Source organism: Brevibacillus fortis (assembly GCF_046196545.1).
GTDB lineage: Bacteria > Bacillota > Bacilli > Brevibacillales > Brevibacillaceae > Brevibacillus > Brevibacillus fortis_A.
In genome coordinates this window covers 4,987,501-5,044,814 of sequence record NZ_CP176370.1, presented here as the reverse complement: position 1 = coordinate 5,044,814, position 57,314 = coordinate 4,987,501, and the positions used below count along the sequence as shown (strand labels likewise).

The window sequence follows — 57,314 nt, the reverse complement described above, 5'->3', positions numbered from 1 at the left end:
AGTCCATCGTGACCAATGGGCCGTTCAAGCTGGTGAATTGGGAGCATAAAAACAAGATTGAGCTGGCCAAAAACGAGCACTATTGGGACAAAGATGTCGTGAAGTTCAACGAAATCGAGTTTTCCATGATAGAAGATACGAATACCGAGCTGGAGCTGTTCAATAGCGGCGAGCTGGATTGGGCTGGCGGTCCGATTAGCGGTCTGCCAGCGGATGCCATTGGACCGTTGCGCGACGAAGGCAAGCTGCAAACCATGCAACGTGCCACCAACTACTATCTCTTGTTCCAGACGGAGAAGCCACCCTTTACGAATAGTAAAATCCGCAAAGCGTTTGCCTACGCGATCAACCGTAGTGACATCGCAGAAAACATTGGTCAGGCCGGACAGACTCCCTTGATGGGCTTCGTCCCCCTTTCCGCCTCCCTAAAGCCAGAAGGATATTTCAAGGATAACGACGTAGAGACGGCGAAACAGTTATTGGCAGAAGGAATGAAGGAGATGGGCATCACCAAGCTGCCCGAAATCACCTATCTTTACAATACCTCCGACCTCAACAAGAAAATTGCCGAAGCGTTGCAGGCTCAATGGAAGCAAGCTCTCGGTGTGGACGTCAAGCTGACCAACAAAGAATTGAAGGTCATGTTTGACGATCAGGAGCAAGGGAAGTACATGATTTCCCGAACAGGCTGGACGGGAGATTACAACGACTCCGTCAACTTCCTGGAGCTGATGATGGAGAAGTACAGCTCCAATAACTCTACCTTCTGGTTTAGCGAGAAATACGTAGAGCTGGTGAAAAAGGCGTACGCCGAGCCAGATGAGGCCAAGCGCAATCAGTATCTGGTCGAAGCGGAGAGCATCTTGATGGAAGAAATGCCGGTCACAGGTGTGTACTCCAGCGTCAATTCATGGGTACAAAATGCAAAGGTAAAAGGCATCACAGTAGATCCGTTGGGCTACATCGACTTCAAGTGGGGATACAAAGAACAATAGCGCTGAAAAGAAATGGCCGACACAAAAATCCATGTGTAGGGTCGTTTCGCGAGCGATGGGGGAGGAATGTTCATGACATGGCAACAAGCAGTAGAAAACGTGTTGAAGGAAGCACCCGGTATTTTTGGAATCGCAGCTGTGCATTTGGAAACGGGAGAGACAGCAGGGCATCTGGATGAAGAGTTGTTTCAAATGGCGAGTACATTCAAAATTCCGATCATGGTCACCTTGATGCGCGAAGTGGAAGCAGGACGAATCCGCCTCGACCAGCGTGTGACACTGAAATGGAAGGATCGCGTACCGGGGTCAGGCATTTTGCAAGAGCTGGATGCCGGAGCAGCCCTAACAGTCAAAGACTTGGCGACACTGATGACGATTGTCAGCGATAACTATGCGACGGATCAAATCATCGAGCTGATCGGCGGCATCGACAAGGTGAATGAGCATATGCACGAGCTGGGACTTCCACAGATTCATTTGCAACATAATTGCTGGGAGCTCCTCAACCATTGTGTGGGTATGAACGAGCCTACACCTTCGCAGGCAGGGTTCGATGAGTTCATGCGACGAGAAGAGTCAGGCAATTACGAATTGGTCCACGATGTATCCATGCCTACCCGTGATAATAACGTAGCGACTCCAGCCGAGCTAAACCGCCTACTTATCATGATTACGCGAAAAGATATTCTCACGGAGGCCTCCTGCGAGCTGATGCTGGACATCATGCGGCGTCAGCATTACAACAGCCGTCTGCCGTACTTATTGCCAGAAGGAACGAAGGTCGCGCACAAGACAGGGACCGTCAATGCAGTCGTCAATGATGCTGGCATTATCTATTTGCCCGAAGGAAAAGGAATGATTGCGATCACGGCACTATCACGCGGTGTGACTGACAAAGAAGCCGCAGAGCTTACCATCGCCCGTGTTGCAAAAGCGATTTATGAGCAAGCGATGGGGAGTTGATGAAAATGGCGGCATGGAAGGAACAGTTCCACACGTATGCACAACAGCTGCTGGACGAGGCAAAGGCTCCTGGCGCCGCTATTGCTGTTGCCCGTGATGGCGAGCTTTTGTACGAGGGGACGTACGGTTTTCGTGACAGAGAACAGCAACTGCCACTTTCCCTCGACACCGTTTTTGGCATCGCATCCATCACCAAATCGTTTACCTGCGTTGCGATCATGCAGCTGCAGGAGGCAGGCAAGCTGTCTGTTCACGATCCGGTCGTGAAATATTTGCCAGAGTTTCGGGCGGGGAACCACGAGCTGACAGCACGCATGACGATTCATCACTTCATGACACATACGCCCGGAATAGCGCCTATGCCTTACTTAGACGGCGCAATGAGGCGGAGCATGGAGAATGATCCTGCTGTCATTGGAACCAAGGCGGAGGAAGAACTGAAGACAGTGCCTTACTTGGATACGTACGAAGAAGTCATGAAAGCCATTGCTGGATTCGAAGGGAAGCCGCTCTCAGAGCCAGGGGGTGCTTTTAGCTACAACAACGATGCGTACGGGCTTTTGGGGGCGATCATTGAACGGGTCAGCAATCAGGCATATGAAAACTACGTTGCGATGCATATTTTGCAGCCACTGGGAATGGACAGAACCGTTTTCTCCGTGGATGAATTGGCTGACAAGGATGACGTCACGATTTTGTATACCAACAAAAAAATCGATGACGAAAACCAAGTCATTGCAGCACCCATCTGGCACGATGCTCCGGCGATGCGAGCAGCCGGTTTCCTTAAATCGACTGTGAGTGATCTACTCGCTTATTTGGAAATCTTTCGTTTGGGGGCAGCGGGAAAACCGACACCTATTCTGTCTGCCGATAGCATCAGGCAGATGCTCACTCCCTTTGCTCGTGTGGACGGGCACCGCTCCTACGGCTATGGTCTGATGGTCTCACCTGCTTTTCCAGATGGCTTGCTGGTAGAGCATGGCGGATCGTTGAAGGGAATCAGCTCGCACATTTTCTCGGTTCCGGATCAAGGGATTACGGGCGTGATTCTGGTCAATCTCGATGGTGTGAGCGTCCGAGAGTTGGTCCTCGGCTTTTTGAACAGTTATTTTGCAAGGCCGGCCGGAGCTCCGTTGTATGCCTATGATCCATACGAGGTCGCAGATGAGCAGTTGTCAATGTACGAGGGGCGCTACTCTTCGCAGGAATGGGTAAGCGCATCGATAGCCAAAAGCGAAGGGAAGCTATTCTTGGAGGTGGACGGTCTCTCGTATCCACTGATACCTGTACAAAAAGACAGCTTCGTTTTCCAAAAAAGAGACTCCATCCCTTGGGTTGAGTTTTTCCGGGATGAAGACGGGCAAATAGCGAGAATGAGCTACGGATTGCGTCAGTTGACGAGGGAATCCACAACATAAGCCAAGTGAAAAGGGGAAACAAGGGTAGGAATCCTGAGGGTTCTTACCTTTTTTGTTTCAATCAGGCAGCCGATTTTGTCTTTTTTTTGCTTTCTATGCCCGATCCAAGCCATAATAGAGACAATACATACAGGATGTGATTACGCTTGCAGATCATTGTTTTTGACCTTGAAACGACACTGACTTATCAGAGAGACAAGATCCCGGAAATTATTGAGATCGGAGCGGCAAAAGTCGTACCCGGAAAAAATGGCGTGGAGGTCGACACATTTCAGCGCTACACGTTTCCAGCCATTGAGCGCCGAATCACAGAGAGAACGCGCAAGTTCATCGGTCTTGATAAAGAGAACATGCCAACCTTTATCCCGTTTCGGCGGGCATTCGCAGAATTTATGAAGTGGATTGGCAACGATTCTGATTACTACCTGTGCACATGGGGGCAAGACGACAAGCGGCTGATGATCGAGCATTGTGCACGATTTGGTTTGGACTTCAACTGGATGCGCAATTACAACGACATCCAGCCGCCAATTAGCATGCTTTTGGCTGATCGCAAACAGATGAGTCTGAAAGAAGCGATCGACACGGCAGGAATCATCCAGGAGGGCAGGCTGCACTCGGCCTTGGTCGATGCCATCCACACAGCTCATTTGCTCATCAAATACAACAAGACCGTACACCTGAAAGAAAACACGCCAGAAGAGAACTACAATTTGTCGAGCTCGTTGTACATTACGTGCCGATCTTGCAAAAAAAGCAAATACTACACGGCATTCGGGCGAAAAAGCAGAAGATGCGAAGCTTGCTTGCAATATCGCAAGAAGTTGGAAAAAGCCGCAGAAGCAGCAACCGTCCAGCAGAGCTAAGGGGAGAGAACGGAGGAGTGCGTAGATGATACGACAAGCACAATCAAATGACAAAGAGACAATCGTCACGATGATTGGCGAAGGCATGCTTTGGAGGACCGACGAGATAGGCGATATCGTGGAAAAAGCTACGGTTTACATCTGGGAGCAAAACGATCAAATCCTCGGCTGTGGCACATATGATTTGAACTCCTCCGGCGAAGACGGGACAGCAGAAATATATGTCTATACACGACCAGACCATCGAAAGCGTGGAATCGGGTCTCGACTGTTCGATAAGCTGTGGCTGAAACTGCAACGGCACGAGGAGAAGCCGACGGCAGTCATGGCTACCTACCGCGTAGACCACGGGCAGGGTGCTGATTTTTTTGCCAAAAGAGGTTTTGCTTCTATCTGGAGACATCATCTGATGAAATACATAGGAGAGATCGGGCCTGAGCCGACACTCGACGTACGAAAATTCACTGAGTCCGATATGGATATGTACATCCAATCGCAGAGTGACGCTTACTATGAGGTGAGAAAAGGCATCGATCTTCAGCCGTACCGTTTGGCGGATTATCCTGAGAAAACGATGAACGCATGGAAAAACTGGCTGCTGGGTGAGATGAGAGAGGACATTTATTTGTTCGAGCATGAGGGAGTATTCGTAGGCTCCTTGATCATCACAGGACATGGCGAGGTCTATGATGTGTTCGTAGATCCGGTGCATCAAGGCAAAGGCTACGGCAAAGAGCTTGTTCGTTTTTTTGTGAACCGGACGCTGGAAAAGGGCTTGAAGCCGTATCTCGTCACAGGTACTCACAATGAACCTGCGATTGCGTTGTACGAACGGACAGGCTTTCAGACGTTCCAGACGACCACGACAGCGAAGAGAGATTTCGTGTAATCCGCTCATAAAAAAATGCCGCAGGGATTAGACCCGAGCGGCATTTTTCATTGTGACGGATAACCTATACTCCGAGCAGGAGCAGGATAATAGACGTCAGACTAAAGCAAACACTGATCAAGCACAGGAAGGTGACGACCTGTTTTGGATTGAGTCCAGAACGCAGCAGGCGATAATGAACCTGGCTGGCATCTGCTTGGTAGATCGGCTTTCCTTGCAGGAAGCGTTTGGTCACCACAAACAGATTATCAAAAATCGGCACACCGAGTGCTAAAATCGGAATGAACAAGGAGAGAACAGTTGCCTGCTTAAAAGCACCATCCAACGCGATGACCGCCAAGATAAAGCCGAGGAAGGTCGCGCCTGCATCTCCCATGAAAATTTTGGCCGGCGGCTTGTTGTACCGCAGATAAGCCAAGGCAACACCGATCAGACTGATTGCCATGATCGCAGATGTGCTTTGTCCTTTTACCAAGGCGACCACGAAGAGCGTGCCTGCGGAAATCGCAGAAAGCCCTCCAGCCAAGCCATCCATGCCATCCGAAAAATTGATGACCGTCGTTACTCCGAAAATCCACAGGATGGTCAGGATGAATTGCAACCATTCCGGGAGCAATATGTATTCGCCACTCAATGGATTGTAAAAGCCGGAAAAAGTAATACCCGACAAGTAGACAATTACGGCGGCCGATACTTGGACGATCAGCTTGGGCAGGGCGGAAAAATCCTTGCCTTGCGTCTTATACCAGTCATCAATGGTACCGATAATAAGCAGCAGTAGTGAGCCTGACAGAACAGCGATCGTTTGCCCCGTTGATTCCTTGGAGAAGAGCAAAAACGATACAGCAAAGCCGACAAAAATAGCGTAGCTGGCTGTCAATGGGATAGGCTCCCGGTGAATTTTTCTTTCCACGTCTTTACGAGGCTTGTCCACAAAATCAAGGCGAAATGCCAATTTAGCCAGAGGCGGAATCAGCACCATAACGATACAAAACGACAGGAAAAACGAAAGAGCGTACGTTATCGTGACCATCTCCTACAGGTAGTAAGCTTTCTATTGCAAAGATACTCGCATACCGTGTTGTTTGACAAGTCTATTATAGGAAGTATTCCAAATTTTGTCGACTCTTGCAATCAAGTGAGGGTGAGGTACCAAAAAAAGTTGGTACTTATCTCCAGCAGATCCGATCCCTATAATCCTTCGTAGGAGGGATCCAGATGGAATACATGGCATTATGGTTTATCCTAGGAATCATTTTTTCCATAACACTCGCCGCGAAACAAATCAGGCCTTGGCTGAAATTCGTTATATTCGGTTACTACCTTGTGCTATCTTACCTATTTGTCTCACGGAAAGAACAGATATATAGTGAATATCATCGGGTGCCCGTGCCGGAGCAGTTTTGGGAAACCAACTCGGATTGGGTGGGATTCATGCTCGGCTTTTATTTTGTCCCATTTCTCCTTATCCTGCTGTTCATCTACTTTTGGCTGTTTCGAAATGCCAACAGTGTGAAGAAACGGTTTTTCATTGCCCTTACCATTGTACCCGCAGTGATTATCTATCTATGCTTGCTGTTTGTTTTCAGTATGTACGGATATCGACCTTGATAAAGTGATGTCAGATTACGGAGGGGCTCTTATGAAGCTAGCGCTTTGTTATCGAGAAGGAATTGAGTTTTCAGAGGAAGAACTGCGTCAGCTGTCCCAATTGCTGATCGATGTCGTGGAGGATGGGGCTTCCCTTGGCTTTTTACCGCCTATGCAGCTGGAAGAAGCACGCGCCTATTGGACTTCGGTGCCCCATGAACATGTGAAAATTTGGGTAGCTGTACAGGAAGATGTCATCGTCGGAACCATCCAGTTGCATCTGGTGAGCCGTCCAAATGGATTGCATCGGGCAGAAATAGCCAAGCTGATGGTTCATCCTAGAGCGCAACGTCAAGGGATTGGTCGTGGACTGATGCTGCTGGCAGAGGCAAGGGCCCTTGCTGAAAACCGCAGCCTCCTCGTTTTGGATACACGAGCGGGCGACCCGTCCAACGAGTTGTATCAGTCGATGGGTTATCAAGAAGCAGGACGCATTCCGGGGTTTGCCCGATCAGCTGATGGCAGCCTGCATGATACCGTCCTTTACTTTAAAACATTGGAATAGTCGTACAAGCTACAAGCGGACGGTTAACAGGCGTCCGTTTTTTTGTTTTAATAGTATGAAAAAAGCTGGGAGGTTCTGTATGAAGGTATCCAAGCTTAGGTCGGGCCAAGAGGTCATCATCCGTTTAGGAAAAATTACTGACGCAGCATGGATACATTCTACGATTGTCTCTACATGGGCATCGAAATAGACTGAGGAACAGACCGTCAGGATTTTGACCTGACGGATTTTTTGATGAACAAAATACTGATTATTCAAACAAGTGGAAAGGGGCCATCATGAAAAGGAAAGTCTCGACGCTTTTTTTGCAAGGAACACTGCGGGCGAAGATTCTCACGCTTTTCCTCTGCTTGATCGCAATCCCGTTAAGCTTGCAAGGAATCATCACGTACAGCAAGTTTTCGGCTTCAACGGAATGGAGAACAGCTGAATACACGGGACAGATTGTGGGTCAGATCAATCGCAACCTGGAGCGCAATATACGGGAGGTGAAGCGTTTATCACTCATGCCGCTCTACGATCCAGAAGTCCTGTCCATTTTAAAAGAAATTCAAACAAATACGTCAGCTACTTCTTTTCTCGCCATGGAAAAAAGGGAGAAGATGACGCTGTATATATCCAGCCTTTCCTATAGCCGACCGGAAGTAAAAGGCATTCAAATCATCGCGGGGAATGGCATGATTTTTTCCAATCTGGACCCGTCCATCATGAAGAGCAAGGGAGATTTGGCAGAAGAGGGATGGTATTCGCCCGTGATCAAGGAACAGGGGGCAGCTGTCATTATTCCACAGCATCGGCCCGACTATTATTTGGATGCCTCTGGTGAGCGCTATGTGTCAGTGGCTCGGTTATTGCGAGAGCCGTATACGAAAGTACCACTCGGAATTATTAAAATCGATATGAAAATGGACATGTTTGACCAAATTTTGGCCGATATGCCTTTTACCAAGGACGGGAGCTTGATCATCGTCAATGAGGGGAACGAGCTGTTTTATGAAAAGAGGGAGAGCGAAGGCTCGCCAGGCTATCGTACTTTGCTGCAAGAAACTGACGGGATCAATCGTGGGGATACGAATCAGATGATGATTCAGGGACAGCGATATCTCTTCGTGGATCATCAATCGAGAGAGACGGGGCTTGTGGTGATCAGTCTGATTCCGCTCGATATCTTGCTCGCAGAATCCAATAGCTTGCGCAGTTTTACGATGCTGATTGCGGCCATGTTTTTACTGGTCGCTGGCGGGCTCGCGATTTATTTTTCCTATTCGCTCAGCAAGCCGCTCGTTCAATTGAAAGAAAAAATGCTGCAAGTAAAGCGAGGTAACTTCCATGAACGAGTTCCTGTCGATTCCCAAGACGAGATCGGGAAGCTGAGCGAGCAATTTAATCAGATGGTCGAGGAAATCAACCGCCTTGTCAATGAGGTGTATCTTAGCAGCTTGCGCGAGCGGGAGGCGGAGCTGGCAGCCTTGCAGAGCCAGATCAATCCGCATTTTATTTACAACACACTCGAATCGATCAACATGATGGCGATCCGCTCAGGGAATTACGATGTGTCCGACATGGTTTCTTCGCTCGGAAAACTCATGCGCTATACGGTCGCTCGGGAGGATGGGCACGTTACGCTTGCGCAAGAGCTCGTCTCGTTAGAATCCTACGTCCGTATCCAAAAGATTCGTCTGGGAGATCGCCTTCAGGTGTATATGGAAGTGGAAGAGAGTCTGTCGGATCAGCGTATCCCCAAGCTGCTGCTACAGCCATTGCTTGAAAATGCAATTGTACACGGGATTGAGCATCAGGAACAGGGAGGGACGATATGGCTCACGGCACTTTGTCAGGAGGGTGTGATGCAAATCAGCGTGAGGGACAATGGCAAGGGAATGTCTGAGCAAACATTAAGTCGTCTGCTCGCAAGTCTGCGCACGCCTATGCAGCAGCATGAGATGACAGGAAACGCACACAATGGGACAGCATTGCGAAACATTTCCCAGAGGCTGACCTTATTGTTCGGGGATGAGTTCGGGCTGACAATTGTGAGCAGACCGGATCAAGGCACGGAAATTACGATGAAGATTCCACTCGATTTCCAGAAGGGAGAATCACGCCATGTACAAAGTATTGCTGGTGGAAGATGAACGAATGATTCGGGAAGGCTTGAAAATGTTAATTGAAAAAGGAACGTCTGGTTTTGCCGTCATGGCAGAGGCGGAAAATGGAAAGGATGCCCTGCATTATCTGCGCACGGAAATGCCTGATTTGATTGTGACGGATATCCGCATGCGAGAAGTCGACGGCTTGGCGCTGATCGGGAAAATTCGGGAGATGTACGAGGAGCTGCCCATCGTGATTATTAGTGGATATGGTGATTTTCATTACGCACAGAAAGCGTTGAAGTACAAAGTCTCCGACTATCTCTTGAAGCCCATTGATCGATTAGAGCTGGTGAGCACGCTCGCAAAAATCAGGCAAGTGTTGGATCGCAAAAAGAAAGTCAGGGAAGAAGAAAACAGCGTCGACGGCAGCCATCGAGAAGAAAGACAAATCATTCGCAAGGTAAAAGCATTCATTCACGATCATTTGGACGGCGACCTCCGACTCCAGACGCTGGCGGAGTCTGTTCATTTGAATCCGATATATTTGAGTCAATTGTTCAAGACCGAGACGGGAGAAAATGTCTCTGACTACATCACGCAGGCGAGGATGAACCGCGCCAAGCAGCTTTTACACGAGACGAGGCTGAAGGTGTATGATATCGCCCGCTTGGTAGGGTATCAGAGCGCGAAGCATTTCATGCTGGTATTTAAAAAGGAAGTCGGGATGACACCCGGGAGCTACCGCGATCTCGTAGGCAGTAAAGATCTTTAAATCTCATACCAAATCTAAATCTTGCGTGATTTATCTTACTATTCGATCAATTTTATACTAGTGACAAGGAAAACAGATAAGGAGGTACGCCATGAAAAAGGCAATCCTGTTGGCATTGTCTTCTGCTTTGATAGCGTTTACATTTGGGTGCAGCAACACCGCGACGACTCCTGGTGACTCCGCAACGGGCAAGAAAGAAGCAGTCGAGCTTACGTTTTTGACATGGGGCAACCAAGCCCACCTGGACCTGTATACGAAGCTCTCTGAAAAATTTACGCAACAAAACCCAACCATCAAAGTGAAGCTGGAATCTGTGCCATTCCCCGATTACCAGCAAAAGGTGACGGTGCTGGCTGCTGGTCAGGAGCTGCCTGACATCGGTTGGGTGTCTGAGCGAATGGTGCCGCAGTTTATGGAGAATGGGATATTGGAAGATGTCTCGGATGTAAAGAACGACGCTGCTTTTAAGCTGGACGACTTTATTCCGTCGACGCTTGAGCTGTTCCAAAAAGACGACAAATTGTACGGACTGCCGTTTTCTACCCCGCCTACCGTGATGTTTTACAACAAAGACTTGTTTGACAAGGCAGGCTTGAAATCGCCGAACGACCTAGCGAAAGAAGGAAAATGGACGTGGGAGGAATTCGAAAAGTCGGCGCAGGCGATCTCGAGCGGAACCGGAGCGAGCAAAATTTACGGGGCCAACTTCTTCCGCGATTGGAAAACGTGGATCATCCTGTCTTCCTATTCATGGTCAAATGGCAGCGGCCCGTTCAACAAAGAAATGAATCAGTTTACATGGAATGACCAATATGGGGTGGAGACACTCAACATGCTCCAACGGATGATGTTTACAGATGGGTCGCATCCGAAGGCGGGTGAGCAGGTCAGCTTTGAATCAGGCAAAATTGGCATGTTCTTTGATGTGTACAGCTACGTTTCGAAGGCGCGGACGATCAAGGACTTCAAGTGGGACATTGCTCCTATGCCAGCGGGTTCAAAAGGCTCGGCACCAATGCTCGGTCAGGCAGGGTATTCGATTTTCAAAGGAACAAAGCACCTGGAGGAGACCAAGCTATTCCTCAAGTTCCTCGCGAGTGAGCAAGGTGTCCAGGAGACCTCGACTTACTTTGTACCGCCGCGCTTGTCTGTGCTGAATTCCGAACCGTTTTTGAATGTTCCAGGCAACCCTGACCCTGCACACATCAAGCAGGCGGTTATCGATGAAATGCCTAAGGCACACCTGCAACCAGGCCACGTGGACTGGCAAAAAATCGACACGACGATACTGGCTGGGTTTGATCAATTATTCGGTCAAACGGCACAGCCAGCGGATATCGTGAAGTCGCTGGAAGAGAAAGTCAATCCGATCATGAAAAAGTAAGCTCGTCACAACGGTCTGGGATACAGGCCGTTGTGACTTGAGAGGAAGGTTACGATGAATCGTTTTCGACAGGCACTGGAAGAGAAGCCGTTTCTGCTCATGGTCAGTCTCCCGCAAAACGATGAGACCTTGGCCAGAGCAGCGATGGAGGAAGGCGCAGATGGTTTGAAGATGCACATCAATGTGTACCATCGTGCCAGCGGCAATCGGTTCGGTCCGCTGGCTGAATATATGGACTTTCTCCAAAAGATACGCAGCCAGTTCGCAGGGCCGATTGGCATTGTTCCGGGCGGGTCAATGGAGGAGCTCAATCCCGAGGAAATCAAGCAGTTCGATTCACTGGGAATCGACTTCATCTCCATCTATGGTCATCATTTGCCAGCGTCCCTTTTGAAAATCGAAGGGGTGGCAAGTACGTTTGCCATCGATGATCAGTTTGATTTGAACCGATTGGAAGCTGTAAAGCATTTTCCCATGACCGCATTGGAGGCGTCGATTATTCCGGGGAGTGAGTATGGCACGAGGCTTACGTTTGCCGACCTGCTCACCTATCGGTACATCGTAGAAAAGGCAGGCATCCCGATTATCGTCCCGACACAGCGAAAAATTGTGGCGGAGGATATCGTAGCTCTACGGGAAACGGGAGTTCGTGTCCTGTTAGCTGGAGCGATGGCGATCGGGAGGACCGAGGATGAAATTCGCCGTTCCATCCATGCATTGCGGAATGCGATTGACAACTGAGGAGGGATCGTATGGAGAGCAAGTTGAATGTCCCGCTCTCTCCTGACAAGAGAACAAGTGGCACAAGGAAAAGATCCTTCAGCGGGGAAGCGAATCTGACAGGATGGCTGTTTATAAGTCCGATGGTCATCGGGTTTGTGGTGCTGTTGCTTGGTCCGCTCTTGCTCGCGCTGTACATGAGCTTTACGGATTGGCCGTTACTGGGGGAAGCCGAATTTATTGGTTTGGAAAATTACCGAGCGATCTTTCAGGATGCCGAATTTTGGACGGTCGTGGGCAATACATTTACGTTCTCGGCTGGTCTCGTCCCTCTGAATATCGTGTTGGCGTTGGGGTTGGCCTTACTGCTCGTGCGTAAGCTGCCGGGGATCGGGATTTTCCGCACGGCCATTTTTGTGCCGGTCATGACATCGCTAATCGTCTGGGCGATTGTGTGGAAGTATTTGTTTGCGACAGACACAGGGTTTATCAATCAAATCTTGCAGATGTTCGGGATTACAAGCCCCTCATGGCTTTACAATCCAAAGCTGGCGATGCCGGTGGTGATCGTGACAAGTGTCCTGAAAAATGTGGGCTTGAACATGGTTCTGTTCATCGCTGCCTTACAGCAGGTGCCTGTTCACTTATACGAGGCGGCGCGCATTGATGGGGCCAGTCGGACGCGTCAATTGTTTCAGATTACGATCCCGATGATCAGTCCGACGGTTTTTTTAACCACGTTGTTGACGATCATCGGCTCGCTCAAGGTGTTTGGGCAGATTTACGTCATGACCCAGGGTGGCCCCGACAACAGTACAAAGGTGCTCGTCTATTACATATGGGAGCGTGCCTTTAAAAATTTTGAATTCGGCTATGCGTCTGCACTTGCCTTTGTGCTGTTCTTTATCATTTTAGTCTTTACGCTCTTGCAGTGGCAGTTTAGAAAAAGGTGGGTGTTCCATGAAGAGTAATCGCCACGGATTACAAGCAGAAAAGTTATTGGGGATTGGCGGTCACTATGTAGCGTTAGGAGCGATCTCCCTACTGATGCTGGTGCCTTTTTTGTGGATGCTTTCCACATCGTTAAAAGAGCCGGCCAAAATATTCGTCTTTCCGCCAGAGCTTATCCCTTCGTCGATCCGCTTGGAGAACTACACGGAGGTTTTGGCGAATACGCCGTTTCATCTGTTCTATTGGAATAGCCTGTACATTGCGATTCTGGTTACGGTTGGAACGGTATTATTTGCCTCGATTGCGGGCTATGCGTTTGCCCGAATTCCGTTTCGTGGACGCAATATCGTTTTTCTGGTACTGCTGTCTACGATGATGATCCCGCATGAAGTGACGTCGATTCCGATGTTTTTGTTCATGCGCATGCTTGGGTTTATCAATACGCATGTGCCGCTGATTGTGCTTCCCATTTTCGGGGCAGGCGGAATTTTTGGTGTGTTCGTCATGCGCCAATTTTTCCTTGGGATTCCGAAAGAATTGGAGGAAGCGGCGATGATTGATGGCTGCTCGCGTTGGCGGATTTACTGGAGCATCATGCTGCCACTGGCGAAGCCAGCTATCGCGACGCTGACGATTTTTACGTTTTTGACGAGCTGGAACGAGTTTTATGATCCGCTCATTTTCATCAACGACAGAGAGCTGATGACGCTGCCGCTCGCATTGTCCTTGTTTACCGATGAAGTTGGGACAGCTTGGCATCATCTGATGAGTGCATCCGTCATGGCGACCTTACCGCTTTTGATCGTGTTCTTTTTCGCCCAAAAGCAGTTTATCGAGGGTGTATCGATGACGGGCCTCAAAGACTAGAGGAAGCATGGATTGAAAGGAAGTTCTACAAGGAGTGAGTACAGATGGTTCGAGTAGTAGAAGCAGATGTAGTCGTGGTAGGCGGGGGACCGGCAGGAATCAGTGCCGCTCTCGCCAGCGGACGATTGGGAGCCAAAACGATCCTGATCGAGCGTTACGGCTTTCTCGGAGGGATGTCGACGATTGCGCTTGTTTATCCGTGGATGACATTTCATACGGAGAAAGGCGAGCAAGTCATCAAAGGAATTGCACAGGAAATCGTCGACCGCTTGCAAGAAAAGGGGGGATCGCCTGGACATTTGCAGGATACGGTAGGATTCGTCAGCACAGTCACGCCGTATCATCCGGAAATTTACAAGCTGGTCGCTGTGGAAATGCTCAAAGAAGCGGGCGTCAAGCTGTTTGTCCACAGCTTTGTCGATCAGGTGAATGTAGAGGGGACAGAGATTACTTCGGTTACACTCACCAGCAAATCGGGCAAGTATGAGATCAAGGCCAAGGTGTTCGTCGATGCGACAGGAGATGCAGATATCGCCTATTTATCGGGAGCGCCGACGAGTAAAGGGCGGGATGCAGATGGGCTGACACAGCCGATGACCATGAAGTTTCGCATGCGCGGCGTCGATCTGGAGCAGGTGAAGCAGTACATGCTTGACCATCCAGATGAGTTTTATCACAAGACGCCGTTTGCACAGTTGCTGTCCATTCCACTGACGGGTGTCCAAGGCTTTTATACGCATTGGAAGATGTCAGGTGTTCCGATTAATCGGGATCAAGTTCTGTTTTTCACAGGGCCCGAGAGCGATGAAGTTCTGATCAATTGCACGCGGGTGCAGGGACTGGATGGAACAGATGTCGAGGATTTGACGGAAGCGGAGGAAGAAGGGAGACGTCAAGTGTTATTGATGTCTGAATTTTTAAAAAATAAAGTTCCCGGTTTCGCGAAAGCATCCATCTCCGCAGTCGGAACGCAAATTGGAATCCGTGAGACACGCAGAATCGTCGGAGAGTACAGCTTGACGATCAAAGACGTGGTCACAGGCAGGCGTTTTCCGGATGTCATCGCACGAAGCGGCTATCCGGTTGACATTCACGATCCTTCTGGCAAAGGCGTAGTGGCAGCAGATATCGAAGGGGAGGGCGCTTATGACATTCCGTATCGATGCCTGATCCCTCAGTCTATTGACAACCTGCTTGCGGCAGGGCGTTGTATCTCTACGACACATGAGGCGCTGGCTACGACCAGACTTACCCCGAGCTGTATGGCTACAGGTCAAGCAGCAGGTACAGCAGCGGCCATCGCGTTTCATGACAAGACCATTCCGCGTTTGATTCACGTGGCGAAATTACAGGAACAATTGCGTCTAGCGAATGCCGTCCTCGATTAAACCTTTTCATTTTGAAAGGAGATTGATCTATGAAAAAGTTGCGCGTTGTCATTTCGACACTGGCTATGGCAGCACTAGTAACAGGCATGGTTCCATTTACGCAGACGAGTACAGTTGCGGCGAAAAAAGCATCACCAAAGCCAATTGCCAAAGTCGCCCTTGTCCCCCTCGATGATCGCCCAGTCAATACGTATTTTCCGCAAATGTCAGCACGGGCAGGCGGGGTGGAGGTGATTATGCCGGATGAAGACATGCTTGGTCACTTTATGACTCCGGGAGATGGGGAAGAAATTGGCGATTGGCTGATCAAACAAGCAAGCAAAGTGGACGGCTCGGTCATCTCTGTCAGCATGCTGGCATATGGCGGACTGGTTGCGTCCCGTACCGATCAACAGTCCTATGAAGATGCCCTTTCGAATATCGAAGCCATTAAGAGACTGAGAGACAAAAATTCTAAAAAGCCGATCTACGTCTTCGATACGATCCAACGCTTGGCAGTGACGGCGACTGATCCCGAAACATTGAAGTACTATGAGCAAATCAGGGAATGGGCGATTTTATATGATGAAGTGCACAACCTCGGCATGACGGAAAAAAAGGATCGGCTCGATCAGTTGGAAAGGGAGATTCCCGAGTCTGTGCTAGAAGATTACTTGAACGCCCGCGAGCGTAACCACAAGATTAACTCCTTGTTGATCGACTGGGTTGAAGATGGGACCATTGATTATTTAGTGCTGGCTCAGGATGACGCTGCTCCTCATGGTCTTCACCGGGCAGAGCGTGAGACCTTGGTCAAAAAAGTAAAGGAGCTGGATGTAGAGGAGCGTGTAGCGATCTTCCCTGGAGCGGACGAAGTAGGAACCGTCTTATTGAGCCGATTCTCCTTGAACGAAATGCGCATTCATCCAAAAGTAGCAGTCGAGTATTCGGGTATAGACGGCAGCGAGTGGACGGCGCCGTTTGAAGACACGACCTTTGATGTAAATGTCGAGAAGCATATCATCGCAGCAGGCGGCAAGCCAGTGAGGGATGAAGACAATGCAGATATCGTACTCATGATCAATTCGCCGAAGAAAAAAGGACAGAGCAACGCAGAGAGACGCGAAGACCTGGATGAGTTCGTCGAAGAAATCAATGATCTTCTGGAGGAAGGAAAGCAGGTCGCCATTACAGATGTTACGATTACAAACAAAGCTGACCCTGAGCTGATCGAGCGACTACAAGAAGAAGTAAAGCTGCCGGAACTTTTCGCCTACACGGCATGGGGAACGGCGGGAAATAACATGGGAAGCGCGTTGGGACAGGCGTTGCAGCGATCAGCCTTTTTGGAAAAAGGAAATCAGTTCGGTGTGCCCTTAACGGTGGATGCGGCAGAAACCCATATCAATCTGCTATTGTCATCGTTTGTGAATGACCATCATTACCGAAATGAAGTCATGGCAGAAGCACGCAACCTCGTAAAAGAGTTAAACGGAAATGAGTGGAATCTCGGCGATGACTACGACGAAGTCAATGATTTTGTAAGCGATGCACTGACACCACATGCGGAAGAATGGTACGAAAACTATTTTGCCAATCAATCGCTGGTTATCGGGAAGCGAGGCAAGAATACGTTTGAAGGCGAAATCGTCGAATTAACGGATAGAGAGATTAAGCTTCCTTGGGAGCGGTTGTTTGAAGTCTTTGTCGGGCCAGAAGTGAAGATTGAAAGGGAGTAGGATGTAGAAAAAGCCGGTCTATTTTTCGAATCTGCACATATCATGTCTCTATCGCTATAAGAAGGTGACAAGGATGGAGACTCTACAATGGTTGTATGTGCAGTATGACTTGGAAATGTATGTGCGGGTAGTGGTGAGCGCGATTCTCGGTTTGTTCATCGGGTGGGATCGCTCACACAGAAACAAGCCTGCCGGGCTGAAAACGTACATGTACGTGTCCGTAGCCTGCACGCTCATCACACTTGTTTCTATTTACAGCACAAAGCTATACAGCGCGCCAGGTAACGGAACGATGATGGACCCGATGCGCTTGGCTGCACAGATTGTCACAGGTCTTGGCTTTTTGGGAGCAGGCGTCATCTTGAAGGATGGCTTGAAAGTAAAAGGACTGACCTCCGCAGCCATGATCTTTTTCGCTGGAGGGATTGGCATAGGGATCGGAGCCGGATTTTACGGCATTGTGATATTCTCGGTCATCATCGCCTTTGTACTCGCGAGGATCAGTCAGCGTGTGGAAGATGTCCAGCACAAGCGGTTAGGAAAGTGAATCATGGAGAAGCGGTGCAGGGCAAGTTCCTTAGCATCGCTTTTTTTGTATGAAATGGGCGGTAGTGGGGGAAGAAGCGAATTTCCAGTCTACGCTTCGGCCTACGCCCCGCAAGAGGTATGACTGTCCGCTTCGGAATAAATGGCGGGAGGGCTTCAAACGTAGAAGTTTCGCTGAAGGGTTCCATAAGTGAAGCTGAAATTCCCCGCCATTTATTCCGAAGGTAGGTTGGGCTCCAGAGGCGCTTGGACTGGAAATTCGCTTCTTCTACGCAGCTTCTCGTTATTGTTTGAAAGCAAATCTTAGAAGGTGAATGCAGTACAATGATCTCAAGAACTTCTTTGTACAAACTTGCAAAACGCCTAAAACGCACGAAATCATCCACAGCTGTCCTTCTCCCGACCACAACAGTGGAGATCACGATTTTCCCGATGATATTCCTCTGACAAACGCGCGTTATGCTGGAAGAGCAATGAAAATCTGGAAAGGATGCGTGCGTGATGAGAGATGAAAGACTAGGAAAAATAGCAGACAACTTAATTTCGTACAGCCTGGATGTGCAAGCAAAGCAGCATATTATGATCATGGTCGTGGATGAAGGAGAACCGCTGGCAATGGAATTGGTGAAGCGGCTGTATGCAAAGGGAGCGTATCCCCACTTGCGCTTTGTACGGCCAAAAGTCCAACGGGAATGGTTGAAAGGGATAACGGAACAGCAGCTTGCCCAGATCGTTCAGTGGGAAAAGGATATGTGGTTTGGCATGCAGGGCTATATCGGAATTCATGGCGAGACGAATGACAGTGAGATGAAGGATGTTCCGCAGGAGAAGTACCGTCTGTACGCAGAAGCGTATGATTCCATTTTTCACCATGTTGACAATCAAATTACGGGACTGCGCATTAACTACCCGACCTCCGCCCTTGCTCAAAAGGCCAACTTGACGACAGAAGCGTTTGAGGATTTTTATTTCAACGTATGTTCGCTCGATTATCAGAAAATGGCCGATGCTTGCCAACCGTTGTACGATCTCATGGACAAGACGGACAAGGTGCGCATCGTCGGACCAGGGACAGACCTGACGTTTTCGATCAAAGGGATTGGGACGCGGACAGCGGTAGGCAAACGAAACATTCCCGATGGCGAAGTGTATACATCTCCCGTGCGTGACTCGATTCACGGGACGATCAGCTACAATACGCCTAGCAACTTCAAAGGTACGACGTTTGAAAACGTCCGGTTTACCTTTCGGGAAGGAAAGATTGTCGAGGCATACGCTAACCATACGGACAACCTATTGGAAATATTGGACACGGATGAAGGTGCACGCTACATCGGTGAATTCGCCATTGCGTTTAACCCGTACATTTTGCACCCGATGGGCGATACTTTATTTGATGAAAAAATCAATGGCAGCTTCCATCTCACACCGGGTCGTGCCTATGATCAGGCGGATAACGGCAACCGCAGCGCGATTCACTGGGACCTGATCTGCATTCAGCGTCCGGAATACGGTGGTGGTGAAATCTGGTTTGACGATGTACTCATTCGAAAAGACGGAAGGTTTGTGCATGAGGCGCTGTTGGGGCTGAATCCGGAGCAATTGATCCTGTAGGGGAGGGCGGTAGTGCCCTCCTCCTTTATTTGAATTTGAACACTACTACCCCTGCGATCATGATGACGATTCCGATGATTTTGTTCAAGGTGATCGGAACCTTTTGCACACCGAACAGGCCGAGAGAATCAATGAGGAGAGCGACGAGCAATTGGGAGATGAGCAGAATCGATACGGCGTAGGCAGGGCCGATGGTCGTAATGCCTTTCATCACACTAAAAACAATGAGCGCCCCGAAAACGCCTCCAAGCAAATACACCTTGTTGACTTCCCCGATGCTTTTCCAATCGCCATCACGAACGTAGAGAAAGATCGCGAACGATACAAGAAAGCCTATGGCGTGAACAATCGCATTGGTTTGCCACAGTCCGAGCTTTGTACTGGCTTGCGCATTGAACACGCTTTGTAGACAAATAAAAACGCCAGCGAGTAACGAAAAGAGAATGCCTTGCACAATATGACCTCCTATATGGTTGATTACTCATAGATATTTCCGCTCGCAAGCTCACTGATTTTTTCTCGATCCTTGATAATCAGTGCGCTTTTTTTGCGTTCGATCACGGATGCTGCGCAAAGATTGCGGATGACCCGATTCAAATGTCGGTAGCTGGTGCCCAACAGCTCGGCTACCTCCGTCAGCTTCGCAGTCTTTAGCTCCTCGGAAGCAGTCGACCCTGTATCGCTGGACAGCGTGGAGAGCAAATAGCTGGCAAAGCGATTTTCAACGGGATACAGCAGGTTCAGGCTGGTTGAGTTCGATGATGTATGCAGCTTGTGACTGATTTTATGTAGAATGAATTGCAAAAAAGGCGGGTGATTCTGGTAGTTTTCCTGCAAAACCTTGAAGGGGAGACTGACCACGAGACTGCGATGGACAAACTCAACCGTATTGCGGACCTCGCATTGTGTGACATACTCAACATCTCCGATAATCGCGAGTGGATTGTTAAAGCGCAGCAACAAAGATTTTCCGTTAGGAAGCGTTGTGAAAATTTTGATTTTTCCCTTCGGAATGAAATACATGTGGTGAAGCTGATCGCCCTTCGAACAGAGGATGTCACCTTTCTCAGCCTGATACAGGCGGATTTCATGGAGAGTAACGGCATCAAAAATATCGGGCAAGGGACTATTTTGCACCAGCGTATGCAAAAGGGGGCGGTCGTGAAGTTCTTTCATGTATCAAGCCTCCTGCTAGTTTGTTTGCAGGCTATACCCTCTTTAGTAAAAGGCATTTGCGCGCGAAAAAAAAGGACATATGTCCTTTTTCCCATTTAAACACAGAAGGCGCGTAGCAGGAATATTCGGATAGATTCGAGAAGTACAATTGTCGAGATAACAGGAAAGAGAGAAACGAAGGAGTGGTTCAACATGACTTTATCTGTAAGTGAAAGAATCATTGGATTTGTAGGAACGGGTGTCATGGGGAAAAGCATGGCAACCCATTTTCTGCAAGCAGGATATACAGTGCTGGTGTACACGCGTACAAAGGAAAAAGCGGCAGATTTGCTGGCAGCTGGTGCGATCTGGAAGGAACATGTCAGTGAGCTGGCAAAAGAGGCAAACGTCATCATCACAATGGTCGGCTACCCATCTGATGTCGAGGAAGTGTATCTCGGCGCGGACGGAATTGTGGCAAATGCGAAGCCAGGCACTTATTTGATCGATATGACGACATCGAAGCCGTCGCTGGCGAAACATATTTATGAGGAAGCCAAAAAGCACGAGCTATACTCCCTGGATGCGCCTGTCTCTGGTGGAGATGTGGGGGCACGGGAAGCACGATTGACCATCATGGTTGGTGGTGATCAGGAAGTATTTGATGCGATGGAGCCTGTGTTTACGATAATGGGGACAAACGTCGTCTTGCAGGGCGGACCAGGTGCAGGTCAGCATACGAAAATGTGCAACCAAATTTGTATTGCCACGAACATGATCGGTGTGTGTGAAGCGATCGCGTATGCGAAAAAAGCAGGTCTGGACCCGGAGAGAGTGCTGACGAGCATTGGAGCGGGTGCTGCAGGCAGCTGGTCGCTGTCGAATCTGGCGCCGCGCATGATCGCGGGCAACTTCGCACCTGGCTTTTACGTCAAACATTTTATCAAGGACATGGGAATCGCATTGGAAGCAGCCGAGGAAATGGGGCTGATGACACCAGGACTCGCGCTCTCCAAATCGCTCTATGAAGAACTGGCAGCAAACGGCGAGGCTGATAGCGGCACGCAAGCTTTGATCAAATGGTTTGAAGGCAAGTAAAGGCAAAAAGGAGCCCTTCTCACGAGGGACTCCTTTCTCTATGGCTATCGGTCACGTGTTGACTTGTACATCTCGTACATCTTTTGGGACGGTCTTATTTTTGGCAGGAGGTTGTTCCATTTTCTTTACTTCTAAGATGTCCAGCAAGAAAACAAAGGACGGAATCCCGACAATCAGCCCCCATACTCCAAAGAAATGCTCGGAAAAGATCAGGACGACAAACGTGTAGAAGATCGGCAAGTGAGTCTTCGTTGCCATCAAGCGAGGATTCAACACATATGCCTCAAGCGCGTGAATCACCATGATAAAAATGAGCAAATAGACGACAGTTGCGATACCACCGACGCTATAGGCGATGGCACTGAGCGGAATCAATGAAATGGCGACACCTGCAACCGGAATGAGCCCCAGGATGAAGACCATGATCGCGAGTCCCAATAGATTCGGAAAGCCCATGATCCATAGACCGATAACGGTGAAGGTCGTATTGAATAAGGCGATCAACAGCTGCGTTTCGATTACTTTACCAAAAGTCAGGATGAATTTTTGGCTGAAGTAGGCGATTTCGTTGTACAGCCAGGATAATTTGCTCGTGCGAAATTGAGCGGTAAACGTAACGACATTGTCTTTGCCGAGCAGGAAAAACAGACTCAGAATAATCGCCAGAAAGACATTGAACCCAACGTTTCTGACCACTGCGAGAAAATCAAGGCTGCCTTGAACGATGCCCTTCATATCTAGCTTCCCAACAACAGACATCAGATAAGGGGCAAACTCATTGTGCTGATTTTGGTGGTACACTTGCTCGATGAGATGGAACAATTGTCCGGTTTGGTGAATAAGCGCCGGAATGGCTTTCATCCCACCCACAACGAGAAAGAACGTCAGCAACATATAGAGAAAAATGAGAATCAGCTTGGGATGGATCGGCACGATTTTGTGTGTGAGACGTGTAAGGTATTGATGCAGCCGATTCATTAAATAGGTAACTAAAAAGGTAAGCAAAACCATGTTCAGCATACTTCCCAAGGAGTAAAGCAACAAACAAAACAACGCCAAAATCCCAAATCGTCTTACATCCGGCTTTTGCAAGGCGGCAGCAAAGAAATTCATGGGAACATCCTTTCCAAGTGCTCTTTAAAGCACTCCCATCCGTATACGATGATTATACTGCGTCGGTGTGAACAATTATAGCACGCTTAAAAGAGTGTTGACTGAAAGAAAAGGTTCCAGTTGTTTAAAAAAGTGCAACGAAACTATTCCGCCGTACGAAGCGTCAAATGAGGGGAATGTTTCCAAGGGAGGCCAAGCACCAATGAAAATGAAAACCATCAGTTTGGTTACCGCTGTCATACTCGGGGCAAGCGCGTGGACTTCTTCTGTTCATGCTGCTACGTTTTCCCAGATTCAGCCGTATCTAACAGACTACAAGACCGGTTTTACGGACGGTAACAAGCTGGTCACACAGGCCATTTACGATGATTTTCAGCTATCTTCTACAAACATGATCGTAACAAAGGGAGGTAAAAAAGGAATTCTCGACGCGCGGACAGGGAAAGAAATAACCCCTGCGATTTGGGATAACATTGACATTCCCGATTCCAATCATATCGCGATTGTTCAAAAAGGCGGCTGGTTCCAATACATCGATTTGAAGACGCACAAGCTGTCGACTATGAAGTTTGCCGGAGCCCATCCGTATTATTTGTCCAATGAGCAGGGGACAGCGATTATGCTCTTGGGAAAATCATCCATGGTGCTCAATGCAGATGGAAAGGTGCTGATTCCGCCAGTTGCAGGCAAGCTGTCGATGGTACAACTAGTTGCTTCTGATCAGACGGAAAATAAAGAGGCGGAGAAAAAGCGGTATTTCGTCGCGACCACTCCAAAAGAGCTCATCATGTACGACCCTGCTTCCGGCAAAAAGCTGTTTTCGCTGGCAAAAGCAGAATTGATTCCGAACGAAGGTGGTCCAGACACCGCGTATCTCAAGGTGCGATCCGGTGGAAAAGAAGGCTTGATTGATCGCAATGGCAAGTACGTACTCGAGCCCAAATACAAAGCGATTTATATTTGGAATAATGGGTACTTTCAGGTGATTGGACCAAAAGGACAAGGGCTGTGGAAAGATGGGCGGATGCTGGCAGAGCCCATCTATAAAGAAGTGGGGATCGAGCACAACAATTCGGATGTGTACTACACGGTGTCTGGAGATGTCATCACTTATCATTCCAGGTCCAAAGGTACGTCACATCCCTTGAAAAAAGGTGCCGAGTTTTTGCATGGCAGCTATGTGCTGGGACAGGACCCGAAAACGAATCTGTACGGCGTCCTCCAAGTCGGGGGAGAGACGGTTATCCCCTTTGCTTATCCGCGGGTTGAAGGTCCGCCAGCTGCACGCTTGCTCGTCCGTAGCGATGGAAAAAAAGCGATCCTCCCAGGCTGGGGAAAAGAAGTCAAGGAGCCAGTTTTTTGGTTCGACTCGTATGTGACATTGGGCGGCTACAGCAGGCTTAGCATCAAAGACGGAAACAAAATTGGGCTTTATTCTGAAGATGAAGGCTTGGTCCTGCCTCCTATTGAGAATCGAATCATTCGCCATGAGGAAGTAACGGGCGATGTGCTGGTGACGGAGCCGGATGGAAAGGTGCTGCGATACAGCATCGGAGGGAAACAAATAGAAGCTGGCAATCCAAATCCGTTGTCCGATGATTTGACGAAAAAGTATGAGCCGGGAAAAGGCGAGATGATTGTGGACCGCAAGACGAACCAACCAATCAGCAAGCTCTACCAATCTGTCTATATGGATTCCGATACCAATCTCATCGTTGCAATGGATCACGATTGGGCGGATCTTTATACCCCTGAGGGCAAGCTGTTGACTACGGAGATCAAAGTCGCGGTGTGGAAGTCAGGCAACGACAGACCGCCTCTTACCTTGATCAAAGTTACTGATTCCGTATATACCATGGGTGTGAGAGCGGGGAATGTCGGAATGGCGATGATCAAGGTCGATGGCGGGCAGCTCCAGGTCGTGAGCGATTTTGTGTATTGGGATGCAAACGAAACGATGGTACAAAATCAAAAGATCACGGTTACAGCACGGCTGGACGGCACACTGGATGTATGGGCGCAAGAAGGGAACCAGCTCGCTAACAAGCTCACTAGCGTGGTAGGTTTTCACACGGAATCTTATTTCGATCGGGTATTGATTCAGTCAAGTACAGGATGGGATGTCTATTCACCGCAGTTGCTCCGCCTAAGCACGGGCAATTATCAGTCCATGAAGTACATGCACTTATATGATCTCAAGACGGGTGCCATTGCCTACCAGGACAAGAAGACGGGATTGTACGGCCTTATGTCGCTGGAAGGAAAGGTGCTGACAGCGGCCAAATATGAGGCGATTTTGCCAACAAGCAAAGTATTCCCACAAGTGTGGAGCAAGGCAGACGAACAGACGCCTTATGTATTCACAACCAAAGACCAGTTCGGTTATCTCGATCAAGGTGGGCAAGAGCTGTTTGCGACAAGATTCCTGACGAAAAAACCAGTGGTCTCCTATAGTCCGATTACATTCCAAGCGTTTTCGGCCTACTCGGATATGATGCGACAACGCCCGCTGGAACTGATCGATTTCGGCAAACCGTATAGCTGGCCAGCTGGTGGCAACAGTGAGAGCCAATTTTTTGCCAATCTGGCGCTTTATTTGAATCTGCCGAAGGAAGCAGGCAAGCAAGCGGTCCTCACTGAATTGGTGTCCAAGGGAATTGTCAAGGCAGATGAGAATCGTTCTGTCATGAGTGACGAAGATATGTTCCGAGTGGCATATTTCATGGCGACAGGCAAAACAAGTCAAGCGATGACGCCACCACAGGTGATGGAATGGGCACATAAGCGGGGAATTGTGCCACAGCGAGAGGGAATGAGCTACTACATGACGATGGATTTGTACGCGGAGTATCAGCATATCCTGATGACAGAGCTCATGCGTTCCCTGAAAGGAAAGAAAGTGCTCAAGCCGAAGGTGTTAACGACGGCTGCACTCAGTGACGCACAACAGCAAATGCTCACAACAGCGCTGATCGTGAACGGCAAGCCAGCCAATCAACTGCCAGTGCCACTCCCACAAGCTGAGTGGCAGAAAGCCATTCAAAGCTTGGTCAACCAGTACAACAAGCAAGCGGCTCAATTGCTTGCGGCCTATGAAGCGAAGCTGTAAGCAGATAAACGTAAAGGCGCGGATGTTCATCCTGCGCCTTTTTTGCGCTATTAAAAAAACGGCCAATATTTTACAATTAACCAATAGAAGGCAGCGTGAACGCAAGCCGTGATCGCCAAGGAGACAATGAACGAGACAAACGAAATCTGATCGAGCTTGTAAGCGACAAAGAAAAATATCGTAAAGGCAATAAAGGCGATAAACGTACCTTCTTCTAGATAAGCAACAGTCATATGAAAATTCCACCTCTATTCAAGAAAGGATACCTACCCATCATGATTTCTATTGAAAAATTAAGCATACAAGATGCAGCCAGCTTGTTTCAATTTGAAGTGCGCAATCGCGCTTTTTTTGAAAAATCGGTTCCCAGTCGGGGAGACGCTTACTACCAATATGACCATTTTTTACGAGGTCTGCAAGCCTTGCTCGACGAGCAGGCGCAAGGAATCTCGTTTTTTGGCCTCATCAAAAACAGCCAGGGTGACATCTTGGGCAGAATGAATTTGGTAGACATCGAGAAAGACGAAGGAATCGGACATCTCGGCTATCGGGTCGGGGAAGATACCGCTGGTAAAGGAGTGGCTTCGCAAGGACTGAAGGTCTTTTTAGCGGAGCACGTTCCTCAATTAGCTGTCAGAATCATTTGTGCAAAAACAACAACGGATAACATCTCCTCGCAAAAAGTGTTGCTGAAAAATGGATTCGAGCCCTATGACATGGAGCCGGAAACAAGGGATGAATTTCTTCACTATCGTCTGAACGTTGTTTAATAAGTAATAATTTGGTATTGTGTGGAAAGTTTGTTAGTAAAATAAAAAAGGGGAATAGAGATGAATCGTCAAGGTAAGATGATTGCAAATATGCTAGTGGCGACAGGGATGCTGGCTTCATCTGTAGGATATGCTTCGGCGAACGAAGTAAAAGCCCAAGAAGTGAGCAATACACCCGCTCATAAGGTTTTGCGGTTGAACCTGATTGATCAGCCAGGTCAATTGGACCCCGCAATGGCTGAGGATGAAGCGATGTTTTCTGTGATGCACACGATGTTTGATGGGTTGGTCCGGTTAGGTCCGGATGGAAAAGTTCAGCCATCAATCGCCCAGAAAATAGACGTTTCGGATGACATGAAGACATATACGTTCCATTTGCGTGAGGCAAAGTGGAGTAATGGTGATCCAGTCACTGCCCATGACTTCGAATACGCTTGGAAGCGTGCGCTAGACCCGAAAACCGATAGTACTTACTCCTATCTGCTCTATCCCATCAAAAATGCGGAACAAGCCAACATAGGCGAGGGGAAGCTGGAAGAAGTAGGAGTAAAAGCCATCGATGCCAAGACATTGCGCGTGGAGTTGGAGCAGCCTACGCCATATTTTACAGAGTTAACGGCCGCACCGATTTTTTATCCGGTGAACAAGAAGCTCGATGAGAAGAACCCGGGATGGTACCGCGAAGCTGCGACGCATGTCGGGAACGGACCATTTAAATTAATTTCCGCAGATAAAGAGAAAATTACGATGGTCAAAAACGACCTGTATTGGGATAAAGCGGCTGTGAAGCTGGACAAGGTAGAATTTACCGTCATTCAGGATGAGAATACACAGCTGGATATGTTCGATCATGACGAGTCTGACTGGGCAGGCGCTCCGTTTGGTTTTTTGCCAATTGATGCATTGCTTGCATTGGAGTACGAGGAAATATTGCAAACCAGACCAATAGCTGGTGTTTACTGGTACAGGTTCAACACCGAACGGGCCCCGTTTACCAACGCAAAGATTCGCAAGGCGTTTGCATACGCGATCAATCGTCAGGCAATCGATGATGCGCTTGAGTATGGCGTGCAAATGCCGGCTAAAGGTGCCTTGCCACCGACGATGACGCTGAAAAAGGAAGGCTACCTCAAGGACAACGATCAGGAAACGGCGAAAAAGCTGCTGGCTGAAGGCATGAAGGAATTAGGAATTACGAAGCTACCACCCATCGCACTTTCCTTTAATATTACTGAGAATCATCGTTTAGTAGCGGAAACCATTCAAAAACAGTGGAAGCAAACACTCGGCGTGGATGTAACGCTAAATGAGCAAGAGTGGAAAGTGTACCTGGAAGAAATGAACAACGGCGACTATCAGATCGGACGGATGGGCTGGATTAGTGATTTCAATTATGATCCTGTCAGCTTCCTGGAGCTGTTTAAGGACAAGGATGGGTTCAACAACAACACTGGATGGGAAGACAACAAGTACCGAGAACTTTTGAATCAATCCGCGACCGAAAAAGATCCTGAGAAGCGCAAGCAACTGTTGGCGCAAGCAGAAGCGATCCTCATGGAGGAAATGCCTGTCGCTCCGATTTACTATTTCACTGATCACTGGGTACAAAATGAGAAGCTCAAAAATGTCGTGATCGATAGCATTGGTGTCGTCGATTACAAGTGGGCGTCCAAAGAATAAGCGTAAAAAACACAAGAGTCCCCTTCCTGCTAAAAGGTGATATTATCCCCTTTGAGTAGACAGTGTAAAAAGCCCGCCCACCTAACGGTGGGTGGTACACTCTACTTGGAGGGGATTTTCTCATGGCTAAAAAAGGTCAAATATTCAAGCGTTATTCCGAGGAGTTTAAGCTGAGAGCAGTAAACATGTATCAACAGGGAGAGATGGGTTATAAAGCAATAGCTAAGGAATTAGGGATACCTAGTAAAACACAAGTTCTACAATGGGTTCGAAAGAAGAATAAAGGCGAAGGTTTTGTGGATCAAAGAGGAAAGAATGGTTCTAGTGACACCCCATTTGTTGGTCGTCCAAGAACCAAGTTTGCTACTGTGGAAGAAGAAAGGGACTATCTAAAGGCGCAGGTAGAATACCTAAAAAAGCGCAATCCCAATCTGCATCTGGGGGGAAGGTATGGAAAATAACTCGCTTTACGATCATAAACGAGCTGCGTAAAAAATATCCACTAACGTGGTTGGTAGAAATTGCGCAAGTGTCACGGTCGGGTTTTTACAAATGGCTTAGCACCAAAGGAAAGCCGTCAGCAAGAAATGAGTTAGATCAGATTCTGAAAAAGCATATGATGGCGATTCATTTGGAGCATCCATACTATGGTTATCCACGAATGCAGATAGCATTAAAGAAGAAGGGATTGAATGCGAATCATAAGCGAATATACCGCCTGATGAAAGAATTAAACCTTCAATCCATCATCAGGAGGAAGCGCCGCTATTTTGGTAAAGCACCTTCGATTGTATATCCCAACTTACTTAACCGTAAGTTTAGAGCGGACAAGCCCAATGAGGTATTTGTAACAGATATTACGTATGTTGCACTTCATAACCGTTACTATTACCTTTCGGTCATTCAGGACCTTTTTAACAACGAAGTTGTTGCCTGGAAAGTTTCCAAGCGAAATGATTTACAACTTGTGTTAGACACTGTGGGGCAGCTAAACGAAGAAAGAGACGTGCTGAAAGCAACCCTACATTCAGATCAGGGCTTCCAATACACGTCTCGACAGTACAATAAGCGAATAAAGGAACTTGGCATAAGTGGCAGCCACTCTCGCAAAGGAAACTGCCTTGATAACGCCTGCATCGAATCCTTTTTCTCGCATCTCAAAACTGAGACATTGTACTTTACTGAGTGTAAGACAGAAGAAGATCTCTTTCAAGCCATTGAAAAATACATTTGGTTTTATAACCATGAACGGTTCCAGAAAAAATTAAACCAGTGTGCCCCGGTTGAATACCGAAACACACTGGCTGCTTAGGCTTTTTTAATTGTGTCTACTTGACAGGGGTAAGACCAAGGAAAGGGACTTTTTCCGCTTATGGGGTGTTCATTAATGGCTCCCAAGGACGTCTCGTTCCGAGCATATCCGCGAGATGCTTATTGTCCTTGCGACGAACTTTCCGTTTCTCCGCTCGCTTTTCAGCACCATCGTGCAAGAATTTTTCCTCTTCCGTCTCTGGAACGATCTTGGGCACGGGGGTAGGCCGCCCATCCTCGCCAATCGCGACAAACGTCAGAAAAGACGTAGCACAGACAGTTCGAACGCCCGTTAGCAAATCCTCCGCAACAATTTTGACAAAGACCTCCATCGATGTGTTATGCGTCCATGTGACGAAGGCTTCGAGTGCAACCTCATTGTCCACCCGGATCGGCTGCAAAAAGTCGACGGAATCAGTAGAAGCGGTAACGACTGGTCCCCGGGCATGTTTCATGGCAGATATCGCAGCAACATCGTCGATATGCGCCATCAGCCTGCCGCCGAACAGCGTATTGTGATTGTTCGTATCCGGGGGCAGCACATGGCTTGCTTTGAACGTGCGCGACTCCCGAACAAAACGTTGAATCGTCATAAAATTAGCTCCCTTCTTTCTTGCAATCGGATTATGAATGATGACAATCTTCTCTCCTTTTCATTGTTCCACAAAAAAATGGATCTATTCCTCTTCGAAAGAGTTTCTGTTGGGTCTACTTGTACTGACCTTTATTGGGGCGAAACGGCAAAAAGAGACACTAATGCTGTTGCCACGAACGTCATTTGCCACTATACTTGTAAAGTAGTTTATGGATAATAATGGAATGGTTGTTGCTACGACCGTCTCTATATCGAAATGGTATGCAAAGAAAACAGCGGAAAGGAGGGTATCCACATGAAAAAAAGATCATTAATGTCTTTGTCAAAAGGAATTGGATACTCAACCGCTGTTTTCTTTGATCTGGCTAAATCACGGGAGAAGTATGTCCAAAAACGGATATAGCGACCATCCTTTGATGTAGTAGGATTCATCAGGATACAGTGGAAAAACTCCACAGGTCGCATTCCTGTGGTTTTCTTTTTAGGGCACCGCAGGATTTCCTGTGGTGTTTTTTTATTTCGAAAAAGGGAGATGGATTGTATGCAAGGAAACGGAGAGAACATTTACGTAAGACTGGTACAGGAAGCGGATGCACAGAGCCTCTTGGCGCTTGAAGTGAGAAACAGAGACTTCTTTCAAAACTTCACAGGGACGAGAGAAGAGGCGTTTTACACGCTGGAAGGCCAAATCGACAGGATCAAGAACGCGATGGCTTTGAAAGAAGAAGACAGAGGGTACGTCTTTGTCATTGCGAAAAAAGGACAGGATGAAATCATTGGGGAAGTCATTCTTTCAGAGGTCGTAAGAGAGAATCTGCAAAGCTGCTGGATCGGCTACTTCCTGGACAAAGAGCACAATGGAAAAGGCTACATGACCGAAGCGGTAAAACTCGTCGTGGCTTATGCCTTCGAGACACTAGGTCTTCACCGCCTGGAAGCAGGTGTGATGCCGCATAATATAGGCTCGATCAAGGTGCTGCTAAAAGCTGGTTTTCACAAGGAAGGGATTGCCAAGAAAAACGTGAAAATCAATGGTCGGTGGGAAGATCATCAAACACTCGCGATCGTGAAAGAAGAACAAACCGACCAGGTGAAGCCCATGGTCCAGCGCAAAAATCCTAGTACAGTTGCTTCGCCTATGGGACCCTATACACATCTGACGGTCGTACCAAAAGGAGCCGATTTGCTCGTACTTTCTGGGCAAGTAGGAATGGACCTTCACGGAGAGTTGCCGACAGATATGAAAGAACAAGTCGAAAACACGCTACAAAACATACTGCGCAATTTCGAAAGTGAATCAGTAACTGCGGATCATATCATCAAAATCAATATATGGGCAACCGAGGAAATGGATTGGAAGCATTTTAATCAGGTGTGGGAGAAGTTTCACGGGGGGACACCGCCAGCGATGACGATGTCTTACGTCCCAGCATTGGCAGTCCCTTCGCTCAAAGTGGAGATAGAAGCTTGGGCAGCGAAATGGTAGGAAGGAAATAGAGGAGAAAGAAAAAGGGTGAAGCTTTTCGCTTCAGCCTTTTTTCTGTAACTTTTTTCTAGCAAAAACGTCACTATTTTCAGGAGATAGAATGATCGTGAAGTTATTGCTGTTTTGACAGCAAAAGATGTCAAAACATGAAGGAATATGCGGACGAATCGAGAAGTTCTTTCTATTAGCTGGATTTTCCAATAATACGAAAAAAACAGAGGGGAACGAGGAACTTGCTTTTACGAGTAAATGTCAGCTTGCTAGCTGTTTTCTTCCTGATTTTGCTGATGCCTCTGTCCATTGCGCGAGCGGCCACTCATGTAGACGTGGCGGTCGATCAGTTAAATATTCGAAGCGAGCCAGGTACGACTACCCAGATCGTCGCAACACTCAAAAAAGCCACGAGGTTGCCAATCACCAAGCAGCAAAAAGATTGGACTCAGGTAAAGCTGCCGAACGGCAATACCGGATGGGTCAATAATAAGTATGTGAAGATGATAGAAGTTCCACAGATCAAATATGTCAAAAGCAATGTGGACATGCTGAATGTTCGGGCAGAACCAAATGCCACTGCACAAATTCTGCAGATCATCGACAAAAACGGTGTGTTTTTGCAAATGAAAAAGCAAGGGGAATGGGCACAAATTAAGCTGTCTGATCAAAAGAACGGCTGGGTGAAAGCCAGTTACTTGACGGAGACAACAGCACCACCACCAAAACCACCCCAGGTACCAGCACAAATCCCAGACCCGACAACAATTCCAGCACCCCCCCCTCCTGTACTCCCATCCAATACGGGGAGTGAATTCGGACAAGGGACAATCGTATTAACCGAAGGCTATGAAGTTTATGCACAACCAGATATTCTTGGTACCGTCATTGGTCAAATCCATGGCGGGATGACAATCAATCATTACGGATATGCAAATGGTTGGTACACCATTAACTTTAACGGTACCTATGCCTATATTTTCAAACCAATCGAACAGACTGGGGGAGTTCAGCCACCGGGGGCACTTACACCGGGGACTTTGCCAGTTTCAACACCTCCCTCTGCACAAGAACTACAGATTCGCGTCAAAAATCCTGATTCTAACATCCGAAATGGTCCCTCAACCGATCATGCAATAATCGGAAGCGTTCAACCCGGACAAGTATTCCCGGTTGTACAAACAGTAGGAGACTGGTACATCATCAGGCTGGCAGACAATTCGACCGCCTATATCGCGGGGTGGATCGTAGAGAAGATTCAACCAGCTGGTACTCTGCCACCGACAGGAGCAACGTACGAGTACAACAGTGGGATGATTGGAAACGAGAAAGTGTATATCTATCACACCCATAACCGTGAGTCTTGGCGAAATGTTGCACGGAACCAACAAGGGAGCTCGGTCGATGATCCTGAGATCAACATCACGCTTGTTGGGAAAAGGCTGGGCGAGCTGTTGCAAGCAAGAGGCATTTCGGCAATGGCGAGCCAGGACGATTTCGCTCAGAGGCTGAGGGAACAAAATAAAAGCTATTCGATGTCTTATTCCGAGTCGTACAAGGCGGTAGCGGCAGCGGCTGCAACTAGTCCGCACTTGCAGTACATATTCGATATTCATCGAGACAGTGATGAGCCACGCAGCAAGGTAGCGATCACGATCAATGGGAAAACCTATTCCCGGATGCTGTTTGTAATCGGAACAGCGAATCCGAACCATCTGGCGAACAAAAAGCTGGCGGAAGAGCTGCACGCCCGTCTAGAAGCCTCTTATCCCGGTTTGTCGCGGGGGATTATCCTGAAAGGTTCAAATCAAGGGAACGGGGTGTACAATCAGTCCATTTCCGAGGGAGCCCTGCTTTTGGAATTCGGTGGTACGAACAACACCTTGGAAGAAGGCTATAATACAGCAGAAGCCTTTGCCGAAGTCTTCGGGAATTACCTGATCGAATCTCAAATCGCATTCAAATAAACGGTATTGACCGTTTATTTGAAGACCGCAAGCGGTCACATTCTGTTTTATGAAAAACATCGAGATGTTTTTCACAGGTACAAGTAGCACGATTCTTTTCGCCACACGCGAGAGAATCGTGTTTTTTTCCAGGAGGATCATTTATGGCTACACATCAAGAAAACATACAATCGACTGACAATAAAAGTCGCCGTCATCTTCAAGGAGACTGTGAGAGCTGCTTTGGCTTGTGCTGTGTGGCATTGCCTTTTGCCGCTTCCTCTGATTTTGCTATCAATAAAGACGCAGGCAAGCCCTGTAGTAACTTACAGGCAGACTTCCGGTGTGGTGTTCACACAAAGCTGAGAGACATCGGCTTTCGCGGTTGTACTGTCTACGATTGTTTTGGAGCTGGCCAAAAGGTGTCTCAAGTCACTTATGGCGGCCAAGATTGGCGTAAAGAACCCGGGTCAGCGAAGCAAATGTACGAAGTATTTCCGATCATGTGGCAGCTTCATGAGCTGCTTTGGTATATAACGGATGCGTTGACCAAGCAAGCTGCCCAGTCCCTCCATCCTGCATTGAAGGAAGCGTTGGATGAGACACAGCGCCTGACGGATCAGAGTCCTGAGGAAATCCTGAAGCTGGACGTCGCTCTTCATCGAGCAAAAGTTAACGAACTATTGTTGCAGACAAGTGAACTGGTACGTAAGGACGCGGTTGCCAAGTACAAAGGGGGCAAGCAAGGAAAATCCTTTGGCCGAGGCGCTGATCTCATTGGTGCCAAGCTCAAAGGCGATGATTTACGAGGAGCCCAATTACGCGGCGCTTATTTGATTGCTGCTGATTTGAGAGGAGCAGATTTGCGGGGAGCTGACCTCATTGGTGCAGATTTTCGCGATACAGATGTGAGCGGAGCGAACTTGACGGAGACGTTGTTTCTCACGCAGGTCCAGCTCAACGCGGCGAAGGGCGATGCAAGCACCAAGCTGCCACCTTCGTTCACGCGTCCACCTCACTGGGCTAAATAAATGAACCAAAAGCAGGATGTCATTCGTTGACAGCCTGCTTTTTCCAGTCACTTGTTTCCACCTAAGACCAGATTCATTTTTTACGAGTCTGGATTTGAATGCAACCCAACTATTTCTATTACTTCGACTACCGCTACTCTTCTCGAACCTTCCATAAAATATCCGATCACCCCAAGCTCTATGATCATCCTCAAATTCAGGATGGATAGCAAAGATGCCTATTATGCTCGTGTCATCTCCATCGTAAGAAAAATCACTTCGATATCCTTGAAACGGCGTCACCTTTCTTCCGCCTTCATTTTCAGAGTAAAATCGGTACTTTACTCGAAAATCAGCGGGGTGTCTCCTTATTTCTTCATAGGGTATCCACACGTTATTTCCTCCGATCTTTGAAAAACGTTGTTAATACATTTCTGCTTTTGCCGTATTAACTATCGTGAGGCTCACAATCAAACAAATTGCGCAATTTGTTTATTCCATCCAGAAGGGAGGGGAAGTAGTTGGAGATTGCCCAAGTGAACACAGGCATCTGCCAAAAAGAAGAACATAAAAGCCAAGCGGAAAGCATGTCGACCGAAAATTTTGCCCAAATATATGGTGCGTACTATAAGCGCGTCTACAAATATATTTGTTATCGTATCAATAATCACTACACAGCGGAAGAAATATGCAGTCATGTGTTTGAAATGGTGATATCAAAATACAGCAGCTTCTCGCCGGATAAATCAAACTTTGAGGTCTGGTTGTTTGCGATCGCCAGAAACGCAGTGACAGATTACTTCCGCTTACAGAAGAAAAGAATGAGCTTTTCATTGGATTCGATTCTGAATCTGGTCTTGCCGAAGTCGTCACCGGAGGACATCGTGATCCGCGACGATAATCATCAAGTCTTATTTCAAGCACTGGCGAAGCTGAGTGACAAGGAGCGCAATATCATCGCCATGAAATATGCGGCTGGTCTTAAAAACGCAGAAATTGCAGAACTTCTTGGTGTCAGTGGTTCAAATGTTGGGGTCGTGCTCTACAGATGCTTGAAAAAGCTGCAGATGGAATTGCAAAAAGGGGGCTTCCGTTATGAAGAGTGAGCAGGATCTAGACGATTTTCGTGAACTCACCGACTTGCTTACTGATCTGGAATTAGATGACGCCACTCCAAAAGCCAACATATACAATCGGTTGAAATTCAAATTGGAATCAGGAAACATACAACTACATGATAGTAAAAAGGACGGGATCTCTATGAAAACGAATAAATGGAAAGCTGCCACAGTTAGTACTGTTGCTGTTGTTTGCCTTTTAGGTGCATTCTCGACTACATCGTTTGCCCAAGGAATGCTCCAAACGATCTTGGCACGCTTTCAGGTCGGGAACATGGAAATTACCCAATATGATAAAGAGCTGCCTGCTGAACAGTCCAATCCCCAAGGAATCGAGATACCTATAGAACACAAGGCCCCTCCACAGATGACATTGGAAGAAGCACGCGCAGCTAGCAAAATGGACTTTCCCGCACCGACATGGTTGTCAGAGAATTATTCCTATAAAAACACGGTCGTTCATGGCGAGAGTATGGTAGAAATTCAGTATGAAAAAGGGAAAGAGTTTATTTCCTTGTTGATTTCAAACGGTGGCGAAAACGGCATCAGCACGACAGAGGGTGTCAAGATCGAAACCATTGGCGGAAAAAAGGTATATTTCGCCAACGGAATCGTGATTTGGGAGCATGAAGGATTCACGTACGAGTTGTACCAGATGGCAGAGAAGAGCTTTGATGCTGCGACTATTGGTAACATCATCGATTCCTTGTCAACGAAATCCGCAAAAAAATAAGCGGTTGTTACTTCACCACGTACCCAGGCACCACCGGCTTCGATTGCTTTTCGAGGTCGGTGATCGTCTGGGTATTTTCGATAACTGCCGAGATATTTTAAAAGAAAATGAACAAATTACACATTCAATAAAATAAGTGAAGGCGCATAAATCTAGTTTAAATCAAGGAAAAATCCGAAACAGTCACAGACTGTTAAAAATCATGTAACGAATCGGACACCCTCTAGGGTCAAAAGTCCTGCTACAATTACACATGACCGGAAATATACAGGGTAAAACAAAAAACTCTCTCACGAAGATAAATGCGAAAAGGGGGTTACAGGAGAGAGAATAATTTGTGAATTTTTTCACATATATTTGTGATATTTTTCACAAAGTCGTAATAAATGCGGGTTTCCCCACTGATATAATTCCGGTACATAAAGGCCAAAACGCGAAGAGAAAGGGATCTTGTACATGGATATAGTGGATTTGGGACGACTTCAATTTGCGATAACAACTATCTTTCATTTTGTTTTTGTGCCGATTTCCATTGGGCTGTCCTTATTAGTAGCCATTATGGAAACGATGTATGTGGTAAAAAAGAATGACTTGTACAAAAAAATGGCCAAGTTTTGGGGAACCTTTTTGCTCATAAATTTTGCTGTCGGGATCGTGACAGGGATTATGCAGGAGTTCCAATTTGGGATGAACTGGTCTGATTTCTCACGATTCGTCGGCGACGTATTTGGAACACCGCTAGCGATTGAGGCCCTCTTAGCATTCTTCCTCGAATCGACTTTTATTGGACTTTGGGTGTTCGGTTGGGATCGTTTGTCCAAAGGTGTGCATCTCGCATGTATTTGGCTCGTATCCATCGGAACGATTCTTTCGGCTCTTTGGATTTTGGCAGCCAACTCGTTCATGCAGCAGCCAGTCGGCTTCGCTATCAATAACGGACGTGCAGAGATGGTTGATTTCTTCGCTCTCCTTACCAATGGACAATTACTATATGAATTCCCCCATACCGTATTTGCGGCATTTGCGACAGGTGCCTTCTTGGTAGCAGGTATCAGTGCTTGGAAGCTGATGAAAAAACAAGACGTTACATTCTTTGTACAATCGTTCAAAATCGCGATCGTGGTAGCATTGATTTCCTCGCTTGCTATTGCTCAATTCGGTCATGGTCAGGCACAGTATTTGGTTGCTACCCAGCCAATGAAAATGGCAGCGAGTGAAGGGCTGTGGGAAACAAGCTCAGACCCAGCTCCTTGGACGGTTTTTGCAACGATTGATCCTGAAAAACAAGAAAACGGCTTTGAAATAAAAATTCCTTATTTGCTTAGCGTTCTGACGTACAACTCACTTTCAGGTTCTGTACCGGGTATGTTGGAATTGCAGGCAGAGTATGAGAAAACCTACGGTCCAGGAAACTACATTCCACCAGTTCGGACGACCTTCTGGAGCTTCCGCATCATGGTAGCGGGCGGTAGTGCATTGATTTTGCTGGCTTTGTACGGGGCATATCTGACCATCCGCAAAAAGCTGGAACAGCCAAACAAGCGGTTCATGCAGCTGATGGTTGCGGGTATCTCACTACCATTCATCGCAAACTCAGCAGGGTGGATCATGACGGAGGTAGGTCGTCAGCCGTGGACGGTATTCGGGCTACTGCGTGTTGAAGATGCGGTTTCGCCAAGCATTAGCACAGGAGAGGTATGGTTCTCTCTCATCGCCTTCACGACGATTTATCTAATCCTGCTTTGCCTCTTGGCTTATCTGTTTGCTCGTGTGGCCAAAAAAGGACCGGATATGGATAGTCATGAGGAAGTAGAGGATTTACAGCTTCAGGATCCATTTGATCGTGTAAGGAGTGAACGTTATGGAGCTTAATGAACTGTGGTTCCTGCTCATTGCCGTTCTGTTTACCGGATTTTTCTTTCTCGAAGGCTTCGACTTTGGTGTGGGCATGGCGACGCACCTGCTATCACGAAATGATCTGCAAACCCGGGTTCTGATCAATACGATTGGCCCGTTCTGGGATGCCAATGAGGTTTGGTTGATTACAGCCGCTGGTGCGATGTTTGCAGCGTTTCCGGAGTGGTATTCCACGATGTTTAGCGGCTATTATCTCGTGCTTACGTTGATTCTGCTTGCGTTGATTGGACGCGGGGTAGCATTTGAATTTAGAGGCAAAGGGAAAGGTGAGGCTTGGAAAAAGACGTGGGACGCAGCGATTCTGATTGGAAGCTTTGTACCGCCGATGTTGTTCGGAATGGTGTTTGCCAGTCTGGTGAAGGGTGTGCCGATTGATCAGAATATGGAAATGACTGCTGGCTTCTCTGACATTGTGAATGGATACTCGTTGTGGGCTGGAGTGACAGTTACAGGACTATGCTTGCTGCACGGTCTAAACTTTATCTCGCTGCGCACGGTAGGCGAGCTGCGTGAAAAATCACGTGTACTGGCAGGGAAGCTGTTGCCAATGCAAGCGGTTCTCATGGCGGTACTCGTAGGGTGGACCTTTATGGTAACCGATCTGTTTGAGCGCCAGGGTGTTTTGTTGACAGCAGCTGTACTCTTAGGTGTTGTGGCTTTTGTACTGGCTCGTCACTTCTTGAGACAAGGCAGGGAAGGGTGGGCTTTCGGGATGACAGGTGCGATGATCCTGTTGACGTTCGTCTCGATGTTTATGGGTTTGTTCCCACGGGTGATGGTCAGCACGATTGATAGCGCGTTTGATTTGACCCTCTATAATGCAGCTTCGAGTCCATATACGTTAAAAGCAATGACCATTGTTGCAGCAGTGCTTTTACCGTTTGTGCTAGCCTATCAGGCTTGGAGCTATTTCGTCTTCCACAAACGGGTCACTGAAAAGGATCATTTGGAGTACTAATGGACAAGGAATTGTTCCGATTACAAGGAATCCGACCGGTTATGCTGCTGCTAGCCGGTCTTTCCCTCCTGCAAAGTGCGGTGATTATCGGTCAGGCACTGCTTTTGGCGAAGTCGATCGCGATCTTGTTTGAAGGTCAAGCGGTTCAGATGGCGTATCAGCCGCTTGCACTGTTTTTGGTCATGATAGCCGCTCGTCATACTATCGTTTGGCTGCAAAAGAAAGTCGCTGGCCGTTTTGCTGAAGCTTCCAGTGAGTCTTTGCAAGAGCGAGTTTTATCCCGATTGTTCGAGCGTGGTCCACGTTTTGCCGCCAGTGAAGGAAGCGGAAAGCTTGTTACGCTTGTCCTGGAAGGTGTAGATCGTGTACGTACCTACCTGGAGTTGTCTGTTCCGCGTACGCTAGATATGGTTTTTGTTACGTTTCCGCTTCTGGCATTTGTCTACATGAAAGATGTTATTTCTGGACTGATCCTGACGGTAACGATGCCTGTTCTTATTGGTTTTTTTATCGTACTCGGTCTGGCGGCGCGTAAACAGGCAGACAAACAATGGCGCTCGTATCGAATGCTATCCCATCATTTCACCGATTCGCTTCGCGGGCTTGCGACGCTCCGGTTTTTGGGACGCAGCAAAGACCATGGGGAGACCGTCGGAAGAGTAAGCGATCAATATCGGTCCGCTACGATGCGTACGTTGCGCGTGGCCTTCTTGTCTTCTTTGGCACTCGACTTCTTCAGCATGCTGTCGGTTGCGTTTGTGGCGGTCGGTCTTGGGTTGCGGCTGATAGAAGGAAACTTTGGATTTGAAACGGCATTGGTCATCCTGATTCTTGCACCGGAATACTTTTTGCCAGTACGGATGCTGGGATCGGACTACCACGCCTCATTAGATGGCAAAGAGGCGTTGGGAACTATTCGTACCATTATCGATAGTGGCGCTCTGGATGAACAAAAGGAGAAAGCACAGGCAATGGATAGTCAGACGTCTCTGACAGGCAGATTGGATGGAACGATTACCTTGTCCGATATTCGTGTCGTCGGTGAGGATGGCAGACAGCTACTGGGTGAGGTAACTGCGGAATTGGGCAGCAACATGAGAAGAGTGGGCATTGTAGGGGAGAGCGGGGCTGGAAAATCAACTCTCCTCGGAGTGCTAGGCGGTTTTTCTGATCCCGACGCTGGCGTGATACAAATAGATGGGCAACCCATTACGGGGGAGGCGAAACAGGAGTGGCAGCGGCAAATCGCTTACATTCCACAGCATCCGTATTTATTCAATCAATCATTGGCGGATAACATTCGCTTCTATGAGCCGGAAGCGACGCACGAACAGGTGGAGCAGGTGATTCGTGATGTCGGTCTGGGAGAGCTGGTGGACAGTTTGCCAAATGGCTGTTACGAAATCATTGGTGAAGGGGGCCGCACGTTAAGCGGCGGACAGGCACAGCGGGTTGCCTTGGGACGTGCACTTCTTGGCAACCGACCAGTGATTTTGCTCGACGAGCCGACCGCTCACTTAGATATTGAAACGGAATGGGAGCTAAAACAGACTATGCTGTCGGTGTTGGGGGACAGGCGCGTATTTTTGGCCACACATCGTTTGCATTGGATGCGAGACATGGATTGGATTTGGGTGATCGACCAGGGACGACTGGTGGAAGCGGGTACCTATGAACAGCTCGTTGCACAAAAAAGCCTATTTTATCGGTTGTTGACAGCTGGTGCCAAGGGGGAGAAAGGATGAAGGAAGCGCGAGAAGGCAATCAGGGGTGGTTTCTTCCATACTTTCGCCAGTTTTTTTGGCAGTTTGCCGCAGCGGCTTTGCTGGGAACCTTGGCAGTGGCATGTGCGGGCGCTTTGCTGTATACGTCCGGGTATTTGATCTCTCGCTCCGCACTCAAGCCCGAAAACGTCTTAATGGTCTATGTTCCCATCGTACTTGTCCGGGCTTTTGGCTTTAGCAAAGCAGTCATTCAGTACCTGGAGCGTTTGGTTGGACACGATGCAGCTTTGCGTGTGTTATCGCGTATGCGTGTGCGTTTGTATCAGGCCATCGAGCCGCAAGCGCAGCTTCTCCACAATCGTTTTCGTACGGGAGATCTGCTTGGTGTACTAGCGGATGACATCGAGCAACTACAGAACGTCTATCTGCGCTTTGTGTTGCCAGCTGTCTCGGCAGTCCTCCTCTATGGGGCAGGTATTGTGGCACTGGGAAGAATGGACGGGATGTTCGCGCTGCTAATGGCGTTGTACTGTGGTTTCCTGCTGTTTGTTGCACCCGCAGTAGTCTTGTGGTCATCCATTGCCAAGAGTCGTCGGTTCAAGCAGGAGAGACAGGCAGCATATCGAGAGCTGACAGATGCTGTTTTTGGCATGAGTGACTGGATTCTCAGTGGTCGTACAGAGCAGTTTCTCCAGATGTTTACAAGGCGGCAAAAGACAGCTGCCCAGATCGAAAACTCCATTCGACGCGGAGAATGGCGAGTCCAGTGGATGTCGCAGTGTGCAATCGGTGGAGCCATTGCCTTACTGGTCATCTGGGCGGGGGGACTTGCCGCTGCGAATCAGATTCCTGCGACGTTGATTGCTGCGATTGGGCTGGTCGCATTTCCGTTGATGGATGCGTTTGCCCGTATTTCTGACGCTGTTGTACGAATGCCAGAATACAAGGAGTCTCTGGGGCGGCTTCGGGAGATCGAGGGCAGTCGTCCATCCATTGTAGAAGCGCAGAAGGAAAAGGTGGCAGATCAAGCTGGGGGCAGTTTGAAGCTCGATCATGTTCGTTTTCGCTACCCACAAGCCAGCAATTGGAGTGTGCAGGACGTGTCTTTTGAGGTGCCTCAAGGGGGAAAAATTGCGTTGCTCGGTCGCAGCGGTGCTGGCAAATCGACGATACTGAACTTGATTCGAGGTGCTATACAGCCGGAAGCAGGTCAGGTGACAATAAATGGACAGCCAGTCCAGTCAGAAGAGGATTCTGCTTGTTTGTTTTCCGTGTTGAATCAGCAGCCGTATTTGTTTGACACAACCGTAGCCAATAACATCAGGCTTGGTCGACCCGATGCGTCAGATGAAGAAGTGCGTGCTGTGACAGCTCAAGTGGGTCTGGATCAGCTGATTGAATCCCTACCGGACGGTTATCAAACACGGATGCAGGAAACCGGTTTGCGCTTCTCTGGAGGAGAAAGGCAGCGTATAGCCCTTGCCCGGATTTTGCTGCAAAACAAGCCAATTGTTCTCCTTGATGAGCCGACGGTGGGATTAGATCCGTTGACTGAACGCGATCTGATGGCAACGATCTTCCGTGTCTTGCACGGGAAAACATTGATTTGGGTGACTCACCACTTGAGCGGTGTAGAGCAAATGGACGAGGTCATTTTTATGGAGCATGGAGTCATCTCGATGCGAGGGACACATGAGCAGTTGTATCAGGACAATCCAAGGTATCGCAACCTGTATACAATGGACTGTCCGTTGGCGTCCGAGTTGGAAAAATAAGAAGAGGCTGTTCCGGAGAAGGACAGCCTTTTTCACTTAAGATAGGGCCTCGCTGGTTACACCCCGGTAGTAATGAGTGTGCCCGTCATCATAAGTGGTTTGCCCTGAAAACTCGTGGTAATGGCTTCCGTCCGGCAGCGGAATAGGCGGACCCGTCCATCCCCTGTAGTGATGCACATGTCCATCATCAAATGTAGTAGTACCTTCGTAGTAATGAACGTGCCGATCTCTCATTCCTTGTGGGGGTGACGTTCTACCACGTATTCGGTGACGATGACGACCCGAAATGCTTGTCAGTGTGTCATACCCATGAAAATGCCCAGGCCGATCGGCAAATCGAATAAAGCGTAATGAATGAGAGTGCCGAGAGCTCATCAAGAAACGCCCCTTTGTATGCATTTATCACTAGTAAATGCGTTTGTCAGGCGTTTCGACACGGACATTCGTCTATGCGTTGAAAAAGAACGAGAGCCTTCCTCATTGGAAAAGGCTCTCGTCTGATTAAAACAGTTTTTTCCCCATGATATGATCCAGTGGGATCACGCCAATGTCTCTACTATCATCGCTATTGTTACGATTATCTCCCATCACAAACACATGGTTTTCTGGTATGACGATTTTGGCATCAGGTACGTTGACCATCTCTTCTTTTATGTAGGGCTCGTTTAACGACTGTCCATTCCGATACAGGCTCTCATTCTTAAACTCCAAAGTATCGCCGGGTTTGCCAATGACTCGTTTTACCCAGAATGTTTTGGCTTCGCTTTTCCCCATGGCGAGCATGAGGAGAGGATTTTCAAGGATGTCATCTTGTAACGTACGATCCCGGTTTACACGGCTGTCGATCACGACAATATCGTTGTACTCAGGGAGATAAGAGAATGTGTGGGACAATTTCGACACATAGATGCGTTCGTCGTTTTGCAAAGTGGGCTCCATCGATTGTCCATTCACTTTAAAAGGTTGGAGAACAAATATGTTAACCAGCATCGCGAGTGAAAGGGAGATGCCCAATGTTTTGGTCCAGCCCCATATTTCTTTTACGCTTTTCAAATCAGACCGCATCCTTCCACGTGAAGATTACTTTGGTGTGGCTATTGATTAGTACGTGAAATGGCGCTTTTTGGTTACGTAAATGAGAAGAGAAGCTTGTGAGCAAAAGGAATTAAGCAAAAAAGCTGAAAAAGATGACAGCAAAAATGCCACTGGGGACAGAGGCGAGTAGGAAATAAAAGGTCCATTTCCATCTGCTTTTATAATCTTGCACTTCATGTTCTTTGTAATAGGCGGAGGGGGCGCTAAGGGCGTTATAAACCATTAATCCAGCTAGTGTAAGGAGACCGAATGCAAGGTACTCCGCATAAATGCCAGCTTGATCGATGTTCCCCGTCGTGATTGCTATGATCAAACATAGAATCTGCAAAGCCGTGCCAAAACCAATTGCTTTAAGAATGAGAACCACCTGCCGAAAGGGTGAAATTTTTCAAGGAAATTAAATCTTTTTAATAAATGAAATCCGGTCGTTTCCTTTTCCATCGTAATTAGAAGTCAAAGAAATTCCATCCACCATTTTATCTCCTTCTTCAACGGCAAAACCTAGCTTCGTGTGGAAGGAGATTGAGCCTTTATTAACAGGAGAAGTAATGCATCGAATCGTATCGCATCCTTTTTGTTTTACGGTTTGAAAGAAATGGTGGTATAATTCGCGGCCCCATCCATCTTTTCGCTTGTCGGGATGCACCCCAACGAAGTGAATGTAAGCTTCGCCAGGCAACGTCTGGGACAAGAAGCCGATGAGGAACGCGATGACTTCACCATTCTCTTCAACAATAAAGCTTGTTGACTGGAAATGGATAAAAAACAGCTTGGGTAACATATCAGACATTTGTCGCCCACCCCACCAATCGTTGAGGACCGTAATAACTTTGAGATAGTCTTGTTCTTGTACATTTCGGATTTGCATCATGCGTGCCTCCTTATCATCATGCTCACTGTGACAAGTCTTTCTGCTCAGGCAATTTTTCCCAGACTACAATGATTAGCGTTGCGATCGGGCCGAGGAATAAAGAGAGAAAAAACCAATTAAGACCGCTACGATTTTTTCCTTGAGCTAGTCCAGCGTTGATGAGGGCCAATGTACCCCAACCAACAAAATATTGATCTTCCATTTTTGAATCTGCCTCCATTGTTCAAATATTGCTCCTATCATATACGTAATGAAAAAAATAGAGTTGCTAAGAATTTTACAAAATGTGTATGAACAAACTAAAAATGGCCAATCGAAAACGAAGGGCCACTGAGAGGAACGTAATCCACCTGGTCGAGGTGTTAGTCTGTTTGTTGGCTCTGGTTCGGGAAACGGAAAGGGTTCCCTGAACCATTGCATCAGGCGTTTTGATGCTCGGTTATTTATACAAAATATCATCCCGTAGTGATCCTACTTTGCTCAGAGCATCGGCAATATCTTCTTCGCTGACACCAAAGTGAGTCAAGGCATCACGCAGATGCCTAACGATAGCATCAAAATGAACGGGTTGCAAATTCATCCCTTCGTGAGCCTTTGCCATAGACTGGCCAGAATATTGATTCGGACCACCGAGGGCATAGCTGATGAACTTTGTTTGGTGTTTACGCTGTTTTTCCATATCGGTGTCTTTGAAAAAGTGGTTCACGGTGTCATCAGCTAAAACTAAATCATAAAAGTAGTCCACTACTTTTGCTACAGTATCTTCGCCACCATATTTCTCGTAAAACGTGCTCATCATTGGCCTCCTTAGGATATTTGCTTCCCTTATAATTCCACGATTGATGGAAACTTATGAGTAAAGAAAAGCCCGCAAGCTGATGTCGATTGCATTTCGACGTCAGCCTGCGGACTAGATGCATGCCATGTGCGCTTTGTTTTAGCCAACTTTCCTGATCACTTTCGAATTTCCACCTGAACTGACAATGATCCATCCTTCAGGAACAGGCGAGGCTTGCAGTACCTCAATCTGTGTTCCGTTAGGAGCACCATTGACATTTCTGATCACATTCGATCCTCCATAGGTTCGAACCATGATCCATCCTTTTGGGATAGGCGAAGCGAGCATCACTTCTACCTCCGTGCCGTACGAAGCACCATTAACATTTCTGATTACATTTGATCCACCAAAGGCTCGAACCATGACCCATCCTTCAGGAATAGGCGAGGCGAGCATCACCTCTATCTCCGTACCATAAGAAGCACCGTTCACATTCTTGATTACATTCGATCCTCTAAAGGCTCGAACCATGACCCATCCGATTGGGATAGGCGAAGCTAGCAGCACCTCTACCTCCGTGCCATAAGAAGCACCGTTCATATTCTTGATCAGGTTCTGCGTTCCTAAAGTTCTAACGATAACCCATCCGGCTGGAATAGGTGAGGTAAGCGACACCCAGATTTCTTCACCATACGTGGCGTTTCTGATTTTTTTATTGGAAGCGTAGGTGGTTGCCTTTTCCTGTGTAGGGAGCGCTGCCCCTTGGACTTGTGTGGCTAGAGAGGGTACTACGACGACTGAACTTAATGACAGGATAATAACTGCTTTTTTAAACATGAGCATCAACCTTTCTTTAAATGTGAATGTTGTTTAGAAAAGGATTATTGAGTTGTAGTCAAAAGTTGTATATTTCTAAAAATACTAATTTATTACATTTTATACGATTATTGTTCTGATTACTTTAGGAGATATTGTCGAATGGTAGGCAAAGTTGACGATAGGTTGGACAGCCGCGAGAAAAGCAAAAGACCCTCTCATCGGTTGAGAGGGTTGTTAGATTGTCCGCGCTCGGAGCGTAATTGAGAGTATTCCTATTTCATAAAGCTTAAAGCGACGCCAATGAAATAAGGTACAAGCCATAAAATCCATACGATCAAGCTGAATTTATGGAACTGCTTGATTTGATGTTCTTTCTTTTTCCATAGAACGACACAGGCCCACACTGTATGGAAAAACATCAAGATCAGAGCGATCAACCCAGTAATGCCATGCAAATTTAAGCTGGAACCGTCTGCGAGCAATTTCATAAACGTTGTTCCGATAGTGTCGAATACTAAACCCAAACCAAAAAAGATAAGGTGTTTCGACTTTAGCTCTCCTGAACGTTTTTCGCCCCATACCCCAATCGTATAGGCAATGAGAGCAAGATTTATAAAAATCACGGCTGCTGCTAACACGTAAGATCATCTCCTGTTCATTTCTTTTGACTACGCTTGTAAGTGTAATCGTTAAACATGAACATAAGATGAACGACAGTGTAGATGGAGGTACCGATGCCCCTCAAATGAGGAGCACCGGTACTGCAAAGCTAGTTGTCTAGGTGTGAAGGACCATCAGCATGAAACAAGTGTCTCAAGATCGCTTGACTCACTTCGGTCACTGGCTCGAAAACAAAAGCAACCAGGTGTTCATGTGGCTCCAGATAGTAATTCCTGTAGCCGAGCTGGATTAACTCCCGATTGAGTCGCGCTGCATCTTCGAAACTTGCATAGAAATACAGATGCTTGGTCATGGTAATCACCTCCTTCCGCACTAAAACGTAGCAGAAGGAGTAGAATCACACCAATGATCACGACCTTGATTTGCAATTGGAAAAGGAAAAAACCCTTATAAAAAGATAAGGGTTTCTCCTTTCATTTATCACCTATTCGCTCTAACGATTGTCCACTTTTTCCGGATACATATCATGATTCATCATCCGATGGCTCGCCATCTCCTCGTACTTCGTCCCTGGTTTCCCGTAGTTGCAATACGGATCGATCGAGATGCCGCCGCGTGGAGTGAACTTGCCCCATACCTCGATGTAGCGCGGATCCATCAGCTTGATCAAGTCGTTCATGATGACGTTGACGCAATCCTCGTGGAAATCGCCGTGATTGCGGAAGCTGAACAAGTACAGCTTGAGCGATTTGCTCTCTACCATTTTGATGTCAGGAATGTAGCTGATATAGATCGTTGCAAAGTCTGGCTGTCCAGTAATCGGGCACAGACTGGTGAATTCCGGGCAGTTGAATTTAACGAAATAATCGCGGTACGGATGCTTGTTGTCAAAAGACTCCAGTACGCTCGGGTCATAGGAGTAGTTGTACGTTGTTCCTTGATTCCCCAAAAGAGTGAGGGAGGATAAATCGCGTTCTTGTTGATGTGCCATATGAGTACAGTCCTCTTTTCTTCCATGAGAGTAAAATATCGTTTACACGCCTCGTTTATTGCCCCAGACAAGCGCATGTAGTTGGGGCAGAACCTTCGCGTCATTCATGTCAGGTGCCGCCATCGCCTGATCGATCAGCCATTCAAAGCTCTCCAAAAGCTTATCCCGAAGCCGAGGTGTATCAGCGTCCATCAGATCACTATTTCCTGGCTGCAAATAGAAAGGTACCTCTGGAAAACGCTGATGAATGGTGCGTGCATAGGCAAAGTCGGCGTCGTCGAAAACAACCACTTTCAGGCTAAGTCCTGGATGTTTTTGTTCCAAAAGCTCGTGCACAATTCGATCAAGCGCTTGAAAATCTGTTTTCATCCCTGAGCTTGGCGGCTTCGGTGAAATCGTAATGTCGTCAATCTGTGGAAGCCACGCTTGCCACTTGCTGCCTTGTGTTTCGATTGCTGTGCGAATGCCATGCTCCTTCAATAGGGAGATTAAGTCGCCGATGCCAGCCAAAAGCGCAGGATTTCCCCCGGAGATCGTGACATGGGAAAAACGGTCCCCGCCCAAGCGAGTGAGCTCCTCCCAGATCGCCTCGGGTGACATTTGCTGGATTTCATCGCGGGCAGATCCATCCCATGTAAAGGCGGAGTCGCACCAGTTGCAACGATAGTCACAGCCAGCTGTTCGCACAAACATCGTTTTTTGACCGATAACCATTCCTTCGCCTTGAATCGTAGGGCCGAATATTTCCAAGACCGGGATCATTCCATCATCCACTCCCGTCTTGCCTCTGCATAGCTGGTCGGTGTCTCGAACAGGCGAACGAACTCCACCCGAGCGCTGTTGTAGCGGTCGCGGTAGGCATCTGATTGCAATTGCTTTTCCATCTCTTCGAAAATCCACACGACCATGTTTTCGGCAGTAGTATTCATCGGGGGAAGCATTTCATTCAGATAGCGATGATCCAAATAGATTTCGATGTGCTCTTTCCAGATTTGCTTGATGTCACCGAAATCGATCACGAGTCCGATCTCGTCTGGAAAGCCGCTGATTCCGAAGACGACCGTATACGTATGGCCGTGCAGGTTTTTGCACTTTCCTTCATAAGCGTGCAGATGATGTGCAGCGTCAAAAGTAAATTCCTTGCTTACCAAAACGCGTTTGTTATGGTAGCGAAGCTGTGATTTTTCAATATGGGTACCCAGTGCCTGCATGCGATCGACGATACGAAAATCAAAGTTCGCGCTCATCAGGCTTGTTCTCCAGGTTGATTTTTCTCGGAAAGATAAGTGTCCAGTCCGGCTTTTCGCAGGTGGCAGGCAGGGCATTCGCCACAGCCGTCCCCTTTGATGCCGTTATAGCAGGTGAGGGTATTTTCGCGAATATAGGTGAAGGCACCCAGATCGTCCGCCAGCTTCCACGTTTGTGCTTTGTTCAGCCACATGAGCGGCGTGTGAATCACAAACGGATAGTCCATCGACAAATTCAATGTCACATTGAGTGATTTGATAAAGGCGTCACGGCAGTCGGGATAACCGCTAAAATCCGTTTCGCATACACCGGTAACCAAGTGACGTGCTCCTCGTTGCTTGGCGAAAACGCCCGCAAAGGAAAGGAACAACAAGTTGCGTCCGTCGACGAACGTGGATGGCAATTGGCCTTCTTCCTGGGTAATGTCAATATCTGTGCGGGTGAGTGCATTGGGTGCGAGCTGGTTTAACAGGCTCATGTCCAATACGGAGTTTTTTACGCCGAGTTCTGCGGCGATTTGCTGGGCGCACTCGATCTCCAGCTTGTGTCGCTGCCCGTAGTCAAACGTGAGGGTTTCTACTTCGCCGAATTGCTCTTTCGCCCAAAACAGGCAGGTAGTGCTGTCCTGACCTCCGCTAAAGACGACAACGGCTTTTTCCTTTTTCATCATTGCTCTCCATCTCCTCTGATTGAATTAGAAGAAAGAGAGTTCTTGAACTTTCCTGCAAAAAAACAAAAACAATACCAAAGAAAGGTACTGTTATCCGGCTTAGTTTTTTATAGAGGGAGTTCGCGAACCTCTCCCGTGCAGATGCACGGATTTCTTATTTGTGGAACCCAAATGGGCACCTTGAGACATTATACAACAATCAGCGCCGAAGTGGGGGGATTATCGCTTGGAAAAAGATTGACGGATGGAGGGTGCTACTGCTAGTGTTTTTTTCATAATGGATCAACATGGAGTGGAGCGGGTGACTTTGATGAGAGATGTCCCTTTGGTGGAAGAATATCGCGGCGGCATTCTGGAGAACGTACATAACGGCATCGTGTGCGGCGTGAATGAAAAAGGAGAGGTGGCTTATCGGGCAGGCGATGAGAACCATATCACCTTATTGCGCTCCGCAGCTAAGCCCTTTCAAGCCATTCCCATCGCCAAACGTAAAATTGATGAAAAATTCGGACTGAACAGCAGCGAAGCAGCACTCTTTGCGGCCTCACATCGTGGTGAAGTCTATCATATGGAAGGCTTGGAGTCGATTTTACGAAAGACCGGCATTCAGGAAGACGAATTGCTTACTTGCCCGACATATCCGCTCAACGAGGAGCCGAAGTTTGCTTGCTTGTCCCAAGGCATAGAAAAACGTAGGCTCTTTCATAACTGTGCGGGAAAGCATTTGGGGTACTTGGCGCTGTCGAAGGATCAAGGATATTCCACTCATGATTACTACAAGGCAGAGCATCCAGCGCAACAGGAGGCATTGGAGGTGTTTGCCAACCTGGCTGACTATCCAAAGGAACAGGTTCAGCTAAGCGTCGATGGTTGTGGCTTCCCGGTTTTTGCGCTGCCGCTCAAGCACCTGGCGATTGCATATCTGAAGCTCGCTTGTCCGGATCTGATCGAGGATCACACGACGCGTGAGGCAGTAGAGAGGGTGACAGGTTGGATGACGAGCAGTCCCGAGATCATTGCCAGTCACAACTTCATCTGTACAGCGCTTTTACTGGATGAAAATATAATCGCCAAAGGCGGAGCGATGGGCGTATACGGCTTTGCTTTGAAAAAAGAGAGACTCAGCTTTTCGCTTAAGGTACTGAATGGCTCTGAATTAGTATGGCCGCTTATTATCGCATCGATCTTGGAGCAGATTCAGTATGATAATCAGGAAACTATCGACCGACTGTATGCGCTGGCGCCAAAAGCCATTAAAAACGACAATCAGTTGGTAGTTGGGGAGAAACGACCAGTTTTTGTTTTGAACAAATGCTAAAAACGGAGGCGAAGTATCATGCTAGTGGAAGTGATTGCGACTTCAGTTGAGGATGCAAAACGTGCGGAGCAGGGCGGAGCTGACAGGCTGGAGCTCATCTCAGGAATTTTGGAGGGTGGCATTACCCCGAGTTGGGGATTGATTGACGCAGTGGTCAAGGCGGTTTCCATCCCGGTAAACGTCATGGTGCGACCACATAGCCAATCGTTTTGCTATACGGCTGAGGAACTTGCAGTCATGCGGCAGGATGTACGTATCATTCGTGAGCTTGGGGCATCAGGTGTCGTATTTGGCATGCTGACTCCAGAGAATAGGATCGATCAGCGGGGCTTGGAGCTGTTACTTGGTGAGTCAGGTGCTTTGAAAGTGACGTTCCACCGTGCGTTTGATGATGCTGTGGATCAAATGGAAGCAGCGCGTATTTTGCTGGAATATCCCCAAGTTCGTACCATTCTTACTTCTGGGGGTAAAAAAACGGCCATTGAGGGAGCTGATTGCATCGAGCAGCTCGTCAAGCTGACAGAGAATACACAGCTCACGATTTTGGCAGGAAGCGGATTGTCGCTGGCTAACGTAGGAGACCTCGTGAAACGTACGGGTGCCAAAGAGGTTCATTTTGGATCGGCAGTACGAGAAGAAGGACAGGCTCTTCGATACGTTGATGCAGAGCGAGTGGCTGCCATTAAACAACTACTGTAAGCATAAAACAAGCCGACACCTTACTTCTGCAGGGTAGCCGGCTTGTTGTTCATTTGCTTCCGTATCCAGTAGCCGATGACAAGGAGTAGCGGATACAAGAAACCTACTGTTAGATCAAAGAATGGCCAATACGTAAAAGTCTCATATAAAAAAGTACCGTTTGGAATGAGGAGAATTGCGCTGGCGACAAATATGATGCAAATGGGCAACGTGAGCGCCTGATGCTCCTTTAATTGGAGAAGCTGCTTGATACCCACGCAGAAGCCATACATGTACAACACCACTTTGAAATAGATCGAGACAAACCACATGAGAGCCATCATCGCTTCCTGCCTTTGAAAGAACTCCCCTACATGGACTCGTTTGGCGAGGGAGTAGCTCGGAAAGGTCTCACGGGAAACTAATTCCGGGCCGAGTACAAGTAGCGATAAGAAGATGACGGCAAGCAGACAAACACCACCGTAAATGGCTCCTCGCAAAAAAGCAGACGTGAGCTTTTGTTTTGCATCTAGGAGCGGGGTAATCATGAGGAAAATAACTAGTTCCGAGAAGGGAAAAGCGGTCACGGAAAATACTCCTCTTATAACGGGCTTTATGCCATTTTCCAAGAAGGGGAAAAGGTTCTCGAATTGGAACTGAGGGGTTAACAAAAGAAAAAACATAACAAACGTAAAAACAAACCAGAGGAAAAAAATTTCGCTGGTCCGTGCGAAAGCTTCAAGGCCTAATCGAACAGCGAATATGGCACAGGCAACGAGTAAAAACATGACAGCCTGGATGGGTGTTTCTTTCATAATGTGCGTGGTCATGAATTCTCCAATTGTCCGTACATAGATAGCGCCGTTGATTAACACAGCCCCCAAAAAGAAGAGGGAAAAGAATGTGCCGAGCCAACGTCCAAATATGAGCTTGTTCTTTTCAATCAGCGTTTGTTCGGGGGAGATGCGACCGACTACACAAAACAAGTATACGATGGCTAGCCCCAGTACCATGCCGATCAATCCTGATAGCCATCCATCGTGACCCGCTTCAGTCGCAGGTACGGAAGGTAAGATCAGAATGGAGTCTCCTATGGTGATGAATGTTACGAGGATGACAAATTGACGGCTGCCAATCTTATCGGAGTTCTGCATGATGTCTCACCTTGTCCGTAGGTTTATCTTACGTATTATTTCCAAGTTCAGGATGGATAAACGAAACGTAAGCAGGTGCCGTCTCTTGTCTGATTTGTTTTCGGAATAGTATGATAAAAGAAAAGAGGTAGGATACTATAAGCCAACAGGAGAAGGGGAGAAAAGCTGTGGAGCTGGAAAAAAGGTTGTCGGCTATTATCGGACAAGCGGAGGGGACTTGGGGAGTCGTTGTGGAGGAACAAGGCACAGCTAAAGGAGCTCGCTTTGAACATGTACCGGACGAGCTGTTTATTGCGGAGAGTGTGATCAAAGTGCCGATCATGGCAGCCGTTTTCGCGGCAAGTGAGCAGGGGCATTTTCGATTGGATGATCAGCTTGTTCTACGCCAAGAGGATTTGGTTGGGGGATCGGGGATTTTGTACGCGCTATCTCCAGGCTTGAAGCTTACGATTCGCGACTTGGTGACCCTCATGATTATTCAGAGCGACAATACGGCAACGAATATGCTGATTGATTTGGTAGGAAAAGCGCAGATCGACCAGACCATGATCGATTTGGGAATGCGCCAAAGCTGTTATTCACGCAAGCTGATGATTTATCCACTCGACATCACAGAAAACAATAAGATAACGGCTGGGGATGTTGCGAGTATGCTAGGCCAAATGGCAACGGGCAGTTATTTGTCTGAGTTTTACTGTAAAGAGATGATCGCCATTATGAAAAAGCAGCAAGTTCGTAATGGTCTGCCGTCCCAATTGCCAAATGAGGAAGAAACCAATTATCCTGCATGGGAACTGCCGTGTAAATCGGGCTGGGATACCGGCAGGCAGCATGATGTAGGCTTGCTGTATACGAACAATCGCTGCTTTTCCATTACGGCCTTATCCAAAGATGTAACCGCTCAATCCGCTCTAAACACACTAGGATTACTGGGAAGAGCCGTGTATGACCACGCAATTTTGGCTGTCGATTAGATCGGCAGCTTTTTCATTGGTTGATGGCTAAAACTTGCTTGGAAGCCTCATCGATCTCTTGCAATTCAGACGATGTCAAAGAAAAGCGCATGGAATCGCAAAGACCGTTTCACCATGAGCGTGAATCAACCAGTTCAAGGCGATTTGTCTAGCGGCACTGTATTTGTGTGCCAGCTCCTCCAGGACCGTGATGAGCGGCTGAGACTTTTTTAGCTCGGCGGAACGAAGGGAGGATGTCCATTTTCGGCGTCCATTTCATTCATTTCGCTTGCAACGGAAGACAAGGAGGAGGGCTGGTGGACTTGATGCAAATGGCTGGTGCGGTTATCGAGCAAACGAATGCGTTCGTCGATTGTGTTCCCGATACTTTTGGCGGTGCGCAGGACAGGCCACCCTTTTGTCGCAATATGAGCGGAATCCGCTAGTGGCCCGGCGTCGCTTAAGGCTAGCTCCCAAGCCACTTCACCTACTCCTGTTCTATTATTGATTTAAAATACTTTCTTCCAATACAGCATACTTGTCGCCGTATTCCTTAATGATATGCTTTTCGCCCCATAAGCAGAGCGAATCGAGAATACTTTTCAGGGTCCAGCCGTACTCGCTGAGCTCATACTCCACTTTTGGCGGAACCTGATTGTAAATAATCCGGTTGATGATGCCATCGTCTTCAAGCTCTCTCAGTTGCTGCGTCAGCATTTTCTGCGTAATGCCCGGCATCAGTCTTTTCAGCTCACTTGTACGTTTTTTTCCGTGAGTCAGGTGACACAAAATAACGCATTTCCATTTACCGCCGATGACCTCGAGGGTGGCTTCCACTGATATGTTATACTTCTTCTTCACTGTTGATTTCCTCCTGAATGATAGGTACTTTTTGGTGCCTATCACACAAAAAAGTGCGTACTTTTACTTTTGGTTAGTCTCTCTCATAATAACACTTGTCAAACGACATGAAGCACATTGGGCGACTGGAAACAGTCATACTAACATAGAGCACAAGGATGGAGGAGAAAAGCTATGCCAAAACATTTGCAAGATACGACTACACTGTACAACGGAGTAAAAATGCCTTGGTTGGGTCTGGGTGTTTTTAAAGTTGAGGAAGGTCAGGAGCTCGAGCTAGCTGTAAAAACAGCAATCAAGCACGGCTACCGCAGTATCGACACAGCCGCTATTTATAACAACGAAGAAGGTGTTGGCCGTGGAATCCGTGCAGGTCTGGCGGAAGCGGGCATTGCTAGAGAAGATCTTTTTGTTACCTCGAAAGTATGGAATTCAGATTTGGGGTATGAGTCCACGTTGGATGCATTTGAGACGAGCCTGAAAAAACTCGGACTGGAATACTTGGACTTGTACCTCATTCACTGGCCAGTAGAAGGAAAGTTCAAAGAAGCATGGAGAGCATTGGAGACGCTGTACAGAAAAGGGTTGGTGAAAGCCATCGGGGTAAGCAATTTCCACATTCATCATGTAGAGGAACTGCTTAAAGACGCTGAGATTAAGCCGATGGTGAACCAAGTGGAATTCCATCCGCGCCTGTCCCAAGATGAACTGCGTGCCTACTGCAAGGAACAAGGGATTCAATTTGAAGCATGGTCTCCGCTTATGCAAGGACAGCTATTGGACAATCCAGTACTAAAAGGAATTGCAGAAAAATACGGGAAGTCCATTGCCCAAGTCATTTTACGCTGGGATTTGCAAAATGGCGTCGTGACCATTCCAAAGTCAACCAAGGAGCATCGAATCATCGAGAATGCATCCGTATTTGATTTTGAACTGTCGAAAGAAGATATGGAAATGATTCATGCGTTGAACCAAAATCTTCGAGTTGGCCCAGACCCAGATAACTTTGATTTTTAATTAGCTGACGGCATACAAAAAACTCCTGATGATTTCAGGAGTTTTTTCGTTGAGGAAAAGGAATAGGAATAGGAATAGGAATAGGAATCAAATGACTTCTGGCAACTGAATGTCGTCCATCGTTACCACGCATTCAAATTGATTGGGGGAGTCGTGGTGAACATGCTCCTTGAGAATACCCATTTTCACGAAAAAGCGCAGACTGGTGTAAACGGTTGAGAGTGTGATGTTTGGCATCTCGTTTTTCAAAGTATGGTAAACGTCTTTAGCTGTATAGTATTTCCGAGTGGTAAGCATAAGAAGGAGTACGGCTCTTCTTTGAATGGTTAATCTTTTTCCTAGATGCTTTACTTGTTGTGTGACACTGACAATATGATGATCCATTACAGGTCACCTCGTTCTTAGATTATAATAATTACTATATTATAATTATCCTTTTTATTTTGTGTGCAGTCAACTTTTTCTTTCCATATCTTATCCAGCTCATGGCCTGCGTGTGCATGTTTCTGGAGGATGCGTAAATCTTACATAAGAGAGATGAGGAAATAGGGGTTTTCTTTTCCACCAAAACATGGTAGTGTATGTGCGGATTTTGCTTACGAGATAATGTCAGGAGTGGAACCATGTGACACGAAAAAGACGAACCGCAATCCAGATGAACAGTCCGCAGCGAAAAGTACTCGAATATGGCATGCTGGTTCTGGGATCGCTAGTATTGGCAACTAGTTTCAATCTGTTTCTGAATCCAAACCAAATTGCTTCTGGAGGCGTTTCTGGGCTGTCTACGATTTTGCATAACTTGTTTGGTTTTTCTCCAGCAGTCGTGCAATGGGCAATGAATATTCCGTTGTTTCTATTAGGATTTAAACTACTCGATCGGCAATACAGTATGAAGGCGGCGGTTGGTTCGATTGTTCTGCCTTTGTGTGTCATGCTGACCAGTCACCTGCAGCCGTTTACCACGAATCTCCTGCTGGCAAGTATTTATGGGGGAATCGGAGTAGGGCTTGGAATTGGTATCGTGTTTCGGGGGAGAGGATCGACGGGCGGTTTTTCCATTGCATCACAAATCCTCCACAAATATTCAGGAATTAGCTTGGGTGCATGTGTAGCTGTGTTTGATGGACTAGTGATCTTGTTTGCAGGGATTGTATTCGATCCGGAAAAAGCATTGTATGCACTTATTGCGTTGTTTGTGACCAGCAAGACGATTGATATTGTTCAGATGGGCTGGAATACATCCAAAGTCGCTTATATCATTTCGAATGAAACAGATACGCTGAGAGAAACCATCTTGTATGATTTGGACCGTGGTGTCACTTTGTTAGATGGTGCTGGTGGATATACCGGAGACGCGCGTAAGGTGCTTATGGCAGTGGTTAGCCAAAGTGAAGTGAGTAAGCTGAAAA

59 protein-coding genes and 1 riboswitch (2 of these 60 only partly in view) are annotated in these 57,314 nt (G+C 47.6%); of the genes, 36 read left to right on the top strand and 23 right to left on the bottom strand.

Translation table 11 applies throughout. The annotated features are described in order from the left end of the window. The 5 genes from ACKKE8_RS24740 to ACKKE8_RS24720 all read left to right on the top strand — a co-directional run. A protein-coding gene (locus ACKKE8_RS24740) for a peptide ABC transporter substrate-binding protein (RefSeq protein ID WP_409175345.1) crosses the window boundary here: on the top strand, window positions 1–995 show its 3' portion. It extends 649 nt beyond the left edge of the window; only the last 995 of its 1,644 coding nucleotides appear in the window; its start codon lies off the left edge, out of view; it ends in the stop codon at window positions 993–995. Between the two features lie 72 nt (window positions 996–1,067). Continuing rightward, the gene (locus tag ACKKE8_RS24735) at window positions 1,068–1,958 is read left to right on the top strand and encodes a serine hydrolase (protein ID WP_409175344.1); all 891 of its coding nucleotides are present in this window, start codon (window positions 1,068–1,070) and stop codon (window positions 1,956–1,958) included. Window positions 1,959–1,963: 5 nt separating this feature from the next. Then, complete coding sequence (locus ACKKE8_RS24730) at window positions 1,964–3,379, top strand: serine hydrolase (protein WP_409175343.1); 1,416 nt, start codon at window positions 1,964–1,966, stop codon at window positions 3,377–3,379. A 146-nt stretch (window positions 3,380–3,525) separates the two neighbouring features. Then, window positions 3,526–4,245, top strand: a complete 720-nt coding sequence (locus ACKKE8_RS24725) for an exonuclease domain-containing protein (RefSeq protein ID WP_409175342.1) — start codon at window positions 3,526–3,528, stop codon at window positions 4,243–4,245. 25 nt (window positions 4,246–4,270) lie between these two features. Further along, a complete protein-coding gene (locus ACKKE8_RS24720) occupies window positions 4,271–5,134 on the top strand; it encodes a GNAT family N-acetyltransferase (RefSeq protein WP_409175341.1) in 864 nt (287 codons plus the stop codon). Window positions 5,135–5,198: 64 nt separating this feature from the next. Here ACKKE8_RS24720 and ACKKE8_RS24715 read toward each other — a convergent pair whose 3' ends face one another. Next, window positions 5,199–6,167, bottom strand: coding sequence for an MraY family glycosyltransferase (locus ACKKE8_RS24715; RefSeq protein WP_409175340.1), 969 nt, complete (start codon window positions 6,165–6,167; stop codon window positions 5,199–5,201). Between the two features lie 185 nt (window positions 6,168–6,352). Here ACKKE8_RS24715 and ACKKE8_RS24710 point away from each other — a divergent pair, with 185 nt between their 5' ends. From ACKKE8_RS24710 to ACKKE8_RS24655, 12 genes are all read left to right on the top strand, one after another. Next, window positions 6,353–6,745 carry a hypothetical protein gene (locus tag ACKKE8_RS24710; protein ID WP_409175339.1) on the top strand — a complete coding sequence of 131 codons (393 nt, stop codon included), beginning with the start codon at window positions 6,353–6,355 and terminating at the stop codon, window positions 6,743–6,745. Between the two features lie 31 nt (window positions 6,746–6,776). Beyond that, complete coding sequence (locus ACKKE8_RS24705) at window positions 6,777–7,289, top strand: GNAT family N-acetyltransferase (protein WP_409175338.1); 513 nt, start codon at window positions 6,777–6,779, stop codon at window positions 7,287–7,289. 278 nt (window positions 7,290–7,567) lie between these two features. Further along, window positions 7,568–9,424 carry a sensor histidine kinase gene (locus tag ACKKE8_RS24700; RefSeq protein ID WP_409175337.1) on the top strand — a complete coding sequence of 619 codons (1,857 nt, stop codon included), beginning with the start codon at window positions 7,568–7,570 and terminating at the stop codon, window positions 9,422–9,424. Beyond that, a complete protein-coding gene (locus tag ACKKE8_RS24695; RefSeq protein ID WP_409175336.1) occupies window positions 9,396–10,154 on the top strand; it encodes a response regulator in 759 nt (252 codons plus the stop codon). The genes ACKKE8_RS24700 and ACKKE8_RS24695 overlap by 29 nt, the downstream gene beginning before the upstream one ends. Window positions 10,155–10,245: 91 nt before the next feature. Beyond that, the gene (locus ACKKE8_RS24690; RefSeq protein WP_409175335.1) at window positions 10,246–11,538 is read left to right on the top strand and encodes an ABC transporter substrate-binding protein; all 1,293 of its coding nucleotides are present in this window, start codon (window positions 10,246–10,248) and stop codon (window positions 11,536–11,538) included. A 54-nt stretch (window positions 11,539–11,592) separates the two neighbouring features. Then, on the top strand, window positions 11,593–12,279 hold the full coding sequence (locus ACKKE8_RS24685; RefSeq protein ID WP_409175334.1) for a hypothetical protein: 687 nt from the start codon (window positions 11,593–11,595) through the stop codon (window positions 12,277–12,279). Between the two features lie 11 nt (window positions 12,280–12,290). After that, complete coding sequence (locus ACKKE8_RS24680) at window positions 12,291–13,229, top strand: carbohydrate ABC transporter permease (protein WP_409175333.1); 939 nt, start codon at window positions 12,291–12,293, stop codon at window positions 13,227–13,229. After that, complete coding sequence (locus ACKKE8_RS24675) at window positions 13,219–14,076, top strand: carbohydrate ABC transporter permease (RefSeq protein ID WP_409175332.1); 858 nt, start codon at window positions 13,219–13,221, stop codon at window positions 14,074–14,076. The genes ACKKE8_RS24680 and ACKKE8_RS24675 overlap by 11 nt, the downstream gene beginning before the upstream one ends. Before the next feature lie 44 nt (window positions 14,077–14,120). Continuing rightward, window positions 14,121–15,464, top strand: coding sequence for an FAD-dependent oxidoreductase (locus ACKKE8_RS24670; protein ID WP_409175331.1), 1,344 nt, complete (start codon window positions 14,121–14,123; stop codon window positions 15,462–15,464). Window positions 15,465–15,493: 29 nt separating this feature from the next. Next, window positions 15,494–17,182 (top strand): DUF4127 family protein, encoded by a 1,689-nt coding sequence (locus ACKKE8_RS24665; RefSeq protein ID WP_409175330.1) that lies wholly within the window; start codon window positions 15,494–15,496, stop codon window positions 17,180–17,182. Window positions 17,183–17,255: 73 nt separating this feature from the next. Then, entirely contained in the window at window positions 17,256–17,729 is a 474-nt protein-coding gene (locus tag ACKKE8_RS24660) for an MgtC/SapB family protein (protein ID WP_106785905.1), read from the top strand. Between the two features lie 500 nt (window positions 17,730–18,229). Then, window positions 18,230–19,342 carry an aminopeptidase gene (locus ACKKE8_RS24655; protein ID WP_409175329.1) on the top strand — a complete coding sequence of 371 codons (1,113 nt, stop codon included), beginning with the start codon at window positions 18,230–18,232 and terminating at the stop codon, window positions 19,340–19,342. Window positions 19,343–19,367: 25 nt separating this feature from the next. On the opposite strand, the gene ACKKE8_RS24650 is transcribed toward ACKKE8_RS24655, so the two are convergent. Beyond that, entirely contained in the window at window positions 19,368–19,796 is a 429-nt protein-coding gene (locus tag ACKKE8_RS24650) for a DMT family transporter (RefSeq protein ID WP_409175328.1), read from the bottom strand. Between the two features lie 23 nt (window positions 19,797–19,819). Beyond that, complete coding sequence (locus ACKKE8_RS24645) at window positions 19,820–20,518, bottom strand: cyclic nucleotide-binding domain-containing protein (RefSeq protein ID WP_409175327.1); 699 nt, start codon at window positions 20,516–20,518, stop codon at window positions 19,820–19,822. Window positions 20,519–20,674: 156 nt separating this feature from the next. Here ACKKE8_RS24645 and ACKKE8_RS24640 point away from each other — a divergent pair, with 156 nt between their 5' ends. Further along, the gene (locus ACKKE8_RS24640; protein ID WP_409179196.1) at window positions 20,675–21,595 is read left to right on the top strand and encodes an NAD(P)-dependent oxidoreductase; all 921 of its coding nucleotides are present in this window, start codon (window positions 20,675–20,677) and stop codon (window positions 21,593–21,595) included. 51 nt (window positions 21,596–21,646) lie between these two features. On the opposite strand, the gene ACKKE8_RS24635 is transcribed toward ACKKE8_RS24640, so the two are convergent. Further along, window positions 21,647–22,708 (bottom strand): AI-2E family transporter, encoded by a 1,062-nt coding sequence (locus ACKKE8_RS24635; protein WP_409175326.1) that lies wholly within the window; start codon window positions 22,706–22,708, stop codon window positions 21,647–21,649. A gap of 202 nt (window positions 22,709–22,910) precedes the next feature. Here ACKKE8_RS24635 and ACKKE8_RS24630 point away from each other — a divergent pair, with 202 nt between their 5' ends. After that, window positions 22,911–25,817, top strand: a complete 2,907-nt coding sequence (locus ACKKE8_RS24630) for a WG repeat-containing protein (protein ID WP_409175325.1) — start codon at window positions 22,911–22,913, stop codon at window positions 25,815–25,817. 50 nt (window positions 25,818–25,867) lie between these two features. Here the strand turns inward: ACKKE8_RS24630 and ACKKE8_RS24625 are convergent, their stop codons facing one another. Then, window positions 25,868–26,050, bottom strand: coding sequence for a hypothetical protein (locus ACKKE8_RS24625; RefSeq protein WP_409175324.1), 183 nt, complete (start codon window positions 26,048–26,050; stop codon window positions 25,868–25,870). A gap of 39 nt (window positions 26,051–26,089) precedes the next feature. On the opposite strand from ACKKE8_RS24625, the gene ACKKE8_RS24620 reads away from it, so the two are divergent. The 3 genes from ACKKE8_RS24620 to ACKKE8_RS24610 all read left to right on the top strand — a co-directional run bounded on the left by ACKKE8_RS24620 (window position 26,090) and on the right by ACKKE8_RS24610 (window position 29,579). Next, window positions 26,090–26,587: a GNAT family N-acetyltransferase gene (locus ACKKE8_RS24620; protein WP_409179195.1), complete on the top strand. Its 498-nt coding sequence runs from the start codon at window positions 26,090–26,092 to the stop codon at window positions 26,585–26,587. A gap of 60 nt (window positions 26,588–26,647) precedes the next feature. Further along, window positions 26,648–28,267 carry a peptide ABC transporter substrate-binding protein gene (locus ACKKE8_RS24615; protein ID WP_409175323.1) on the top strand — a complete coding sequence of 540 codons (1,620 nt, stop codon included), beginning with the start codon at window positions 26,648–26,650 and terminating at the stop codon, window positions 28,265–28,267. A 122-nt stretch (window positions 28,268–28,389) separates the two neighbouring features. Beyond that, window positions 28,390–29,579 (top strand): IS3 family transposase gene (locus ACKKE8_RS24610; RefSeq protein ID WP_409174429.1). Its coding sequence is split into 2 segments (ribosomal slippage): window positions 28,390–28,678 and window positions 28,678–29,579, totalling 1,191 coding nucleotides; the frame shifts between segments, so codons are not numbered across the junction. 58 nt (window positions 29,580–29,637) lie between these two features. Here ACKKE8_RS24610 and ACKKE8_RS24605 read toward each other — a convergent pair. Continuing rightward, complete coding sequence (locus tag ACKKE8_RS24605) at window positions 29,638–30,171, bottom strand: acyl-CoA thioesterase (RefSeq protein WP_409175322.1); 534 nt, start codon at window positions 30,169–30,171, stop codon at window positions 29,638–29,640. A 543-nt stretch (window positions 30,172–30,714) separates the two neighbouring features. Here ACKKE8_RS24605 and ACKKE8_RS24600 point away from each other — a divergent pair. From ACKKE8_RS24600 to cydC, 9 genes are all read left to right on the top strand, one after another. Continuing rightward, on the top strand, window positions 30,715–31,659 hold the full coding sequence (locus ACKKE8_RS24600; RefSeq protein WP_409175321.1) for a GNAT family N-acetyltransferase: 945 nt from the start codon (window positions 30,715–30,717) through the stop codon (window positions 31,657–31,659). Between the two features lie 233 nt (window positions 31,660–31,892). Then, window positions 31,893–33,617 (top strand): stage II sporulation protein P, encoded by a 1,725-nt coding sequence (gene spoIIP, locus ACKKE8_RS24595; RefSeq protein ID WP_409175320.1) that lies wholly within the window; start codon window positions 31,893–31,895, stop codon window positions 33,615–33,617. Window positions 33,618–33,760: 143 nt separating this feature from the next. Next, window positions 33,761–34,627: a pentapeptide repeat-containing protein gene (locus tag ACKKE8_RS24590; RefSeq protein ID WP_409175319.1), complete on the top strand. Its 867-nt coding sequence runs from the start codon at window positions 33,761–33,763 to the stop codon at window positions 34,625–34,627. Window positions 34,628–35,127: 500 nt separating this feature from the next. Continuing rightward, entirely contained in the window at window positions 35,128–35,712 is a 585-nt protein-coding gene (locus ACKKE8_RS24585; protein ID WP_409175318.1) for a sigma-70 family RNA polymerase sigma factor, read from the top strand. Beyond that, window positions 35,702–36,457 carry a hypothetical protein gene (locus ACKKE8_RS24580; RefSeq protein WP_409175317.1) on the top strand — a complete coding sequence of 252 codons (756 nt, stop codon included), beginning with the start codon at window positions 35,702–35,704 and terminating at the stop codon, window positions 36,455–36,457. Before ACKKE8_RS24585 ends, ACKKE8_RS24580 begins: the two co-directional genes overlap by 11 nt. A 456-nt stretch (window positions 36,458–36,913) precedes the next feature. Next, complete coding sequence (locus ACKKE8_RS24575) at window positions 36,914–38,329, top strand: cytochrome ubiquinol oxidase subunit I (RefSeq protein ID WP_409175316.1); 1,416 nt, start codon at window positions 36,914–36,916, stop codon at window positions 38,327–38,329. Further along, window positions 38,319–39,332: a cytochrome d ubiquinol oxidase subunit II gene (cydB, locus tag ACKKE8_RS24570; protein WP_409175315.1), complete on the top strand. Its 1,014-nt coding sequence runs from the start codon at window positions 38,319–38,321 to the stop codon at window positions 39,330–39,332. Before ACKKE8_RS24575 ends, cydB begins: the two co-directional genes overlap by 11 nt. After that, complete coding sequence (cydD, locus tag ACKKE8_RS24565; RefSeq protein WP_409175314.1) at window positions 39,332–41,077, top strand: thiol reductant ABC exporter subunit CydD; 1,746 nt, start codon at window positions 39,332–39,334, stop codon at window positions 41,075–41,077. Before cydB ends, cydD begins: the two co-directional genes overlap by 1 nt. After that, window positions 41,074–42,831: a thiol reductant ABC exporter subunit CydC gene (gene cydC, locus ACKKE8_RS24560; protein WP_409175313.1), complete on the top strand. Its 1,758-nt coding sequence runs from the start codon at window positions 41,074–41,076 to the stop codon at window positions 42,829–42,831. The genes cydD and cydC overlap by 4 nt, the downstream gene beginning before the upstream one ends. Before the next feature lie 36 nt (window positions 42,832–42,867). Here cydC and ACKKE8_RS24555 read toward each other — a convergent pair whose 3' ends face one another. From ACKKE8_RS24555 to queC, 13 genes are all read right to left on the bottom strand, one after another. After that, on the bottom strand, window positions 42,868–43,206 hold the full coding sequence (locus ACKKE8_RS24555) for a YmaF family protein (protein WP_409175312.1): 339 nt from the start codon (window positions 43,204–43,206) through the stop codon (window positions 42,868–42,870). Window positions 43,207–43,332: 126 nt separating this feature from the next. Further along, window positions 43,333–43,896 (bottom strand): signal peptidase I, encoded by a 564-nt coding sequence (gene lepB, locus ACKKE8_RS24550; protein WP_409175311.1) that lies wholly within the window; start codon window positions 43,894–43,896, stop codon window positions 43,333–43,335. Between the two features lie 100 nt (window positions 43,897–43,996). Continuing rightward, window positions 43,997–44,239, bottom strand: coding sequence for a hypothetical protein (locus ACKKE8_RS24545; protein ID WP_409175310.1), 243 nt, complete (start codon window positions 44,237–44,239; stop codon window positions 43,997–43,999). 84 nt (window positions 44,240–44,323) lie between these two features. Continuing rightward, the gene (locus tag ACKKE8_RS24540) at window positions 44,324–44,794 is read right to left on the bottom strand and encodes a GNAT family N-acetyltransferase (protein WP_409179194.1); all 471 of its coding nucleotides are present in this window, start codon (window positions 44,792–44,794) and stop codon (window positions 44,324–44,326) included. A gap of 25 nt (window positions 44,795–44,819) precedes the next feature. Continuing rightward, complete coding sequence (locus ACKKE8_RS24535) at window positions 44,820–44,999, bottom strand: hypothetical protein (RefSeq protein ID WP_039961628.1); 180 nt, start codon at window positions 44,997–44,999, stop codon at window positions 44,820–44,822. Between the two features lie 237 nt (window positions 45,000–45,236). Then, window positions 45,237–45,593: a group I truncated hemoglobin gene (locus ACKKE8_RS24530; RefSeq protein WP_409175309.1), complete on the bottom strand. Its 357-nt coding sequence runs from the start codon at window positions 45,591–45,593 to the stop codon at window positions 45,237–45,239. Between the two features lie 141 nt (window positions 45,594–45,734). After that, window positions 45,735–46,412, bottom strand: a complete 678-nt coding sequence (locus ACKKE8_RS24525; RefSeq protein ID WP_409175308.1) for a hypothetical protein — start codon at window positions 46,410–46,412, stop codon at window positions 45,735–45,737. Window positions 46,413–46,666: 254 nt separating this feature from the next. Next, window positions 46,667–47,032 (bottom strand): HsmA family protein, encoded by a 366-nt coding sequence (locus ACKKE8_RS24520; protein ID WP_409175307.1) that lies wholly within the window; start codon window positions 47,030–47,032, stop codon window positions 46,667–46,669. Between the two features lie 131 nt (window positions 47,033–47,163). Then, the gene (locus ACKKE8_RS24515; protein ID WP_016738696.1) at window positions 47,164–47,367 is read right to left on the bottom strand and encodes a hypothetical protein; all 204 of its coding nucleotides are present in this window, start codon (window positions 47,365–47,367) and stop codon (window positions 47,164–47,166) included. Between the two features lie 141 nt (window positions 47,368–47,508). Continuing rightward, window positions 47,509–48,006, bottom strand: a complete 498-nt coding sequence (queF, locus tag ACKKE8_RS24510; RefSeq protein WP_007729714.1) for a preQ(1) synthase — start codon at window positions 48,004–48,006, stop codon at window positions 47,509–47,511. 42 nt (window positions 48,007–48,048) lie between these two features. Further along, window positions 48,049–48,768, bottom strand: a complete 720-nt coding sequence (gene queE, locus ACKKE8_RS24505) for a 7-carboxy-7-deazaguanine synthase QueE (RefSeq protein ID WP_409175306.1) — start codon at window positions 48,766–48,768, stop codon at window positions 48,049–48,051. Then, window positions 48,765–49,253: a 6-carboxytetrahydropterin synthase QueD gene (gene queD, locus ACKKE8_RS24500; RefSeq protein WP_409175305.1), complete on the bottom strand. Its 489-nt coding sequence runs from the start codon at window positions 49,251–49,253 to the stop codon at window positions 48,765–48,767. Before queD ends, queE begins: the two co-directional genes overlap by 4 nt. After that, window positions 49,253–49,921 carry a 7-cyano-7-deazaguanine synthase QueC gene (queC, locus tag ACKKE8_RS24495; RefSeq protein WP_017251152.1) on the bottom strand — a complete coding sequence of 223 codons (669 nt, stop codon included), beginning with the start codon at window positions 49,919–49,921 and terminating at the stop codon, window positions 49,253–49,255. The genes queD and queC overlap by 1 nt, the downstream gene beginning before the upstream one ends. A gap of 96 nt (window positions 49,922–50,017) precedes the next feature. Next, window positions 50,018–50,061, bottom strand: a riboswitch (PreQ1 riboswitch). Window positions 50,062–50,234: 173 nt separating this feature from the next. Between queC and ACKKE8_RS24490 the strand changes: the two genes are divergently transcribed. Both ACKKE8_RS24490 and ACKKE8_RS24485 read left to right on the top strand, forming a co-directional pair. Further along, window positions 50,235–51,242 carry an asparaginase gene (locus ACKKE8_RS24490; RefSeq protein WP_409179193.1) on the top strand — a complete coding sequence of 336 codons (1,008 nt, stop codon included), beginning with the start codon at window positions 50,235–50,237 and terminating at the stop codon, window positions 51,240–51,242. Window positions 51,243–51,260: 18 nt separating this feature from the next. After that, window positions 51,261–51,941, top strand: a complete 681-nt coding sequence (locus ACKKE8_RS24485) for a copper homeostasis protein CutC (protein WP_409175304.1) — start codon at window positions 51,261–51,263, stop codon at window positions 51,939–51,941. 20 nt (window positions 51,942–51,961) lie between these two features. On the opposite strand, the gene ACKKE8_RS24480 is transcribed toward ACKKE8_RS24485, so the two are convergent. After that, entirely contained in the window at window positions 51,962–53,074 is a 1,113-nt protein-coding gene (locus ACKKE8_RS24480; RefSeq protein ID WP_409175303.1) for an endospore germination permease, read from the bottom strand. A 167-nt stretch (window positions 53,075–53,241) separates the two neighbouring features. Here ACKKE8_RS24480 and ACKKE8_RS24475 point away from each other — a divergent pair, with 167 nt between their 5' ends. Further along, on the top strand, window positions 53,242–54,048 hold the full coding sequence (locus ACKKE8_RS24475; RefSeq protein ID WP_409175302.1) for a serine hydrolase: 807 nt from the start codon (window positions 53,242–53,244) through the stop codon (window positions 54,046–54,048). A 209-nt stretch (window positions 54,049–54,257) separates the two neighbouring features. Here the strand turns inward: ACKKE8_RS24475 and ACKKE8_RS24470 are convergent, their stop codons facing one another. Both ACKKE8_RS24470 and ACKKE8_RS24465 read right to left on the bottom strand, forming a co-directional pair. Further along, window positions 54,258–54,509, bottom strand: coding sequence for a hypothetical protein (locus ACKKE8_RS24470; RefSeq protein ID WP_409175301.1), 252 nt, complete (start codon window positions 54,507–54,509; stop codon window positions 54,258–54,260). A 19-nt stretch (window positions 54,510–54,528) separates the two neighbouring features. After that, window positions 54,529–54,888, bottom strand: a complete 360-nt coding sequence (locus ACKKE8_RS24465; RefSeq protein WP_017251146.1) for a helix-turn-helix domain-containing protein — start codon at window positions 54,886–54,888, stop codon at window positions 54,529–54,531. 174 nt (window positions 54,889–55,062) lie between these two features. Between ACKKE8_RS24465 and ACKKE8_RS24460 the strand changes: the two genes are divergently transcribed. Continuing rightward, window positions 55,063–55,905, top strand: coding sequence for an aldo/keto reductase (locus ACKKE8_RS24460; RefSeq protein ID WP_409175300.1), 843 nt, complete (start codon window positions 55,063–55,065; stop codon window positions 55,903–55,905). 87 nt (window positions 55,906–55,992) lie between these two features. Here the strand turns inward: ACKKE8_RS24460 and ACKKE8_RS24455 are convergent, their stop codons facing one another. Then, complete coding sequence (locus tag ACKKE8_RS24455; RefSeq protein WP_409175299.1) at window positions 55,993–56,289, bottom strand: Fur family transcriptional regulator; 297 nt, start codon at window positions 56,287–56,289, stop codon at window positions 55,993–55,995. Between the two features lie 241 nt (window positions 56,290–56,530). Here ACKKE8_RS24455 and ACKKE8_RS24450 point away from each other — a divergent pair, with 241 nt between their 5' ends. Next, a protein-coding gene (locus tag ACKKE8_RS24450; RefSeq protein WP_409175298.1) for a YitT family protein crosses the window boundary here: on the top strand, window positions 56,531–57,314 show its 5' portion. The gene runs 86 nt beyond the window's last position; only the first 784 of its 870 coding nucleotides appear in the window; its start codon is at window positions 56,531–56,533; its stop codon lies beyond the right edge, outside the window.

Bases quoted from the DNA above. Each gene is read 5' to 3' on its own strand.
- ACKKE8_RS24485 (WP_409175304.1), top strand. From the start codon at position 51,261: ATGCTAGTGGAAGTGATTGCGACTTCAGTTGAGGATGCAAAACGTGCG.
- ACKKE8_RS24670 (WP_409175331.1), top strand. From the start codon at position 14,121: ATGGTTCGAGTAGTAGAAGCAGATGTAGTCGTGGTAGGCGGGGGACCG.
- queF (WP_007729714.1), bottom strand. From the start codon at position 48,006: ATGGCACATCAACAAGAACGCGATTTATCCTCCCTCACTCTTTTGGGG.
- ACKKE8_RS24555 (WP_409175312.1), bottom strand. From the start codon at position 43,206: ATGAGCTCTCGGCACTCTCATTCATTACGCTTTATTCGATTTGCCGAT.
- queC (WP_017251152.1), bottom strand. From the start codon at position 49,921: ATGAAAAAGGAAAAAGCCGTTGTCGTCTTTAGCGGAGGTCAGGACAGC.
- ACKKE8_RS24455 (WP_409175299.1), bottom strand. From the start codon at position 56,289: ATGGATCATCATATTGTCAGTGTCACACAACAAGTAAAGCATCTAGGA.
- cydC (WP_409175313.1), top strand. From the start codon at position 41,074: ATGAAGGAAGCGCGAGAAGGCAATCAGGGGTGGTTTCTTCCATACTTT.
- ACKKE8_RS24710 (WP_409175339.1), top strand. From the start codon at position 6,353: ATGGAATACATGGCATTATGGTTTATCCTAGGAATCATTTTTTCCATA.
- ACKKE8_RS24460 (WP_409175300.1), top strand. From the start codon at position 55,063: ATGCCAAAACATTTGCAAGATACGACTACACTGTACAACGGAGTAAAA.
- ACKKE8_RS24735 (WP_409175344.1), top strand. From the start codon at position 1,068: ATGACATGGCAACAAGCAGTAGAAAACGTGTTGAAGGAAGCACCCGGT.
- ACKKE8_RS24695 (WP_409175336.1), top strand. From the start codon at position 9,396: ATGTACAAAGTATTGCTGGTGGAAGATGAACGAATGATTCGGGAAGGC.
- ACKKE8_RS24535 (WP_039961628.1), bottom strand. From the start codon at position 44,999: ATGGAAGATCAATATTTTGTTGGTTGGGGTACATTGGCCCTCATCAAC.
- ACKKE8_RS24660 (WP_106785905.1), top strand. From the start codon at position 17,256: ATGGAGACTCTACAATGGTTGTATGTGCAGTATGACTTGGAAATGTAT.
- ACKKE8_RS24615 (WP_409175323.1), top strand. From the start codon at position 26,648: ATGAATCGTCAAGGTAAGATGATTGCAAATATGCTAGTGGCGACAGGG.
- ACKKE8_RS24480 (WP_409175303.1), bottom strand. From the start codon at position 53,074: ATGCAGAACTCCGATAAGATTGGCAGCCGTCAATTTGTCATCCTCGTA.
- ACKKE8_RS24525 (WP_409175308.1), bottom strand. From the start codon at position 46,412: ATGTTTAAAAAAGCAGTTATTATCCTGTCATTAAGTTCAGTCGTCGTA.
- cydD (WP_409175314.1), top strand. From the start codon at position 39,332: ATGGACAAGGAATTGTTCCGATTACAAGGAATCCGACCGGTTATGCTG.
- ACKKE8_RS24680 (WP_409175333.1), top strand. From the start codon at position 12,291: ATGGAGAGCAAGTTGAATGTCCCGCTCTCTCCTGACAAGAGAACAAGT.
- ACKKE8_RS24605 (WP_409175322.1), bottom strand. From the start codon at position 30,171: ATGACGATTCAACGTTTTGTTCGGGAGTCGCGCACGTTCAAAGCAAGC.
- ACKKE8_RS24655 (WP_409175329.1), top strand. From the start codon at position 18,230: ATGAGAGATGAAAGACTAGGAAAAATAGCAGACAACTTAATTTCGTAC.
- ACKKE8_RS24590 (WP_409175319.1), top strand. From the start codon at position 33,761: ATGGCTACACATCAAGAAAACATACAATCGACTGACAATAAAAGTCGC.
- ACKKE8_RS24580 (WP_409175317.1), top strand. From the start codon at position 35,702: ATGAAGAGTGAGCAGGATCTAGACGATTTTCGTGAACTCACCGACTTG.
- ACKKE8_RS24675 (WP_409175332.1), top strand. From the start codon at position 13,219: ATGAAGAGTAATCGCCACGGATTACAAGCAGAAAAGTTATTGGGGATT.
- ACKKE8_RS24575 (WP_409175316.1), top strand. From the start codon at position 36,914: ATGGATATAGTGGATTTGGGACGACTTCAATTTGCGATAACAACTATC.
- ACKKE8_RS24540 (WP_409179194.1), bottom strand. From the start codon at position 44,794: ATGCAAATCCGAAATGTACAAGAACAAGACTATCTCAAAGTTATTACG.
- ACKKE8_RS24700 (WP_409175337.1), top strand. From the start codon at position 7,568: ATGAAAAGGAAAGTCTCGACGCTTTTTTTGCAAGGAACACTGCGGGCG.
- queE (WP_409175306.1), bottom strand. From the start codon at position 48,768: ATGATCCCGGTCTTGGAAATATTCGGCCCTACGATTCAAGGCGAAGGA.
- ACKKE8_RS24515 (WP_016738696.1), bottom strand. From the start codon at position 47,367: ATGACCAAGCATCTGTATTTCTATGCAAGTTTCGAAGATGCAGCGCGA.
- ACKKE8_RS24490 (WP_409179193.1), top strand. From the start codon at position 50,235: ATGAGAGATGTCCCTTTGGTGGAAGAATATCGCGGCGGCATTCTGGAG.
- ACKKE8_RS24625 (WP_409175324.1), bottom strand. From the start codon at position 26,050: ATGACTGTTGCTTATCTAGAAGAAGGTACGTTTATCGCCTTTATTGCC.
- ACKKE8_RS24730 (WP_409175343.1), top strand. From the start codon at position 1,964: ATGGCGGCATGGAAGGAACAGTTCCACACGTATGCACAACAGCTGCTG.
- lepB (WP_409175311.1), bottom strand. From the start codon at position 43,896: ATGCGGTCTGATTTGAAAAGCGTAAAAGAAATATGGGGCTGGACCAAA.
- queD (WP_409175305.1), bottom strand. From the start codon at position 49,253: ATGAGCGCGAACTTTGATTTTCGTATCGTCGATCGCATGCAGGCACTG.
- ACKKE8_RS24635 (WP_409175326.1), bottom strand. From the start codon at position 22,708: ATGAATTTCTTTGCTGCCGCCTTGCAAAAGCCGGATGTAAGACGATTT.
- ACKKE8_RS24705 (WP_409175338.1), top strand. From the start codon at position 6,777: ATGAAGCTAGCGCTTTGTTATCGAGAAGGAATTGAGTTTTCAGAGGAA.
- ACKKE8_RS24600 (WP_409175321.1), top strand. From the start codon at position 30,715: ATGCAAGGAAACGGAGAGAACATTTACGTAAGACTGGTACAGGAAGCG.
- cydB (WP_409175315.1), top strand. From the start codon at position 38,319: ATGGAGCTTAATGAACTGTGGTTCCTGCTCATTGCCGTTCTGTTTACC.
- ACKKE8_RS24530 (WP_409175309.1), bottom strand. From the start codon at position 45,593: ATGAGCACGTTTTACGAGAAATATGGTGGCGAAGATACTGTAGCAAAA.
- ACKKE8_RS24685 (WP_409175334.1), top strand. From the start codon at position 11,593: ATGAATCGTTTTCGACAGGCACTGGAAGAGAAGCCGTTTCTGCTCATG.
- ACKKE8_RS24690 (WP_409175335.1), top strand. From the start codon at position 10,246: ATGAAAAAGGCAATCCTGTTGGCATTGTCTTCTGCTTTGATAGCGTTT.
- ACKKE8_RS24715 (WP_409175340.1), bottom strand. From the start codon at position 6,167: ATGGTCACGATAACGTACGCTCTTTCGTTTTTCCTGTCGTTTTGTATC.
- ACKKE8_RS24645 (WP_409175327.1), bottom strand. From the start codon at position 20,518: ATGAAAGAACTTCACGACCGCCCCCTTTTGCATACGCTGGTGCAAAAT.
- ACKKE8_RS24630 (WP_409175325.1), top strand. From the start codon at position 22,911: ATGAAAATGAAAACCATCAGTTTGGTTACCGCTGTCATACTCGGGGCA.
- ACKKE8_RS24720 (WP_409175341.1), top strand. From the start codon at position 4,271: ATGATACGACAAGCACAATCAAATGACAAAGAGACAATCGTCACGATG.
- ACKKE8_RS24665 (WP_409175330.1), top strand. From the start codon at position 15,494: ATGAAAAAGTTGCGCGTTGTCATTTCGACACTGGCTATGGCAGCACTA.